The organism is Paenarthrobacter sp. NEAU-H11 (assembly GCF_050573415.1).
Lineage (GTDB): Bacteria > Actinomycetota > Actinomycetes > Actinomycetales > Micrococcaceae > Arthrobacter.
Genome location: NZ_JBNZGA010000010.1, coordinates 54,646 through 98,347 on the forward strand (window position 1 = coordinate 54,646; position 43,702 = coordinate 98,347).

42 protein-coding genes and 1 tRNA gene (1 of these 43 cut by a window edge) are annotated in these 43,702 nt (G+C 66.9%); 16 read left to right on the forward strand and 27 right to left on the reverse strand.

Annotated features, from left to right (window positions below):
• The 3 genes from ACQ3DC_RS13685 to ACQ3DC_RS13695 all read right to left on the reverse strand — a co-directional run.
• Nucleotides 1-201 carry the start of a hypothetical protein gene (locus ACQ3DC_RS13685; protein ID WP_430752487.1) on the reverse strand. The gene continues 402 nt to the left of window position 1, outside the view, so the window shows 201 of its 603 coding nt (coding positions 1-201); the start codon lies at nt 199-201; its stop codon lies off the left edge, out of view.
• 91 nt (nt 202-292) lie between these two features.
• Nucleotides 293-493, reverse strand: a complete 201-nt coding sequence (locus ACQ3DC_RS13690; protein ID WP_430752488.1) for a hypothetical protein — start codon at nt 491-493, stop codon at nt 293-295.
• Nucleotides 494-657: 164 nt separating this feature from the next.
• Nucleotides 658-730 (reverse strand) — tRNA-Lys (locus ACQ3DC_RS13695).
• A gap of 188 nt (nt 731-918) precedes the next feature.
• On the opposite strand from ACQ3DC_RS13695, the gene ACQ3DC_RS13700 reads away from it, so the two are divergent.
• The 4 genes from ACQ3DC_RS13700 (at nt 919) to ACQ3DC_RS13715 (ending at nt 4,138) form a co-directional block, all read left to right on the forward strand.
• Entirely contained in the window at nt 919-1,578 is a 660-nt protein-coding gene (locus tag ACQ3DC_RS13700; protein WP_157239667.1) for a hypothetical protein, read from the forward strand.
• Between the two features lie 317 nt (nt 1,579-1,895).
• Entirely contained in the window at nt 1,896-2,513 is a 618-nt protein-coding gene (locus ACQ3DC_RS13705; RefSeq protein WP_321215097.1) for a DUF47 domain-containing protein, read from the forward strand.
• Between the two features lies 1 nt (nt 2,514).
• Nucleotides 2,515-3,528 (forward strand): inorganic phosphate transporter, encoded by a 1,014-nt coding sequence (locus ACQ3DC_RS13710; protein ID WP_430752489.1) that lies wholly within the window; start codon nt 2,515-2,517, stop codon nt 3,526-3,528.
• 202 nt (nt 3,529-3,730) lie between these two features.
• On the forward strand, nt 3,731-4,138 hold the full coding sequence (locus tag ACQ3DC_RS13715) for a hypothetical protein (protein WP_157239668.1): 408 nt from the start codon (nt 3,731-3,733) through the stop codon (nt 4,136-4,138).
• A gap of 1 nt (nt 4,139) precedes the next feature.
• On the opposite strand, the gene ACQ3DC_RS13720 is transcribed toward ACQ3DC_RS13715, so the two are convergent.
• The 5 genes from ACQ3DC_RS13720 to pstS form a co-directional block, all read right to left on the reverse strand.
• Nucleotides 4,140-4,418 carry a hypothetical protein gene (locus ACQ3DC_RS13720; protein WP_421092884.1) on the reverse strand — a complete coding sequence of 93 codons (279 nt, stop codon included), beginning with the start codon at nt 4,416-4,418 and terminating at the stop codon, nt 4,140-4,142.
• Between the two features lie 169 nt (nt 4,419-4,587).
• A complete protein-coding gene (pstB, locus tag ACQ3DC_RS13725; protein ID WP_009357830.1) occupies nt 4,588-5,367 on the reverse strand; it encodes a phosphate ABC transporter ATP-binding protein PstB in 780 nt (259 codons plus the stop codon).
• Between the two features lie 79 nt (nt 5,368-5,446).
• Complete coding sequence (gene pstA, locus ACQ3DC_RS13730; RefSeq protein ID WP_157239672.1) at nt 5,447-6,559, reverse strand: phosphate ABC transporter permease PstA; 1,113 nt, start codon at nt 6,557-6,559, stop codon at nt 5,447-5,449.
• Nucleotides 6,560-7,492, reverse strand: a complete 933-nt coding sequence (gene pstC / locus ACQ3DC_RS13735; RefSeq protein ID WP_157239674.1) for a phosphate ABC transporter permease subunit PstC — start codon at nt 7,490-7,492, stop codon at nt 6,560-6,562. It lies immediately after the preceding gene.
• A 106-nt stretch (nt 7,493-7,598) separates the two neighbouring features.
• Nucleotides 7,599-8,720, reverse strand: a complete 1,122-nt coding sequence (gene pstS / locus ACQ3DC_RS13740) for a phosphate ABC transporter substrate-binding protein PstS (protein ID WP_323057856.1) — start codon at nt 8,718-8,720, stop codon at nt 7,599-7,601.
• Nucleotides 8,721-8,977: 257 nt separating this feature from the next.
• On the opposite strand from pstS, the gene ACQ3DC_RS13745 reads away from it, so the two are divergent.
• Both ACQ3DC_RS13745 and radA read left to right on the forward strand, forming a co-directional pair.
• On the forward strand, nt 8,978-10,105 hold the full coding sequence (locus ACQ3DC_RS13745) for an FUSC family protein (RefSeq protein WP_157239678.1): 1,128 nt from the start codon (nt 8,978-8,980) through the stop codon (nt 10,103-10,105).
• A 116-nt stretch (nt 10,106-10,221) separates the two neighbouring features.
• A complete protein-coding gene (gene radA, locus ACQ3DC_RS13750; protein ID WP_430752490.1) occupies nt 10,222-11,595 on the forward strand; it encodes a DNA repair protein RadA in 1,374 nt (457 codons plus the stop codon).
• Here radA and ACQ3DC_RS13755 read toward each other — a convergent pair whose 3' ends face one another.
• Nucleotides 11,596-11,865, reverse strand: coding sequence for a hypothetical protein (locus ACQ3DC_RS13755; RefSeq protein ID WP_104996487.1), 270 nt, complete (start codon nt 11,863-11,865; stop codon nt 11,596-11,598).
• 118 nt (nt 11,866-11,983) lie between these two features.
• Between ACQ3DC_RS13755 and ACQ3DC_RS13760 the strand changes: the two genes are divergently transcribed.
• Nucleotides 11,984-12,457, forward strand: coding sequence for an NUDIX domain-containing protein (locus ACQ3DC_RS13760; protein WP_430752491.1), 474 nt, complete (start codon nt 11,984-11,986; stop codon nt 12,455-12,457).
• 135 nt (nt 12,458-12,592) lie between these two features.
• Here the strand turns inward: ACQ3DC_RS13760 and ACQ3DC_RS13765 are convergent, their stop codons facing one another.
• Nucleotides 12,593-13,837: a beta-ketoacyl-[acyl-carrier-protein] synthase family protein gene (locus ACQ3DC_RS13765; protein WP_430752492.1), complete on the reverse strand. Its 1,245-nt coding sequence runs from the start codon at nt 13,835-13,837 to the stop codon at nt 12,593-12,595.
• A 6-nt stretch (nt 13,838-13,843) separates the two neighbouring features.
• Nucleotides 13,844-15,457, reverse strand: coding sequence for a peptide chain release factor 3 (locus ACQ3DC_RS13770; RefSeq protein ID WP_323057853.1), 1,614 nt, complete (start codon nt 15,455-15,457; stop codon nt 13,844-13,846).
• Nucleotides 15,458-15,718: 261 nt separating this feature from the next.
• Between ACQ3DC_RS13770 and ACQ3DC_RS13775 the strand changes: the two genes are divergently transcribed.
• From ACQ3DC_RS13775 to disA, 3 genes are all read left to right on the forward strand, one after another.
• Nucleotides 15,719-15,931 carry a hypothetical protein gene (locus ACQ3DC_RS13775; RefSeq protein WP_430752493.1) on the forward strand — a complete coding sequence of 71 codons (213 nt, stop codon included), beginning with the start codon at nt 15,719-15,721 and terminating at the stop codon, nt 15,929-15,931.
• Between the two features lie 301 nt (nt 15,932-16,232).
• Entirely contained in the window at nt 16,233-16,424 is a 192-nt protein-coding gene (locus tag ACQ3DC_RS13780) for a hypothetical protein (protein WP_430752494.1), read from the forward strand.
• A 251-nt stretch (nt 16,425-16,675) separates the two neighbouring features.
• On the forward strand, nt 16,676-17,752 hold the full coding sequence (gene disA / locus ACQ3DC_RS13785) for a DNA integrity scanning diadenylate cyclase DisA (RefSeq protein WP_321215090.1): 1,077 nt from the start codon (nt 16,676-16,678) through the stop codon (nt 17,750-17,752).
• Nucleotides 17,753-17,821: 69 nt separating this feature from the next.
• Here disA and ACQ3DC_RS13790 read toward each other — a convergent pair whose 3' ends face one another.
• The gene (locus tag ACQ3DC_RS13790; protein WP_430752495.1) at nt 17,822-18,502 is read right to left on the reverse strand and encodes a hypothetical protein; all 681 of its coding nucleotides are present in this window, start codon (nt 18,500-18,502) and stop codon (nt 17,822-17,824) included.
• Nucleotides 18,503-18,694: 192 nt separating this feature from the next.
• On the opposite strand from ACQ3DC_RS13790, the gene ACQ3DC_RS13795 reads away from it, so the two are divergent.
• Together ACQ3DC_RS13795 and ACQ3DC_RS13800 are read left to right on the forward strand one after the other, a co-directional pair.
• A complete protein-coding gene (locus ACQ3DC_RS13795) occupies nt 18,695-19,612 on the forward strand; it encodes an A/G-specific adenine glycosylase (RefSeq protein ID WP_157242773.1) in 918 nt (305 codons plus the stop codon).
• Between the two features lie 159 nt (nt 19,613-19,771).
• Entirely contained in the window at nt 19,772-20,260 is a 489-nt protein-coding gene (locus ACQ3DC_RS13800) for a hypothetical protein (protein WP_157239696.1), read from the forward strand.
• Between the two features lie 44 nt (nt 20,261-20,304).
• Here the strand turns inward: ACQ3DC_RS13800 and ACQ3DC_RS13805 are convergent, their stop codons facing one another.
• The 7 genes from ACQ3DC_RS13805 to ACQ3DC_RS13835 all read right to left on the reverse strand — a co-directional run bounded on the left by ACQ3DC_RS13805 (nt 20,305) and on the right by ACQ3DC_RS13835 (nt 29,118).
• A complete protein-coding gene (locus tag ACQ3DC_RS13805; RefSeq protein WP_321215087.1) occupies nt 20,305-20,481 on the reverse strand; it encodes a hypothetical protein in 177 nt (58 codons plus the stop codon).
• 94 nt (nt 20,482-20,575) lie between these two features.
• A complete protein-coding gene (dhaM, locus tag ACQ3DC_RS13810; RefSeq protein WP_430752496.1) occupies nt 20,576-21,268 on the reverse strand; it encodes a dihydroxyacetone kinase phosphoryl donor subunit DhaM in 693 nt (230 codons plus the stop codon).
• Nucleotides 21,265-21,897, reverse strand: a complete 633-nt coding sequence (gene dhaL, locus ACQ3DC_RS13815; protein ID WP_321215085.1) for a dihydroxyacetone kinase subunit DhaL — start codon at nt 21,895-21,897, stop codon at nt 21,265-21,267. The genes dhaM and dhaL overlap by 4 nt, the downstream gene beginning before the upstream one ends.
• 2 nt (nt 21,898-21,899) lie before the next feature.
• The gene (gene dhaK / locus ACQ3DC_RS13820; protein ID WP_157239700.1) at nt 21,900-22,901 is read right to left on the reverse strand and encodes a dihydroxyacetone kinase subunit DhaK; all 1,002 of its coding nucleotides are present in this window, start codon (nt 22,899-22,901) and stop codon (nt 21,900-21,902) included.
• A 221-nt stretch (nt 22,902-23,122) separates the two neighbouring features.
• Entirely contained in the window at nt 23,123-23,632 is a 510-nt protein-coding gene (locus tag ACQ3DC_RS13825) for an amino-acid N-acetyltransferase (RefSeq protein ID WP_104996474.1), read from the reverse strand.
• Nucleotides 23,633-24,099: 467 nt separating this feature from the next.
• Nucleotides 24,100-26,223 carry a prolyl oligopeptidase family serine peptidase gene (locus ACQ3DC_RS13830; protein WP_430752497.1) on the reverse strand — a complete coding sequence of 708 codons (2,124 nt, stop codon included), beginning with the start codon at nt 26,221-26,223 and terminating at the stop codon, nt 24,100-24,102.
• A 402-nt stretch (nt 26,224-26,625) separates the two neighbouring features.
• Nucleotides 26,626-29,118, reverse strand: coding sequence for an ATP-dependent Clp protease ATP-binding subunit (locus tag ACQ3DC_RS13835; protein ID WP_157239703.1), 2,493 nt, complete (start codon nt 29,116-29,118; stop codon nt 26,626-26,628).
• A 130-nt stretch (nt 29,119-29,248) separates the two neighbouring features.
• Between ACQ3DC_RS13835 and ACQ3DC_RS13840 the strand changes: the two genes are divergently transcribed.
• Entirely contained in the window at nt 29,249-29,866 is a 618-nt protein-coding gene (locus ACQ3DC_RS13840; RefSeq protein ID WP_157239704.1) for a hypothetical protein, read from the forward strand.
• 100 nt (nt 29,867-29,966) lie between these two features.
• On the opposite strand, the gene ACQ3DC_RS13845 is transcribed toward ACQ3DC_RS13840, so the two are convergent.
• The 3 genes from ACQ3DC_RS13845 to lysS form a co-directional block, all read right to left on the reverse strand.
• Nucleotides 29,967-30,296, reverse strand: a complete 330-nt coding sequence (locus ACQ3DC_RS13845) for a histone-like nucleoid-structuring protein Lsr2 (protein ID WP_157239706.1) — start codon at nt 30,294-30,296, stop codon at nt 29,967-29,969.
• Nucleotides 30,297-30,431: 135 nt separating this feature from the next.
• Complete coding sequence (locus tag ACQ3DC_RS13850) at nt 30,432-30,608, reverse strand: hypothetical protein (protein WP_421092878.1); 177 nt, start codon at nt 30,606-30,608, stop codon at nt 30,432-30,434.
• Between the two features lie 2 nt (nt 30,609-30,610).
• A complete protein-coding gene (gene lysS / locus ACQ3DC_RS13855) occupies nt 30,611-32,143 on the reverse strand; it encodes a lysine--tRNA ligase (RefSeq protein WP_321215080.1) in 1,533 nt (510 codons plus the stop codon).
• Nucleotides 32,144-32,216: 73 nt separating this feature from the next.
• On the opposite strand from lysS, the gene ACQ3DC_RS13860 reads away from it, so the two are divergent.
• Nucleotides 32,217-33,071, forward strand: a complete 855-nt coding sequence (locus ACQ3DC_RS13860; protein WP_430752498.1) for an alpha/beta fold hydrolase — start codon at nt 32,217-32,219, stop codon at nt 33,069-33,071.
• Here ACQ3DC_RS13860 and atzF read toward each other — a convergent pair.
• The 5 genes from atzF to ACQ3DC_RS13885 form a co-directional block, all read right to left on the reverse strand.
• Complete coding sequence (atzF, locus tag ACQ3DC_RS13865) at nt 33,068-34,927, reverse strand: allophanate hydrolase (protein ID WP_430752499.1); 1,860 nt, start codon at nt 34,925-34,927, stop codon at nt 33,068-33,070. The genes ACQ3DC_RS13860 and atzF overlap by 4 nt on opposite strands.
• A complete protein-coding gene (gene uca, locus ACQ3DC_RS13870; protein WP_430752500.1) occupies nt 34,924-38,679 on the reverse strand; it encodes an urea carboxylase in 3,756 nt (1,251 codons plus the stop codon). Before uca ends, atzF begins: the two co-directional genes overlap by 4 nt.
• Nucleotides 38,676-39,353 (reverse strand): urea amidolyase associated protein UAAP2, encoded by a 678-nt coding sequence (locus ACQ3DC_RS13875; protein WP_321215076.1) that lies wholly within the window; start codon nt 39,351-39,353, stop codon nt 38,676-38,678. Before ACQ3DC_RS13875 ends, uca begins: the two co-directional genes overlap by 4 nt.
• Nucleotides 39,350-40,234, reverse strand: a complete 885-nt coding sequence (locus tag ACQ3DC_RS13880; RefSeq protein WP_430752501.1) for an urea amidolyase associated protein UAAP1 — start codon at nt 40,232-40,234, stop codon at nt 39,350-39,352. The genes ACQ3DC_RS13875 and ACQ3DC_RS13880 overlap by 4 nt, the downstream gene beginning before the upstream one ends.
• Nucleotides 40,235-40,324: 90 nt before the next feature.
• Nucleotides 40,325-41,827, reverse strand: a complete 1,503-nt coding sequence (locus ACQ3DC_RS13885; protein ID WP_323057843.1) for an amino acid permease — start codon at nt 41,825-41,827, stop codon at nt 40,325-40,327.
• Nucleotides 41,828-42,046: 219 nt separating this feature from the next.
• On the opposite strand from ACQ3DC_RS13885, the gene ACQ3DC_RS13890 reads away from it, so the two are divergent.
• Nucleotides 42,047-42,715 carry a TetR/AcrR family transcriptional regulator gene (locus ACQ3DC_RS13890; RefSeq protein ID WP_430752502.1) on the forward strand — a complete coding sequence of 223 codons (669 nt, stop codon included), beginning with the start codon at nt 42,047-42,049 and terminating at the stop codon, nt 42,713-42,715.
• A gap of 88 nt (nt 42,716-42,803) precedes the next feature.
• Nucleotides 42,804-43,640: an alpha/beta fold hydrolase gene (locus ACQ3DC_RS13895; protein WP_321215072.1), complete on the forward strand. Its 837-nt coding sequence runs from the start codon at nt 42,804-42,806 to the stop codon at nt 43,638-43,640.
• The last annotated feature ends 62 nt before the right edge of the window (nt 43,641-43,702 follow it).

The window sequence follows — 43,702 nt, forward strand, 5'->3', positions numbered from 1 at the left end:
CTCCAGCCGGACCAGTGGAGTCTTGTCTATTTTCGACCAAACAGTGATCTTGGAACCCGTGGTCTTGAGGAACTGACCCGAACGATCCAATTGCTGGTCCATCGAGAAACCGAGATACCCCACAACTTTGGAATCGACCAAGAGGGGCATTTTTTCACCCTGCAGCTTGACGACGAATTTATTGCCGGCGGGAGATTGCACAGACACAACGAGACGGCTCCCGGGAAGGGAGCCGTCCAGTGTGCTTTGTATAGAGGTTGCAAAGGCCGCAGAGCGCTCTGCTAGGGAACTATTAGTCATGCGGCCAAGCGGGGGCCTCGTCCAAGAGGAAGTAGATCTCCTCCAGTCGGTCCCGCGCTTCCCACTCCTCGCCGCTCAACGTGTTGGTTGCTACGGTTTCCGCAAACTCTTCAATGGTCACTCCCAGCTTGGCCAGGATCCGTTCGCGTTGGGCTTCCAGGGCTTCCCTGGTTACAGCAATCGTTGGTGCCATGAGTATCGCCTCCTTTGCCTTTCACTGATAGTAGACCAGACGGCTCAGACAATTAACGGCCACCGCGCAATAGGGGCCGAGATGAAAACGTTGGGTTTCCGTTGGGTCGGGTACTTAAAACAGAAGCAGGCCAGAGTCTAAATGCCTCTGACCTGCGCCGCGGGTGGGCCCTGTGGGGCTCGAACCCACGACCCACGGATTAAAAGTCCGATGCTCTACCAACTGAGCTAAAGGCCCCCGCCGAATGGTTCAGCGCCGTCGGCGCTGGCCACTACGGCCTAGTCCATTTCTGGACGTTAATACTCTAACCCATGGTTCCGGCGCGTTCGCACGACGCTGCCAAACCGCTGTCGGCCCGGAATCACGCGACGGCCGGGGAGCACGGATGCTCGATTTCCGCCTTGGCACAGGAGTAGCGTGGGGGCATGAGTGAGCAAGCAGGATCCAGTCCTTACGGCGGCGCGAACCGGCACCATAAGCCCAAGCCCTTCGCTCCCATCGACTTCGAGCCCTTTGCCGGGGGCGCGGATCCCGCGCGGGTCTCGGAGGCGGCCCACCTCGCGGCCCAGGCCTTGGTCCGCCACGGCCGCGACAGTGACGATCCCGTGGTCACTGAGCGCCTGGTGAAGCTCGCCGACGAGCAGGGGCTGGAAGCCATCGCGGAAATGTGGGCCGAAAGTCCCGCGCGTTCGCTTCCCGGCGCGTTGTGGCGCCTCTACGCCCTGCGTGCTGCGACGGTCCAGGACCCGGAGCGCATCTCGGTGTATTTCCGGGCCGGAAAAGACACTGCCCAGGTGTCCAACGTGGTGGCCGGAGCGGCCGAGCCTCCGGGCGCCGATGAGATGCGGGCCATGGCGGATGCCATCCTCTCCGGCGCGTTCGACGGCGAGTTCGACGTCGCGCTGGAACGTTCCGCAGCCTTTTGCCGGGTTGTGGCACTCGGCCAGGCAACCATCGCCGACGGCGCCGAGCACGGCAACGAAGCGCACGCCAGCAAGCTCACCCGAAACTCGCACCAGCTGGTGAAGACCGCTGAGGACCTGGAACATGCCGCGAACGCGTGGCGGCTGGGCGAACTCGACTGAGACCGCCCTGCCTGCCCCGCCCTTGCCCAATCTGTCAAGATTGACTTGCGCCAGCCAAAGTAGAAAACTGAAATCGGTGCCGAGCCGCGAAACCCCCGGGCTTCAACAATTAGCCGCCTAGAGCGGCCTACCGCCGAGAGGCGTATCCGGTTCGGCACCATTTTTCTGCCACTTTTCCTGCCCGTCTTCCCAGACATTCCGGACCTGTTTCCAAGCACCAAGTTACGGGCCGGTAGAGTTGGCTCAGTTGCGCGCCGGAGTCAAGTCACACGGCAGCAACACCCCGCCCGTACTTTTCCCCGGAGACCGGTAAACACGTGAAGCTGCGCCTTTTCCCCCAGGAGCCCGCCGGGCTGGACCTCCTTTCGCAGTTGGCCCAGCAGATTGTGCTGGCTGCCGCCACCCTGGCCGAAATTCTTGGCGTCCCTGCTGCTGAACACGGCAAGCTGGTGGAGGACATGCACAACCACGAGGCGAAGTCCGCGGAGCTGCACTTCGCCCTCCTGACGCATATGCGCTCCAGTTTCGTGAACCCGCTGCCCCGCGAGGACATGTACGCGCTCTCCCGCTACCTCAACGAGGCGATGGAGAAGATGGACGCGGCGGCAGAGCTGGTGGCCCTGTACAAGCTGGAGCGGCTGCCCAAGCGGGCCGCCGACCAGCTGGAGATCATCAGCCGGCAGGCCGAACTGACCGTGGATGCAATGCGCCGGCTCAATAACCTCGATGACCTCGAGGACTACTGGATCGAAATCCTCCGCCTCACCAAGCGCGCCGAACGCACCCACCGCGTATGGGTGGCGGACATGATCGCGGACATGAAATGGGCGCAGTATTCCCGCAACCGGGACATCGCCAACCAGCTGGTGGAAGTCACCAAGGACATGCGGCGGATCGCCACCCAGGTGGGCAGCCTCATCGTCAAGGAATCCTGAGGTGACGCCGGTCATTTTCGGCTTGGTGGTCCTGCTGTGCGCGGCGTTCGCCTTCCTCAACGGCTTCCGCGATGCCTCCACCTCCGTGGCGCTTGCCGTCCGCACCAGGGCCCTCACCCCCAGCGTCGCGGTCCTGCTGGCGGCCTTCTTCAACTTCATTGGCGCCCTGCTGAGCGCCGGGCTGGCTGTGGCCATCAGCCGGGCCTGGATCAGCCTTCCTCCGGGTCCGCAGGGCCTCAGCATCCTGGTGGCCGGCCTGGCAAGCGCGTGCGCATGGGGGATCTTGCTGTGGTGGCGGGGCATTCCCGCCTCATCCACCCACGCCTTGGTGGGCGGCCTTGCCGGCGCCGGCCTGGCCAGCCTGGCGGTGGGCGGCACCGGCGTCGGAGGGGTGGATCAGTCCCTGCTCTTCCAGGTTGTGCTTCCACTGGTGCTGTCCCCGCTCGTCGCCTACAGCGGCGCCTTCATGCTGGTGTATCCGGCCACCTGGGCGGCCCGCTACACCCAGCCCAATGTGGTCAACCACCGCTTCCGCCGAAGCCAGGCAGTGGCGGCCGGGGCCGTGGCTTTTGGGCACGGCATACAGGACGGGCAGCGCGTCAGCGCCGTGCTGCTGCTGGCGCTGTTGGCCGCAGGGTATTCCGACGGCGGCTCGTTGCCCCTGTGGGTGATGTTGCTGACAGCGGTGATGATTGCCGCCGGGACCATGTTCGGCGGCTGGCGGATCTCGCACACGATCGGGTACAAGATCACCCGGGTGGATCCGCTGCGCGGGTCCGTTGCCCAGACTCTCAGCGCCGTGATGCTTTTTGTGGGTTCCATTGCGCTCCATTGGCCGTTGTCCACCACGCACACGGTGACTTCGGCAGTCCTCGGGGCGGGAGAGAACCAGCACTTTTCCGTGACCAACCGGAAGCTGGTGATCCGGATCGTGGGTCTCTGGGTCCTCACCCCCGCCGCCACGGCCGCACTGGCATTCGTGCTGGCTTTGGCGCTCACCCCGGTGGCTGGTTGAACCTGGCAGTGCCATGCCTTCATGCGGGGGCTTCATTGCCCTATACAGGCTGATCACGGTGACGTAGATTCGAAAGTAGGTTCTGGAATCCCGTACTTTCGCTTTCCCGGGCCGGACATCCGCCGCCGGGTGCAGGGCCGCGGACTGGGCTGCTGCAGCATATCGGCGGCATGGATGCACCTCGCGGAAAAGAGCAGGCATCATGTCTACTTCGAGGCCCCGGCATTCCCTGCCCCAGCCGCGGCAGCTTCGCTGCGAAACCTGCGGGACCGAACATCAATTGACCATCCACGCCATCAGTGCGATGGGGGCAGCCAACGGGGACCTGGTCACCGTTGGATACACCTGCAACGACTGCGGGCTGTTCCAGGAGCACCTCGCCTATGCACGGGATGTGGCGGCGGCGTTGCACCAGGTGCGCCGGATGGCCCAGGTCATCCTGTTCGGCGACGAGTACATCCACTGCGGGTTTCCCATGGAGGAAGCCGAGTTCGAGATCGAACGGCTTTGCTACCGCAGCAGCGACAGCGGAGGGGGACTCAACGCGGTTTCGCTGCCCACGAGGGTCCTGCGCTGCCGGTGCGGCTTCCAGCTTGAAGTGCCGGAGTAGGCTAAAATCCCGTGGGCCAGGCTGGCGGGGCGTCCAGCAGGGCCGCTTCCAGTTCCTGGGACGTCATGTTGGCCGCCTGGAGGAGCGCGCCGTGGTCCACCCCGGAACTGGCTGCCTGCTGGACGGCTTCCCTGAGGGACTCGTGGGCGGCGTCGAGTTCCCACTGGATGCTCTCCAGGTAGGAACTGGTGCGCCAGACCGCAGAGAGGTGCTCCCCATCGGCAAAGGTTCCAGGCCCGTTGGGATGATGGCCCCTGAGGCCGTTTGCCGTCTGCGTCAAGGAAAGCTCCTATTTCTTCTAGTTACTAGCTCCCGAAGTATCTAGTCCAGCGTACTAAATTCCCCAAGTCCCCGCCAGCAGTTCCTTGGCGTCCTCCCGGGCAGCCGACAGCCCGAGCAGGAAGGGTTCCTCCTCGGGCTGTGGAGCGCCTGGACAAAAAGACGGCGGGTTATCCGAAGCGGCCGGAGACGTAGTCCTCGGTGGCCTTCTGGGTGGGGTTGCTGAAGATGGTGTGCGTGTCTCCCACCTCGATCAGCTTGCCTGGCTTGCCGGTGCCTGCGATGTTGAAGAAAGCGGTGCGGTCCGAGACGCGGGCTGCCTGCTGCATGTTGTGCGTCACGATCACCACCGTGTACTGGTCCTTGAGCTCATTGATGAGGTCCTCGATGGCCAGGGTGGAGATGGGGTCCAGCGCGGAACACGGCTCGTCCATGAGGATCACCTGCGGCTCCACGGCAATGGCACGGGCAATGCAGAGGCGCTGCTGCTGTCCGCCGGAAAGGCCTGAGCCTGGCTTCTCCAGGCGGTCCTTGACCTCGTTCCACAGGTTGGCGCCCTTCAGCGAGCGTTCCACCAGGACGTCGGCCTCACCCTTGGAGATCTTCTTGTTGTTAAGCTTCACCCCTGCCAGCACGTTGTCCCGGATGGACATGGTGGGGAACGGGTTGGGCCGCTGGAACACCATGCCGATCTGCGAGCGGACGGTCACGGGGTCCACGCCCGGGCCGTACAGGTTGTCGCCGTCGAGCAGGACCTCGCCCTCGACGCGCGCCCCCGGGAGGACCTCGTGCATGCGGTTCAGGGTGCGCAGGAAGGTGGACTTTCCGCAGCCCGAGGGTCCGATGAACGCGGTAACGGACTTGGCCTCGATGTTGATGGTGACGTCCTCTACGGCGAGGAAATCGCCGTAGTACACGTTCAGGTCCTTGACGTCGATGCGCTTAGACATGGTGTTCCTTCACTAACTGGTATGAATTGAAGTCTAGGTTCCGGCGGATAGGACCGGAAGGGACGCTGGCTGGAAACTGTCAGCGGCCCGTCTTGGGGGCGAAAACCCGGGCGATCAGGCGGGCGCCAAGGTTGAGGACCATGACCAGGATGATCAGCACGAGGGCCGCGCCCCAGGCACGCTGGGATGACGGATCCGGGTTGGCCGGCGACGTGGGGTTCAGGATCTGGGTGTAGATGAACGTGGGCAGCGAAGCCATCCAGCCGCTGAACACGTTGGAGTTGATGCTGGTGGCGAAGCCCGCGGTGACCAGGATGGGCGCCGTCTCACCGATGACGCGGGCGATCGCCAGGGTGACGCCTGAGGCAATGCCGGAAATCGCCGTCGGGATGACAACCTTGACGATGGTCCGCCACTTGCGCACGCCCAGGGCGTACGCGGCTTCGCGCAGTTCGTTGGGAACGATCTTCAGCATTTCCTCGCTGGAACGCACCACCACGGGGATCATGAGAACGGAAAGCGCGACCGCGGCAACGGCGCCGGTTTTGGTGCCGGGGCCGACAATGGCGAAGAAGAAGGCCGCCGCAAAGAGGCCTGCCACGATGGAAGGAATGCCGGTCATGACGTCAACGAAGAACGTGATGGCGCGGGCCAGCCGGCCGTCGTTGCCGTACTCCACCAGGTAGATGGCCGTCAGCAGGCCCACCGGCACCGAGATGACCGTGGCCAGGAGGGTGATCTGGATGGTGCCGATAAGGGCGTGGTAAATACCGCCCAGGACCGGGGCGCCTTCCTCCGCGGCCCGGTTGTCGTAGACACCGGTGACCCCGTTCATGGACGTCGTGAGGAATCCCGGGTTGAGGAGTCCGGGAACGCCGTTGACCAGGACCGTCCAGATCACCGAAATGAGCGGCAGCAGGGCGATGAGGAAGGACCCCACCACCAGGCAGGTGGCCAGCTTGTCCTTTGCCTTGCGGGAGCCCTCCACGGCTGCGCTCCAGGACACCAGCCCGATGGCAAACAGCAACGCCGAGACGATGCCCCAGCCGACGGGGTTGAAGCCCACCAGGGCCATGATGGCGGCACCCAGGATCAGGGCTGCGGCAAGGACGACGTACGGCGCATACTTGGGCAGCTGGCCTTTGGTAAGTGCCGAGCGCTTGCTGCGCACAGGGGTAAGCGTGGAGGTCATTTAGTTGGCTCCCGAGAATTCTTTGTGCCGGGTGATGATCCAGCGCGCGATCATGTTCACGGCCAGGGTGATGACGAAGAGGACCAGGCCGGCAGCGATGAGGGTGCTGACCTTGAGCCCGCTGGCCTCCGGGAAGTTCAGGGCGATTTCGGCGGCGATGGTCTGGTTGCCGGACTGGATCAGGCTGGCGGTGAGGGCGCCGGAGGACAGCACCAGGGCGACTGCCATGGTCTCGCCGAGTGCACGGCCCAGGCCGAGCATGACGGCGCTGATGATGCCGGGCCGGGCGAACGGCAGGACGGACATCTTAATCATTTCCCAGCGCGTCGCGCCCAGGGCGAGCGCGGCTTCCTCGTGCAGCTTGGGGGTCTGCAGGAAGATTTCGCGGGACAGGGAGGTGATGATGGGCAGGACCATCACGGACAGGACGATGCCGGCGGTCAGGATGGTCTTGCCGGTTGCGGAAGCCGGACCCTGGAAGATCGGCAGCCATCCCATGTTGGCGGCCAGCCAGTTGTAGGCGGGCGAGATTTCCCTCGCCAGGAAGGCCGCACCCCAGGCGCCGTAGATGACGGACGGGATGGCGGCCAGCAGGTCCACCACGTAGCCGAGGCCGGAAGCGAGTCCGCGGGGGGCGAAGTGCGAGATGAACAGGGCGACGCCGATGGCGATGGGCGTGGCAATGACCAGGGCGATGACCGCAGCGATAAGCGTGCCGATCACGATGGGCCAGATGTAGGCGAAGAAGCCGGCGCCGCCCTGGATTTTGTCGGCCGGCGCGGTCAGCGCGGGGATTGCCTGCACTACCAGGAAGAGTGCGACGCCGAAGAGGACGGCAAGAATGAGGCAGCCGGCGGCCAGCGCGGCGCCCGAGAAGATTTTGTCCCCGGCGCGCCCGGCGCCTTGGGTACTTGTCAGGGGGGTGGCGGTCATTCGACGGCCCTTCGGTTGGTAGCTGATTCAGGAAAGATGTGTTGTCCAATGCCAAGTTCCCCGCACTGCCTTTCGGCAGGCGGGGAACCCGGGTTCAGAGCGGTTATTAGGACTTGACCTTGATGGAGTCGATAGCCGCAGTTGCCTTCTCTGCAAGGGTAGAGGAAAGCGGGGCCGACTTGGCGGAGTCCGCGGCGGCCTGCTGGCCTTCCTCGGAAACTACGTAGTTTTCGAAGGCCTTGACCAGGTCAACGGTTTCCTGCTTGTCGTAGGCGCTGCAGACCACGTGGTAGGAAACCAGCACCACCGGGTAGGCACCCGATGCGGTGGTCTTGCGGTCCAGCTTGATGGCGACGTCGTTGGCTGAACGGCCTTCAACGGCCTTGCCTGCCTCGACGGCCTTGGCTGCGGCGTCGGCGGAGATCTTGACGAACTCGCTGCCCACCTTGATGGAGGCGGTGCCGAGCTTGCCGCCCACAGCTGAGTCATCAGCGTAGGTCACGGCGCCGGGGGTGTCGGTGACGGTCTTGACCACACCGGAGGTGCCCTTGGCGTTTTCGCCCTGCAGGGTGGCAGGCCATACGCCGGAGGACTTGTCCGTCCAGACCTCGGGTGCTGCAGAGGCCAGGTAGTCGGTGAAGTTGGTGGTGGTGCCGGAGTCATCCGAGCGGTTCACCGGGGTGACCTTGAGGTCCGGCAGGCTGACGCCCTCGTTCAGGGCGGCGATGGCGGGATCGTTCCACTTGGCGATTTCGCCGCGGAAGATCTTGGCAACCGTGGTTGCATCCAGCTTCAGGTCCGTGATGCCGGGCAGGTTGAAGGCCACGGCGATCGGGGAGATGTAGACCGGGATGTTGATGGCGCCGTCGGGACCGCACACGGCCTTGGAGGCCTCGAGCTCTTCGTCCTTGAGGTAGGCGTCCGAACCGGCGAACTGGGCTGAGCCGTCGATGATGGCCTTGCGGCCGGCGCCGGAGCCGTCCGGGGAGTACTGCACGGTGGCGCCCTGGTTTGCGGAGGCAAAGCCTGCCTTCCACGCGTCCATGGCTGCACCGGTGGAGGATGCGCCGATGCCGGTCAGGGTGCCGGTGACCTTGGGGCCGGAAGAGGCCTGGTTGCCGGTGGGCGAGGTGTTCGTGGCGTTGTCTGAACCGCAGGAGGTAAGCGCGAGAGCGCCGGCTGCGATGACAGCGATAGCCGCGTGGCGGCCGAAGCGGAGTGCCTTCACTAGATGTACCCCTTCCAGGGTTTTTCAGTTGCGGTCAGGGACGGAGAACCCTGCTGCGCGATGCGTACGTTTTGTACCTTCATCGAAGTTAGGGTCCGCAGGTAACGGGATGGGCTGCCCAAGGTTAACGGAGGATTAACGGCGGCGGGATATTCGTTGACATATGCCCGGTCACCATTGCGCAGATCACATGTTCGGCCGTAAGGCGCCGCGCACCGGGAAATACAACGGGGCCGGCAGCAAATACACTGGACGGCATGGCTCCCGCAGCAGGACTCTCAGCAGGCAGGCGGTTCCTGCGCGGCCGCTTCCGCACAGGCCTGATCCGCAGCCGGAACTCCCTGCTCCCTGCGGTCCAGATGACCGTCTGCGCCGTGGGAGCTTACGCTTTCGCGGAGTACGTGCTGGGACATTCCGGCCCCCTGTTCGCGGCCACGTCATCCCTGATTGCCCTCGGTTTCTCCCGGGAGCCGAGGCTGCGGCGGGTGGTGGAGGTTGGCCTGGGCTGCACCATCGGCATTGCGGTGGGCGACCTGCTCCTGCACTGGCTGGGTCCCGGGATCTGGCAGGCCGCCGTCGTCCTTCTTTTCTCCATCCTGCTGGCCCGCTTCCTGGACAGCGGCAATATCTTCACCACCCAACTGGGCCTGCAGTCGCTGCTGGTCGTCCTGCTCCCCGCGCCGGCCGGCGGGCCTTTCACGCGGAGCATCGACGCCGTGGTGGGCGGGCTGTTTGCCCTGCTGGTAACCATCCTCGTCCCCAAGGATCCGCGCCGCGAACCCCGCAAGGACGTGAAGAATCTCCTCCACGAGCTTGCCGAGGTGCTGCGCGAATGCGCCAACGCCCTGGACAACAGCGATTCCACCCAGGCCTGGCACGCCCTGATCCGGGGAAGGAACTGCCAGCCGCTGGTGGACGCCATGCGCCAGTCGCTGCGCACCTCCGGCGAGGTGGCCAGGCTGGCCCCCGCCTACCGGAGGCACCGGGAGGAACTGGACCAGCTGAAACAGTCGCTGGACTTCATCGACCTGGCGCTGCGGAACAGCCGCGTCTTCGCGCGCCGGCTTACCAGCGCCATCAACCATGCGGCGCTTTCGGATGAAGCCACGGAAAACATCGCGGAGGTGCTGCAGGAGACCGCTGCCGCCATCGACGAGCTTTCGCTCGGCTTGGCGGAAACGCACGACGGCGTCCGCCGCGCCCACATGCGCACGGCCCGCCGGGACCTCAGCGAGATCGCCCTGCGCCTGCACCCCAAGCTCCTGGAAGTGCAGCGGCTGGAGGGCGAAACGGTGGTGATGCTGTACCGGCCGCTGATGGTGGACCTTCTGGAGGCCACGGGCATGGACGCGAGCGAGGCCCGGGACGTGCTGCCGGCGCTGTAGTGGCCGGTGGCCCTAATTAACCGGTGGGTGGGCCTGTAGGGCAGTTCCTGCAGCTTGAGGGCGGTGCCACAGGGCGGCGGCCTGAATTGTCGGAGCCCGCCGCTAGGGTTGGACGCATGGCTACGAAGACTTCCCGGGCATCCAAGGCGCCCGCCTACAAGTGCGCCGAGTGCGGCTGGACCACAGTCAAATGGGTGGGCCGCTGCGGCGAGTGCCAGGCGTGGGGCACGGTCGAGGAAACCGGCGCCGCCGTGGCGCGTACGACGGCGGCCACAACGGTCCTTGAGCCCGCCCGCCGCATTGCCGAGGTGGATGCCACCACCGCCGCATTCCTGCCCACGGGCGTTGATGAACTGGACAGGGTGCTGGGCGGCGGACTGGTGCCCGGCGCCGTCATCCTGCTGGCCGGTGAGCCCGGCGTCGGCAAGTCCACGCTGCTGCTGGACGTGGCCGCCAAGTTTGCCCGGACGGCCCAGGACGTGCTGTACGTGACCGGGGAGGAGTCCGCGGCGCAGGTGAAGCTCCGCGCAGAGCGGATCGACGCCGTGGCTGAATCGCTCTATCTCTCCGCGGAAACGGACCTCGGCCAGGCGCTGGGGCAGGTGGAGAAGATCGAGCCGCGGCTCCTGATCGTGGACTCGGTGCAGACCCTCAGCAGCGCGGATGTTGACGGCAGCGCCGGTGGCGTGTCCCAGGTCCGGGAGGTTGCCGCGTCCATCATTGCCGCGGCCAAGCGCCGGAACATGACAACCCTGCTGGTGGGCCACGTGACCAAGGACGGTTCCATCGCCGGGCCGCGGCTGCTGGAGCACCTGGTGGACGTGGTGTGCCAGTTCGAGGGCGAACGCCATTCGCGGCTGCGGATGCTGCGCGCGGTCAAGAACCGTTACGGGCCTACCGACGACGTCGGCTGCTTCGACCTGAACGAGAACGGCATTGAAGGCCTCGCCGATCCCAGCGGGCTTTTTGTCAGCCGCACCAAGGACCCGGTTTCCGGAACCTGCATCACCGTGACCATGGAGGGCCGGCGGCCGCTGCTGGCCGAGGTACAGTCGCTGCTCGCGGAAAGCCCCAACTCGCAGCCGCGGCGGGCCACCAGCGGGCTGGACAGTTCACGGGTCTCCATGCTGCTCGCCGTGCTGCAGCAGCGCGCGGGAACACTCCTGCACAAGGACGACTCGTACGTGGCCACAGTGGGCGGGGTGAAGCTCAGCGAACCCGCCACGGACCTTGCCATTGCCCTGGCTGTGGCCTCGGCCAAGGCCCGCAAACCGCTGCCCATCCGGCTCATTGCCTTTGGAGAAGTGGGCCTGGCCGGCGAGGTACGTCCGGTGCCGGGCATCAACCAGCGCATCCAGGAGGCCCACCGCCTCGGGTTTACGCATGCCGTGGTTCCCGCGAGCCATGCAGGGCCTGGCCCGATACCGGCCGGCTTCTCAGTGCGGGAGGTGGAACACCTGGCCGAGGCCCTGAGCCTGCTGATCGGGTAGCTAGCCGTGCTGCGGCAAGGAATCGGGGTCGTCCCGGTGAACGTTGAAAAGCCAGCCGGACACGTCACTGCGCAGCACCAGCAGCGGCCCGCCCGTAGCGGTGACGTTTCCGGTGGGTACGTAGTAGCCGCGGCCGGAGCCCGGCCCGCCGGCTGCCCGGTCCAGGGCATCCACCAGGTGCCGCGGCAGGTGGCCCTGCGGACCAAGGCTGCGAAGCTCTTCAAGTTCTTCCGGCGTAAGCCGACCCAAAACCTCAGCGATACTGGCCATGACGGGTCCCTTCGAGCAGAGTGCCTGAAGGAATAACCTAAACCAGGGCCGTGAACTGCAGGTTAACGTTGGACGGCATCTTCTGTTCGTTGTTGAATATCCATCTCCCGGAGGACAAATGCCCGTTACGAGTGCAGGAATCCTGCTGTACAGGCAGGCGGCCCCGGGCCTGCTGGAGGTGTGGATTGCCCACATGGGCGGCCCGTTCTGGGCCCGCAAGGACGCGCACGCCTGGTCCGTCCCCAAGGGTGAATACTCCTTGGGCGAGGACCCGCTGGCCGCGGCCCTGCGCGAGTTTGCCGAGGAGATGGGAACCCCCGCACCCGACGCCGACTACCGGCTTCTCGGGGAGTTCAAACAGCCCTCGGGCAAACTCATCACAGTATTTGCAGCCGAGCATGACTTCCAGCCGGAACGGATCGTCAGCAACACCTTTCCGCTGGAGTGGCCCAAAGGTTCAGGCCGCATCCAGCAGTACCCGGAAGTCGACGATGCCCGCTGGTTCCCGGAACCGGAAGCCCGGTCCAAGCTGGTGAAGGGCCAGCTGCCAGTCCTTGATGCCCTGGTGCAACTCGTCCGCGCGGAATCCTAGGGCTTGCCCTGCCTCTCCCGCTAGCCGCGCTGCGGGCACCCGTCAATGGTCCCTGCACCCCCGCACGCCGGGGTGCGTTGTCCACATGCGGGTGCGATGTACTTCGCGACGGGTGATGGGCCGAGTTGCAGTGGCCTAAGCGCCAGTAATCACCAGGGCCACGCTGTGCCCGCCGAAACCGAAGGCGTTCACCAGGCCGGCCGGCGGAGTACCCGGCTGGAGCCGGCGGACTTCTTCGGTGACCACGTTTAGGTCGACCTCGGGGTCCTGCGCCTCAACGTTCAGCGTCCCGGGAAGCATCCCGGTGCGCAGGGCTTCCACCACCACGACGGCGGCCAGCGCCCCCGCGCCGCCGAGCAGGTGCCCGGTGTGCCCCTTGGTGGACGTCACCGGAATCCTGGCGCCGAAGATGGCGTTGATGGCCTGGCCCTCGAGCCTGTCCCCAACAGGGGTGGACGTGGCATGCGCGTGCACGAAGCCGATGTCCCCGGCGGTCATGCCGGCGGACTCTAGCGCCTTCTGCATCACCCGCCGCTGCATGGCGGGATCGGCGGCCACGATGTCATTCGCGTCGGACGTCACCGCTCCCCCGGCCACTGCCCCCAGAACAACTGCTCCGCGGGCGCGCGCGTGCTCTTCGCTCTCCAGCACCACCACGCCGGCGCCCTCCGCGAGCACAAAGCCGTCCCGGCCGCCGTCGAACGGCCGCGATGCCCGCTGCGGATCGTCATTGCGGGTAGACAGGGCGCGGATCTGGGAGAAGCCCGTGACCACCAGGTCGTTGACCGAGGCGTCAACGCCGCCGGCAATAACGACGTCGGCAGCGCCGGAGCGGATCATCTCGGCTGCCTGGACAATCGCCTCAGCCCCGGAGGCACATGCGCTGACAGGCGTCCGGGCGCCGCCGCGGGCGCCGAGGTCGATGGACACCCAGGCGGCCGGGCCGTTGACCATAAGCCGGGTGAGGGTGTGCGGCGAAACCTTGCGGGGGCCCGACGCCGCGAGGGTCCGGTCCTGCTCCAGGGTGGAGCCAAGCCCGCCGTACGCCGAGCCGATCACCACGGCCAAACGCTCGGGATCGACCTCCGGGGCGCCTGCCTGTTTCCAGGCCTCGCGGGCTGCGATCAGCGCCAGCTGCCCGCAGCGGTCCATGCGCTTCATTTCGCGGGTGCTGAGGTGTCCGGAAAGATCAGCAGTGACCTGTCCGGCCATCTTCACCGGCAGCTGCTCGGCCCACGCCTCCTCAAGCGGCGCGATCCCGGATTTTCCGGCCACAAGGCCGGCCCACGTTTCGGGCACGGAGGAGCCGACCGGGTTGATGGTGCCGACGCCGGTGACCAGCGCGCGGGGTTGTGTTGCACCGGCTTTGACTGCGTTCATGGTTCGCTACTTTGCTGGGTTGTGGGTGCCGATGGGCACGAGGGTGAGGTCGGGGTGGTTCTTCTCGATCCGCCGCAGCGCCCAGACGTCGTTGAACAGGGCGAGGTATTCGCCGTCGGACCGCAAAAGCACCTCGGCGCCCGGTACGTTGGCGAGCGCAGGCATGGCGTCCGCCGTCGAAATCCGAGCCAGTGAGTAGGGCAGGCGTTCCAGGCGCATGGGCGCGTTGAAGTCGTGCGCCATGCGGTCCTCCACCACTTCGAACTGCATGGGGCCGACGGCGGCAAGCACCGGAGCCTGGTCGCCGCGGACGTCGGAGCGGAGCACCTGGATGACGCCCTCGTGTTCGAGCTGCTCGATGCCGCGGCGGAACTGCTTGAACTTGCTGGGGTCCTTGGAGCGCGCCACCTGGAAATGCTCCGGGGCGAACAGCGGGATGGCGGGGTACTCCACCGGGCCCTCGAGGAACAGGCTGTCCCCCACGCGAAGGGAGGAAGCGTTGACCAGGCCGACGACGTCCCCGGGGTATGCCTCGTCGATCACTTCGCGTTCGCGGCCGAACACCTGCTGGGCGTACTTGGTGGCGAAGGACTTGCCGGTGCGGGTCTGGGTGACCACCATGCCGCGCTCGAACACGCCGGAGCAGACGCGGATGAAGGCCACGTGGTCCCGGTGGGCCTTGTTCATGCCGGCCTGGACCTTGAAGACGAAGCCGGAGAACGGGGACTCGACCGGCCTGGGGTTGCCCTCGATGTCCGGGCGGGGAGCTGCCGGCGGGGCGAAGTCCACCAGCGCGTCCAGCAGTTCCTTGACGCCGAAGTTCAGCGCGGCGGAGCTGAACAGGATGGGGGTTGCCTTGCCGGCGTGGAAGCTTTCGACGTCGAACTCCAGGTTCGATTCGATGACCAGGCCGGCCTCGTCCACGGCGTCGGACCAGTTGCTGCCCTGGCTCTCCGCAGCTTCCTCAGGAGTGAAGTACTCGGTGATGGCGATCTGGGCGCCGGCGTTGTTGCGCTGGAACCGGGCGAACCGGTCATTGCGGAGGTCCCAGACGCCACGGAAGTCGCCGGAGATGCCGACTGCCCACGTGAGCGGCATTGGCTGCAAGCCCGTGCGCTCGGTGATTTCATCCATCAGGGCAAGGGCGTCCAGGCCGGGCCGGTCCCACTTGTTGATGACGGTGATGATGGGCAGGTTCCGCTGCTTGCAGACTTCGAACAGCTTCATGGTCTGGGTTTCCAGGCCCTTGGCGGCGTCCACGAGCATGACGGCGCAGTCGACGGCGGCCAGCACGCGGTAGGTGTCCTCGGAGAAGTCCGCGTGGCCCGGGGTGTCCAGGAGGTTGATGACGGTGTCCCGGTAGGAGAACTGCAGCGCCGCGGAGCTGATGGAAATGCCGCGGTCCTTCTCCATCTGCATCCAGTCAGAGACGGTTTCCTTGCGGTTGGCCTTGCCGCTGGAGGCACCGGCGGTGCCGATCACCTTCGCGTGCAGGGCCAGCGCTTCGGTGAGCGTGGACTTGCCGGCGTCGGGGTGCGAAATGACAGCAAAGGTCCGGCGACGGCCCGCCTCTTTGTGGATACCGGAGATCCGGGCGGGGGTCAGGACATCTTGGGACACGGTGCTACTTTCGCTGCGGTTGGGACTGCCCGGGCGCTGCCTCGAGGGCACTGAGGCGGTGGGGCCGGGGAAACGGGGCTGGCAAACAGCCAAGTTCCAGTTTATCGCAGGGCGGCAAACCGGCGGCGGCGGCGCTTAACGCCCGCGAAACGGCACGTTCAAAGCCGCGAAATGACGCCGGGCTAGCGTGACCGCATGAACACCAACGACACCCCGGCGCACGGATGCCCCCGGCGCCGCATAGTAAGGATCTGAGCGGCTGTGCAGGGTCTCTCCTATTCCGGCAACCTGTTCTTCGATCCCCTGGCCACCGGCCTGGCACCCGCCTTGATGCGGGATCCCGATTCGCTCGGAAATGCGGAGCGGCCGCGCCGGGGAACCCAGGCCCCGGCCGAACAGAAAGCCCTCCGGGCGGCGTCCCTTTCGAAGGTCAGCAAGGACCTAGAGCGGATGCTGCGGGAACGGATGCGCTGACCGCGCCACCAGCTGAATATCCGGAACACAGGACGTGCCTGTAATGCGGCATTGCAGGCGATGTAATGCCGCATTACACTTTTAGTGTCATGTGAGAAAGGAGGAGCACCAAGAGCATGAGCAAGAGCGAGAAGCTCGTGTTGAAGTTTTGCGACTATTACTCGTTTATGTCGTACACGGATTTCAGGGCATGGGTTGAGGCAGACGATGATTCTTCGCCCGCCTTGTCCTACGCCAGGTCCGCAGACATTCGTTAGGGACTTCAGGCTCCCGGCGCCCAAGGGCGGGATGGAAATGACTTATGCAGGCAGAAGAACCAGCAATCCCGCTCCTTGGCTACGTGGAGATAGCTGAAGCAACCGGCCAGGACGTCGGCCTGATCAGGGTCTGGAAGAACCGCGGAAAACTTCCCAGCCCCGATTTCCAGTTGGGACAGTCACCGGGGTGGCTGGCGGAAACAATCAATCCGTGGATCCAGGAGCACCGGAAGTAAGCCCGGACCCGTTCGCTCGGGCGCTGGCCAGCCGCCAAAGTACCCACTCAAGCACCCGCCGTCGAACGCTTTCCTGAGCCGTTGCGCGGCACCCCCTAATGGGGCACTTTGGGGCTTGGCTGTGCGGAAGAGGGTGTTCCTTACCCCTATCATTGAGCTTGCGGGAAACAGAGCACTTTCTGGTCCTGCCGGCAACCTGCTGAAGCCGGCATTCTTGCGGGCGGCGGCCTGCACCTTTGAAGGGAACACCTATGGCGCGGAGCCCCGAAGAATCACTCAGGGCAACCCTGGGCAGGGTGGCACCCGGCACTCCCCTTCGTGACGGCCTTGAGCGGATCCTGCGGGGACGGACAGGCGCGCTGATCGTCCTGGGCTCGGACCGGACCATCGAGTCCATCTGCTCCGGCGGCTTCGATATCGGCATTGATTTTTCCCCCACGCGGCTCCGCGAACTCGCCAAAATGGACGGCGCCATCATTTGCGACAAGGACGCCGGCAACATCCTGCGCGCCGCCGTCCAGCTGGTCCCGGATTCCAGCATCGAGACCCAGGAGTCCGGCACCCGGCACCGCACAGCCGAACGCGTTGCCATCCAGACCGGCGTGCCCGTCATCTCCGTCAGCCAGTCCATGCAGATCATCGCCCTCTACGTCAACGGCCTGCGCCACGTCCTGGAAGGCTCGGAGAAAGTCCTGGCACGCGCCAACCAGGCACTGGCCACCCTGGAGCGCTACCGCTCGCGCCTGGACCAGGTCACCAGCTCGCTCTCGGCCCTGGAAATCGAAGCCATGGTCACCGTGCGGGACGTGGCCGTCACCCTCCAGCGGCAGGAAATGGTCCGCCGGATCTCCGAGGAAATCGCCCAGTACGTCCTGGAGCTCGGCGAGGACGGCAGGCTCCTGTCCCTGCAGCTCGATGAACTCACGGTGGGCCGCGGCCCCGGCAGCGACGTGATTATCCGCGATTACGGTTCCCCGGACGCCACTGCCGAAGACATCGAAAAAGCCGTGAGCGCCCTGGTCAACCTCGGTCCCACGGAACTGATCGACCTCGGAAAGATTTCCGGAATCGTGGGGTTTGCGGGCGGCGAAGCCAACCTCGATGCCGTCGTGCAGCCCCGCGGCTACCGGCTGCTGTCAGGGCTGAAGGCAGTTCCCAAGGCTGTTGCGGACCGCCTTGTTGACCACTTCGGCGGGCTGCAGTTCCTGATGGCGGCCACGATTGATGACCTGATGACGGTGGACGGCATCGGCGACCAGCGCGCCCGCACCGTCCGTGAAGGCCTCAGCCGGATGGCGGAAGCTAGCCTGCTGGACCGCTTCCTCTAACAACCGCCATCGAGTGCTCCGCAGTTGTCGTTTTGGAGGCTCAAAAGGACAACTGCGGAGCACTCGATGCTAAAGCAGCTGGAAAACGGCCTTGGGGCTGGCCTTGGAGCCGAGCTTCGCCGTGAAGATGTAGTACGCCCCGCCGCCGCCCGGCTTTGCTTCGACAGGCTGGCAGCCCTCCACGCTCCGGTTGCGGGACCACGGGAAATTGGCCGTCTCGCTGGCACCGGGCGCGATCACCTTCAGCAGGTCCTCGCTCTTTGCCTGGCAGTCACGGGAGGAAAAAATCCGGTCCGCGCCGCTGGTCACCAGGAACTCCATCTGCGACGTGCCGATGTTGACCTCACAAGGCATGGTGCCGCCGTTGGTCACCTTGAGTGTGAGCATCGGGTTCTCTTCCGACCCGTAGGCTGCCTTGTCCGTCGAGGCTGACACCGTCACCAGGTTCTGGTTGCATGTTGGAGTGGCCGACGGCGTGGGCGTCGCGGCAGGTTCGGTGGCGGACGCGGAAGGTGACGCCGCGGGACCGGCGGACGCTGCGGCTGCGGGGTCGGTGGAGGAAACCTGCTCCGACTTGCCGCTGAACGCCCCGGCAACCGCGAATCCAGTCACCAGTGCGATGACCAACAGGAGCGCCCCGCCCACAAACAGCCGACGGCGGCGGTAAACCGCCGCGCTTGGCTTGCGGACGGCAGTGGAACCGGATGCCGGCGCCCCGCCACGTGTTGATGAATTGCCTTGCCTGCCCATACTTCTAGGCTAGGGAACTGCCCCGCTTCTGCTACCCACCACGCCGCCGCGCCGCCAACGTTCTGGTCACATCCCGTTTTCGGCCTGCCCGGACGCATCCATTACAGTGTTGGCATCGACACTGCATCCCCCACTGCCGCCTTTTCCGCCGGCTCTGGCCACCCCGCCGGCGGCACGGCAGGACTCAACACGCTGCACGAACGCATCAACGGCTGGTTCGCCGAAACCGCCCGCGACCTGCCTTGGCGTGAGCCCGGCTGCTCCCCCTGGGGCATCCTGGTCAGCGAGATCATGCTGCAGCAGACGCCGGTGGTGCGGGTGCTCCCTGTCTGGCAGGAGTGGTTGAGGCGCTGGCCCACCCCGTCAGGCCTCGCCGGAGAACCTGCCGGTGAAGCCGTGCGCTCCTGGGGCCGGCTCGGGTATCCGCGCCGCGCGCTTCGGCTGCATGCGGCGGCGGCGGCCATAACCCGGGACCATAACGGCAAGGTCCCGGACAGCTACACGGAACTCCTGGCCCTTCCCGGGGTGGGCAGCTACACCGCTGCCGCTGTGGCTGCCTTCGCGTACGGGCGGAGGGAAACCGTGGTGGACACCAACATCCGGCGGGTGCATGCCCGGCTGGTCTCCGGCACAGCCCTCCCGGCCCCGGCCCTCACGGCGGCGGAGATGCGCCTTGCCGCTTCGCTCCTGCCGGCCGCGGACCATTCTTCAGTCCGGTGGAACGCGGCCGTCATGGAACTGGGGGCGCTCGTGTGTACGGCGCGGACACCCAAGTGCGCCGCGTGCCCGGTCAACGACCTCTGCGCCTGGCGGGCGGCAGGTGAGCCGCCGCCGTCGTACGTCCCCAAGGGCCAGGCCTGGCACGGGACGGACCGCCAGGTCCGAGGCGCCGTGGTGGCTGTGCTGCGGCTGGCGGAGGCTCCGGTGCCGGCCGAGATGTTCTATCGGGAACCCGCCGACCTGGGTTTCGCGCCGGCGGGTATGGGCGTCCCGCTCGCGGCCTTGCACAGGCTTAATTCCGCTCCGGAGCAGCTGGAGCGGGCGCTGGCAGGGTTGCTCGCGGACGGTCTGGCGGAGATGCACGACGGCGGCTACCGGCTGCCTGCCTGAGCGCACCGCATTCCGGGGCCGGCAGGAACGGCGGCGGCAGGTGCAGAACTCGCCGCGCCTGGTCTCCTTTTGGCAGCCAGCGCCGCCCGGGAATAACAATGCGGGCATCAGTTGGCCCCGGCGCGGGGCGCCGCGGCCCCCCGCGCCTACGCTGGAAGTATGCGCAAGCATGGGCTGCTTTTGGCACTGATGACGACGGCGGGACTCGCCACGGCTTGCGGCCCGGGCCCCGGCGCCGCCCCGTGCCCTGCCATCGCCCAGGCCACTGCCGTTTCGGTAACCGTGCCGGCAAGCTACGCCCCGCAGGTTGCAGCCCTCCACTTGAAGGCCTGCCAGGACGGCACCTGCAAGGAGGATAACGTGGAGCTCCGGCCCGGAAGCGCGTCGATCGACCAGGGCTGCACCGACGGGGTCTGCTCGGCCACGGCTTCCCCCGACGGGACGAAACTTGCCACGCTGTTCCTGGACACCCTGACCGAATCACCGATGACGGTGACCGCTGCAGGAACGGGCCCGGACGGGGCTGCCCTGCCGGTGCATACGCTGGAATTCCGCCCGCGGGGCGAGTATCCGTTCGGGGAGCATTGCGGCCGGTTCATTACGGCGTCGCTGGTGCTGGATGCCGAAGGGCTGCACCAGAGCGGCTGACTCCCGGGCGGCCGATCCTTCGAAAAGCCCCGGGAGAACGGCCGTTAGAACAGTGCCGGCTGGCCGAAGGCGTTGCCGACAGCGGTGGCCGGTGCCGGCTCCTGGGCGGGGCTGCCGTGCCGCCACTCAAACCCCAGGTCGGCCAGCAGCTCCTCGACGGACGTCTGCCCGTCCAGTACTTCGATATCCGCGGAGCTGTCTTCGGGCTGGGGCATTTCCATGGCATCGAGCATATTGCCAGGAGCGGCCATGGTCCTCAAGAACACACCGCCATGCGCTGATTTGGGCCGGCCCGGATTCCGGGTGCGGCCAGCTTCAGGGTTCCCCGAACCCGGCCTGCACCAGCCCGCCAACATAGTTCACGGCCCGCTCCGCGTCGGCACCCCAGGCTTCCACATGCAGCACGGCCCCCTTCCCCGCGGCGAGCGTCATCAGTCCCGTCATGGATGCCCCGTCCACCCCGTTCACGGTCACCTCGGCATCCATTGCGGACAGGCCGCCGGCGATCTTCGCGGCCGGGCGCGCGTGCATCCCCGCCAGGTTGACCAGCTCAAAGTCCCCGGTGAAGTCCGGGCCCCCTCCGGTGACGCGTCCTTCCTCAACGCTGCTGAGGGGCGGTTGTTCCTGGTCGCGGACCGGACCACCCGCAGCTTCCGCCGCCCGCTTGACTGCCTGCATATCCGCACCGCCCTGGGCCGCAACGGCTGCTGCCACGAGTCCCTCCACGAGCGGCGCGTCGGCCAGCACCATGTCTTCGGCGTTTTCCGCGAACTCCAGCGCGGACTCGGCAGTCATCACCGCGGACCCCAGGTCGGTGAGGATCACAGTGCCCCCGCTGCCAGCCTTGTCCAGCGCGGCCAGGACCTTTTCGAGGCTGGTGCCGATCCTGCCGTCCGAGGTGCCTCCGGCGGTCAGGACCACGACGTCGGGTGCCATCTGGGCGGCAAGCTCGGCAGCGCCGTCGGCAATCTTCCCGCTGTGGGAGACCACCACAAGGCTCACGGTCATGCAGCTGCCCCCACCGCGGCGCGGAGAATCAGCGCTGAGGAGGCGGCGCCGGGGTCCCGGTGACCGGCGCTGCGCTCCCCAAGGTAACTCGCGCGGCCTTTGCGCGCCACCATGGGATCGGTGGCGACGGCACCGGCTTCGGCGGCCTCGGCTGCTGCAACCAGGACCGCCAGGACATCCGAACCGCCGTTCAGCGCAGCCTTTTGCGCTGCCTCCGCCGCCGGAGTCCAGGCATCCACCATTGTCTTGTCCCCGGATTCGGCCTTCCCGCGGGCCACAATGCCGTCCCGGGCTGCGGCCAGGGCGTTTGCCCACGCGGCCGGATCGATTTCCGCGGAGTCCCCCAGGGACGTGGCCGCCCGGAGGAAGGCCGTGCCGTACAGAGGGCCGGCAGCCCCGCCGACCTTGGACATCAGGGTCATCGCGGTAAGTTTCAAGGCAGCCCCGGGTGTCTCCGGGGGCGCCTCCGCCAGCTTCGACAGGACGGCTTGGAAACCCCGGTCCATGTTTTCCCCGTGGTCCGAATCGCCGATGGCGCGGTCGAGTTCAATCAGGTAGACCCGGTTTTCTGCCATTGCCTGCGCGGACAGCGTCAGCCACTTCACCGCCCAGGTGACGTCCAGGGGCACTGCTACACGCCCCAGCGCAGTGCTGCCGTGTGCACCGGTGCGTCCCACAAGTCCGTTAGCTCGTCATCCAGCCTCAGTACTGAGATGGAGCAGCCCTGCATCTCCAGGGAAGTGATGTAGTTGCCCACCAGTGAACGCTCCACGGCGGCGCCCCGCTCGGCCAGGACCTGCGCAGCCCGCCGGTAGACGATGTACAGCTCACTCAGCGGCGTGCCGCCCATGCCGTTGACGAACAGCAGGACTTTATCCCCCGACGTGATACCCAGATCGGCCAGCACGGGTTCCAGCAGCCGGTCCGTAATGCCGTCGGCATTCTCCATGGGGATGCGGTGGCGCCCGGGCTCTCCGTGGATGCCGATGCCGATTTCAATCTCGTCCTCGGCCAGGTCAAAGCTGGGCGAGCCTGCATGCGGGACGGTGCAGGCGGACAGGGCCACGCCCATGGTGCGGACATTGGCGTTGACCCGTTCGCCGATGGCGGCCACAGCCTCCAGGTCATCGCCCCTTTCGGCGGCGGCACCGGCAATCTTCTCCACCAGCACCGTCCCGCCTACGCCGCGGCGGCCTGCGGTGTACAGGGAGTCCTCGACCGCGACGTCGTCGTTCACCAGGACCGTGCGGATGCTGACGCCCTCGGCTTCCGCCAGTTCGGCTGCCGTCTCAAAGTTCAGGACGTCGCCGGTGTAGTTCTTCACGATATGGACGACGCCGGCCCCCGAGTTGACCGCGAGGGTGGCCGGAAGGATCTGGTCCGGCGTCGGCGAGGTGAACACCGCCCCCGGCACGGCGGCGTCGAGCATTCCCCGCCCCACAAAGCCGGCGTGCAACGGCTCGTGCCCGCTGCCGCCTCCGGAGACCAGGCCCACCTTGCCGTTCACAGGCGCGTCTTTGCGCGTGATGAACGTTGGATCTGAGCTGACGGTAACCAAGTCGGCGTGGGCCAGGCCAAAGCCCTGCACTGATTCATCTACTACGGCCCGGGGATCGTTAATGAGTTTTTTCATGGCGGCGCTCCTGGTTCTACTGCCTGGAGAATGTCACTTTGACCCTACTACCGGCAGGCCGGATGGCGGTAGGGATCCCCGCCCGGCAATCCAGCCCGGCGGCAGACGCAGGAAAGGGACAGCCCCCAAATGACTGTCCCTTTCTGTGGGCCCCCCATCCCGGCCTCAGCCAGTTTATCCATCAAATCGAATAAAACAAGTCCTCACAGATCAGGCGGCTGCTACAGCACTTTGATCATGCGTGTGTTGCCCAGGGTGTTGGGCTTGACCCGCGCGAGGTCCAGGAACTCGGCAACACCCTCATCATGCGAGCGGAGGAGTTCCGAATAAACCACGGGATCAACTGCTGACTGGTCGGCCATGACGTCGAAGCCGTGGCGCTTGAAGAAGTCCACCTCGAACGTCAGGCAGAAAACACGGGAGACGCCAAGGGCCCGGGCTTCATCCAGGAGGCTTTCCACCAGCACGTGCCCTACTCCCTTGCCGCGCCAGTCCTGGGAAGCAGCGAGCGTGCGGACCTCGGCAAGGTCTTCCCACATGACGTGCAGCGCGCCGCAGCCAATGACCTCGCCGTCGCTGGATTCAGCGATCCGAAACTCCTGCAGGCTTTCGTAGTAGGCCACCGTCTCCTTGGCCATGAGGATCCGCTGCTCCGCCAGCGGCGCCACCAGCTTCTTGATGGCGGGGACGTCACCGGTTCGGGCAGGGCGAATATGAAAGGAGTCAGTCACAGGGCAATCCTAGTTCGCGGTCAAAGGCAGCCCCACCGCGCCCTTCTTTCCGGGTATTTCGGCCCTGTCCGTTTGACAGTGCCGCCGGGTGTTTCCGGGGCCCGCACAAATGCCGCGCAGCCGGGCCCCTGGTGGGTTAGTCACGCGGCCGGGAATGCCACCTGGACTGCTTCCCGATGGAATTGCGGGACTCCGCATCTGTCAGCTTGCCGCCCTTTTGTACTTCCTTTCCCTGTGCGGGCACCAGCAATCTTTTGGCTGTACGGCTTTCCATCCGGCCGGAAACTGCCGCCGGCTTTCCTTATCCGGGCCGCCATTTCTTTTCGACGATGAGGGCACGGCCAGCAAAAGGCCTTTGCAAAGCCCCGCCCGCGCCCTTTTTGGGAGCGGGCGGTGCTTTGCCTGAATAGGGGCATTGCCTGAATAGTTTGCCCGAAAAGGGCGTTCCCTAAACCCTGCCGGAAAGGCTACAGCCCGAGTTCGGCGGGCAGTGGCACGTCCTGGTCTAGGACGTTCCTGGCCAGGAATGACTCCACAACCTGATACCAGACCTTTGAATGCTGCGGCTGGAGCACCCAGTGGTTCTCGTCCGGAAAATACAGGAACCGATGCGGCGTCTGCCCGTCCTGGTCCGCGGCGAGCTTTGACTTGGACAGCAGCTCGTACCAAAGCCGCAGCCCCTCGCCGATGGGCACCCGGTAGTCCTTGTCCCCGTGGATCACCAGCATGGGCGTGCCGATGTTTTCGACGTGAAGGTGCGGTGAGTTGTCCAGCGCCATCTCTTCTGTCATTTCCTTCAGCCAGTACTGCGAGGCGTCCGTGGTGGGGCCGAACTGGTCCAGCGCCCACAGGCTCGCGTGCGTCACGATTGCCCTGAACCGGTCCGTCTGCCCTGCCACCCAGTTGGCCATGTAGCCGCCGAAGGACCCTCCCATGGCGGCGGTGCGGCCGGCGTCGATGTCGGGCCGCTGGACCGCGGCGTCCGTGACCGCCATCAGGTCCGCGTACGGTGCTTTGCCCCAGGCTCCCCACCCGCGCTGGATGTGGGCCTGGCCGTACCCGGTGGAGAGCGCAGGGTCGGGCAGGAGGACCGCATAGCCCTTGGCAGTCATCAGCCACGGGTTCCACCGCCAGGTCCAGGCGTTCCAGGACCCGAGCGGTCCACCGTGGATCCACAGGAGCATGGGCGCCGGAGACTCCGCTGACGCGCCCTCCGGCAGCGCGAGGTAGGCCGGGACACGGGACCCGTCCGCCGTCGTCGCAGCGATGCGTTCCAGCCTGCCGGGGCACACCGGCCGCTCCGCGGGGGCGGGCAGCCGCGTGGCCTCGCCCGTCCGCAGGTCCAGCCGTACCGCTTCAGGCGGGAACTCGTAGGAGCTCCGCAGGGCGTAGGCGCTGCGTCCGTCCGGCGAAACCACGACGTCGGAGTAGGCCGCAGCGTCCTGCGTCACCCGGGCGACACTTACTTCAGCCGCGCCGGCGGGGACGCTGATCCGGAAGACCGGCGACGCGCCGTCGTCGTCCGCGGTGACCAGGAGGGCGGACCCGTCCGGAAGCCAGGCAGCGGGCTTGGGCCACCGGTCCCAGTCGTGAGCCAGCGGCACCAGGCCGCCCGGGGCGTCTCCGCCTTCCCCCGCTACGTCCAGCAGGTGGAGCTTGACCTGCGGGGCCTCCTGCGGCGTGGTGTCGCTTTCGCTGACAACTGCCAGGGTGCTGCCGTCGGGGCTGACGGGACCCGGGAAAAAGCTCATGCCCTCCTCGTCCAGAAGCACCTTGGTGCTGCCGGAGGCCACGTCCACGGCCACCAGGATGGACCTGCTGTCGGCCTTGGCCAGCGGCTTGGTGTAGCTCGTGTAGATGGTTTTGCCATCGGGGCTGACCACGGCTTCCGCCTCCCGCAGCCTGGGTCCGGCATCCGGTGTGAGGTTCCGCAGGACCAGCGGCGCGGTGGCATCGACGGTTGCCGGTTTGCCGCCGTCCTGTGCTTCGCCCGGCTCAACCGCGAAGATCCGGGGCTGGCCCGGTCCCAGGTCCGCGTCCCAGTACCGGACCGGATATTCACTGTGCAGGATGGCGGAGACCTTGCGGTCCTTCCGAGATTTTCGGCGTTCGGCGTCCTCCTCTTCGTCGGCGGAACCGGCCAGGACCTCCGCGGTCACGAAGGCGGCGTCGGCGTTCCGGGCCGTCAGCACGGCGCCCACTCCGCCGGCCCGGTTCAACACCACGCGGGCTTCGCCGCCGTCCGCGGGAAGCAGCCAGAGCGCCTTGACGGGCTCCTCCTCGGGGCTGTCCGGGTCCGGCCGCGCGGAGGTGAAATAGACGTCCCCGTTGGCGGCGAACGCCGCCCCCGCCTCACCCTTGGCGCTGCGGGTAATCCGCCGGGCGTGCTTTTGCCCCGCGGGATCCAGCTCCCACAGGGCGGTACCGAATTCGGTGCCTTTCCCGTTCAGGGTGGCCACGGTAGTGACCAGCCGGGTGCCGTCCGGGCTCAGGGCGAGGCCACTTACCCGCGGGATTGACAAATAATGGTCCAAATCATGAAAAGGGGTCAAAGGTCGCTCATCCGGGATCGCCGGTTCCAAGTTAGCCATGCCCCGATTCAACCCGACCGTGTCCTACATCACAAACCGCTACCTACCCACGGAACGACGCCGGCGCTCAAGTTCAAAGGGGAGGCAGGGCGCCCGGGTCCGCTCCGGCGACGACCATCAGACATTTCCCGGCGCCTGCTCGTTCCTCGCTTTGACGGCGCCTACATAAATGCCTGATGTCCGTCGCCTCGTGCATAGGCGCGCCTCACGCGAAGCGGAGGGGCCGGGGTCATTTGTGTAGCTTGCGTCAACGCGACGGAGGAGCAGCAAGCGGCAAATGACTCCGGTGCCGCAGCGACTTAGCCACGGGTGACCGCCGGATGCCAACACTTTGACGGGACCGGGGGCAAAGCGAAGGCCCCGCCTGCTCGGGGAGCTGGCGGGGCCTTCGGTTTTTGGTGCTTAGACGCTCGGGGCGATTTCCGGGATGCGCGGCTTGGCGTTGCCGGCGAAGGTGAACTTCGCGTCGTCGCCTTCGCCTTCCACGTCCACAACGACGATGTCGCCGGGGTGGATCTCGCCGAACAGGATCTTCTCGGAGAGCTGGTCCTCGATCTCGCGCTGGATGGTCCGGCGCAGCGGCCGGGCACCCATGGCGGGATCGTAGCCGCGGGTTGCGAGGAGCACCTTGGCGGCCTTGGTGAGCTCGATGCCCATGTCCTTGTCCTTGAGGCGCTTCTCCAGCCGGGTGACGAACAGGTCCACGATCTCGATGATCTCGTCCTGGGTGAGCTGCGGGAACACCACGACGTCGTCCACACGGTTCAGGAACTCGGGGCGGAAGTGCTGCTTGAGCTCCTCGGTCACACGGGCACGCATGCGGTTGTAGCCGGTCTGCGTGTCGGTGCCGGACTGGAAGCCGGTGGCCACACTCTTGGAGATGTCCCGGGTACCCAGGTTGGTGGTCATGATGATCACGGTGTTCTTGAAGTCCACCACGCGGCCCTGGGAGTCGGTCAGGCGGCCGTCTTCCAGGATCTGCAGCAGCGAGTTGAAGAGGTCCGCGTGGGCCTTTTCAACTTCGTCGAACAGCACCACGGAGAACGGACGGCGGCGGACCTTCTCGGTCAGCTGGCCGCCTTCCTCGTAGCCCACGTAGCCCGGAGGGGCACCAAAGAGCCGCGAGACGGTGTGCTTCTCGGAGTACTCGGACATGTCCAGGGTGATGAGGGCGTCCTCTTCACCGAACAGGAACTCCGCGAGTGCCTTGGCCAGCTCGGTCTTGCCGACGCCGGTGGGGCCGGCGAAGATGAACGAGCCGCCGGGGCGCTTAGGGTCCTTGAGCCCTGCACGGGTACGGCGGATGGCCTGGGAGAGGGCCTTGATGGCCTCGTTCTGGCCCACCACGCGCTTGTGCAGTTCGTCTTCCATCTTCAGCAGGCGCGAGGACTCCTCCTCGGTCAGCTTGAACACGGGGATGCCGGTGGAGTTCGCCAGCACCTCGGCGATGAGATCCTCATCCACCTCGGAGATGTCGTCCATGCCGCCGGACTTCCAGTGGCGCTCCTTCTCCGCGCGCTCGGAAATCATCTTCTGCTCCTTGTCGCGGAGCGCGGCGGCACCTTCGAAGTCCTGCGCGTCAATCGCGGACTCCTTTTCCATCTTCAGCTTGGCGATGCGCTCGTCCATGGCCTTGAGCTCCGGCGGAGCGGTCATGCGGCGGATACGCAGCCGGGCACCGGCTTCGTCGATCAGGTCGATCGCCTTGTCCGGCAGGAAGCGGTCCGAGATGTAGCGCTCGGCGAGGCTCGCAGCAGAGGCCAGGGCGCCGTCGGTGATGGTGACGCGGTGGTGCGCCTCGTAGCGGTCACGCAGCCCCTTGAGGATCTCGATGGCGTGCGCCACGGAGGGTTCCTTGACCTGGATCGGCTGGAAGCGGCGCTCCAGCGCGGCATCCTTTTCGATGTGCTTGCGGTACTCATCCAGCGTGGTGGCACCGATGGTCTGCAGCTCGCCGCGGGCCAGCATGGGCTTCAGGATGGAAGCGGCGTCGATGGCTCCTTCAGCGGCACCCGCGCCCACAAGGGTGTGGATTTCGTCGATGAAAAGGATGATGTCGCCGCGGGTGCGGATCTCCTTGAGGACCTTCTTCAGGCGCTCTTCGAAGTCACCGCGGTAACGCGAGCCTGCCACCAGGGACCCCAGGTCCAGGGTGTAGAGCTGCTTGTCCTTGATGGTTTCGGGGACGTCGCCGCGGACAATCGCCTGGGCCAGGCCCTCGACGACGGCCGTCTTGCCGACGCCCGGCTCACCAATCAGGACCGGGTTGTTCTTGGTGCGGCGGGAGAGGACCTGCATGACGCGTTCCATCTCCTGCTCGCGCCCGATGACGGGGTCCAGCTTGTTCTCGCGCGCAGCCTGGGTGAGGTTGCGGCCGAACTGGTCCAGGACCACAGACCCTGCAGGCGTGCCCTCGGGCTGCCCGGAGCCGACGCCTGCGCCGGTGGTCTCCTTGCCCTGGTAGCCCGACAGGAGCTGGATGACCTGCTGGCGGACCCGGTTCAGGTCGGCGCCGAGCTTGACCAGCACCTGGGCAGCAACACCCTCACCTTCGCGGATGAGGCCCAGCAGGATGTGCTCCGTGCCGATGTAGTTGTGGCCCAGCTGGAGGGCTTCGCGCAGCGAGAGCTCCAGCACCTTCTTGGCACGGGGCGTGAAGGGGATGTGGCCGGACGGCGCCTGCTGGCCCTGTCCGATGATCTCCTGCACCTGCTCGCGAACGCCGTCGAGCGAAATGCTCAAGGACTCAAGAGCTTTGGCGGCAACACCCTCACCCTCATGGATAAGACCCAAGAGGATGTGTTCGGTACCGATGTAATTGTGGTTCAGCATGCGTGCCTCTTCTTGGGCAAGCACAACTACGCGACGGGCACGGTCCGTAAATCGCTCAAACATTTCGCCACACTCCTAGCTACGACGTACTTTGATGCTACGTGGCTGGCCCCTGGTTGTGGAGCGTGTTCGCCACAGGGGAAACCGTGGTGGTTCGGGAATATCCTGAGAAGGGGTCCAGGGAGGTAATGAGATGTCGCAGGTGGATCTGAAACGCGTCCGTCGTCCGGCGGAAGTTGCCGTGGCGGCCGGCATTGTCTGGCTTGCGGGCATCAGTCCGGTGCCCGGCGTCTACCTCGAACCCGATCCCGCCCGGCGGCTCACGATGCTCCGCAAAGGGCAGCGCTCATGGATCGTGGGACAGCACGTCGCCGCGGCCGGAACCGCGGCGATGCCCGCCGCCTTCGCACGCCTGGCCCTTGCCCTCCCTGCCGGCCGGGCCAGGACGCTGGTGGCCGCAGCCACCGCCGCCCTTGCCGCGGGGGCGCCCCTGTTTGTTTCCCAGCTCGCCCTGCGCGCCTCCGACCTGGAGCGCTTCGCTGCACGCCGGCTTCCGGGCTGGCCGTTCCTCAGCTACGCGTGGCTGCACGTGCTTGCCCTCGGGTCCCTGTCCGGAGCGCTGGCAAGCCTTCCGGACAGGGAAAAGGAAGCGGCCGCCGTCGCTCTCGCCACACTGGGATCCGGGGCGGTCCTGGCGAAGACCGGTGACATCCCGCCGTTCGTGTTCTATGTCGCCGAACAAATTGCCGCCGCAGGTTTCCTGCGCGGCAATCCTCCGCGGCACCCGCATGAACCGTCGCTGCCCGAGTAATGGGCAGCCGCCCATTCCCGGCCCGGAACGCAAAGGCCCGGAACGGGAAAAGGCCCTGCTTCCCGTATGGGAAGCAGGGCCTTTTTATCCGAGGCACGAACTAGGAATGGGCCTTTTGGTAGGCTTCCTGGATTTCAGCCTGAATTCGGCCGCGGCTGTTAACCGTGTAGCCGTTTTCGCGGGCCCATTGCCTAATCTGTGCAGAGTCGTGGCTGCGTCCCCCCGATGCCGCCTTGGCCCGGGCCGGGCGGCCGCCGGAAGTTTTCCGTGCGGCTGCAACAAAACGTTCCAGCGAAGAACGAAGTTCAGCGGCGTTTGCCGCCGAAAGATCGATCTCGTAGTTCGTCCCGTCAAGGCCAAACTTCACATTCTCGTCTGCGGATCCCCCATCCAGATCATCAACGAGGATGATGTTTACTTTCTGTGCCATTTAAGACTTCCTTTTGGAAAGGGTTCGGTGTGCAGAAAAGCAGGATGTTTCCTTAAAAGTATGACTCCCTTTATGGCAACGCGTCAAAGCGGCAAATGGTTCCGGGGGATATTGGAGGGAAAAGCCAGGGGTTTATCAATTCGATTCCGGGTCCGGCCGGTCCGCGGGGGATGCCGCCTTAGCTTCGGCTTCGGCCTGGGCCTGGGCTTCCGCCTGGCGTTCCGCTTTGTCCGCATTGAAAATCGATTTCATGGCGAACCAGAAAAGCAGGCCGACCACCACGGAGGGAAGGAGGACAGCTACATATTCCACGGTCAGTGGCCTTCCGGCTTGAGCAACGGGAACAGAATCGTTTCGCGGATTCCGGCGCCCGTGAACAGCATGACGAGCCGGTCGATCCCCAGTCCGATTCCGCCCATCGGCGGAGCACCGTACTCAAGGGCACGCAGGAAGTCCTCGTCCAGCTGCATTGCCTCGTCGTCCCCGGCGGCCGCATGGCGTGACTGCTCGGTCAGGCGTTCGCGCTGGATAACGGGGTCAATCAGCTCGGAGAAGGCGGTGCCGCGTTCCATTCCGCCGATGATGAGGTCCCAGGCTTCGATCAGGCGGCCGTCCTCGCGGTGCGGACGGGCCAGCGGCTGGGCGGACGGCGGGTAATCGTAGACGAAGGTGGGGTTCAGCAGCGTGGGCTCCACGATCTCGCCGAACAACTCAACAGCGAGCTTCTCGGCATCCCACTTCGGGTCCACCTTGACCTCGTGCTTTGCGGCGATGTCGCGGAGCACCTCCAGCGGAGTATCCGGCGTGACTTCCTGGCCAACGGCGTCGGAAAGCCCCGGGTACACGGCAAGCCAGGCCCACTCGCCGTCGAGGTTGATCTCCCCGGCGTCCGTCTGGAGGACACGTCCGGCACCCACGGCGTCGGCGGCGTCGAGGATGATCTCCTTGATGCGTTCGGCCATCACGAACTGGTCAGCCCACGCCTCGTAGCACTCAAGGGTGGTGAACTCCGGGCTGTGGGTGGAGTCCACGCCCTCGTTGCGGAACACGCGGCCCATGTCGTAGACGCGGTCGATCCCGCCCACCACAGCGCGCTTGAGGTAGAGCTCGGTGGCGATGCGCAGCGTCATCTTCTGGTCGAAGGCGTTCATGTGGGTCTCGAACGGACGCGCCAGCGCGCCGCCGTGGACCAGGTTGAGGATGGGGGTCTCCACCTCCACGTAGCTGTGGCGGAAGAGTGTTTCGCGGATGGAGCGGGTGATGGCGGCGCGGGTGTAGACCATTTCGCGGGCTTCGTCGCGGACCATCAGGTCCACGTACCGCTGGCGGACACGGGTCTCTTCGTTCAGTTCCGCGTGCAGCACAGGCAGCGGGCGGAGCGCCTTGGAGGCCATGGACCAGGACTCTGCCATGACGGACAGTTCGCCGCGGCGGGAGGAGATGACCTCGCCCTTGATGAACACGTGGTCGCCGAGGTCAACCAGGGCCTTCCAGTCCGCGAGCGCCTCTTCGCCGACGTTGGCGAGGCTCAGCATGGCCTGGAGCCGGGTTCCCTTGCCGTCAGTGCCGCCCTCCTGGAGGGTGGCGAAGCACAGCTTGCCGGTGTTGCGGATAAACACCACGCGGCCGGTGACTCCCACGGTGTCCCCCGTGGTGTCGTCCGCCTCAAGGTGGGCGTACTTCTCGCGGATTTCGGCGAGGGAGTGCGTCCGCTCCACCCCCACCGGGTACGCCTCGGTGCCGCGCTCGATCAGTTTGGCGCGCTTCTCCATGCGGATCCGCATCTGCTCGCTGGCGTCGAGGGGCTCTGGGGCGTTCTTGGGCGCGGGGGTGTTTTGGGAAGTCACAATCCCCAAGTTTACCGGGAGTTGGACAGCCCGGCTTCGCGGCTGCCCGCAGGCGCCTGCCTAGGATGGGGTGGTGAAAGAACAGGTACTTCCAACGCACGACGGCGGCCGGCTGGCTTTGTACAGCTACGGCACCGAAGATGCGCCGGGAGAACGCCGGGTGCTGCTGATCGGCGGGGCCTTCCTCACCGCCCTGATCTATCGGCCCTTTTCCGTGGCCCTGGCGAAGGGCCTCGGTGACAGGTGGGCCGTTGACGTGTATGACCGCCGCGGGCGCGGAAGCTCGTCGGAACAGCCAGCGGACTACTCCATGGCCACCGAGATCGCGGATGTGCGCACGGTCCTGGACGCCACGGGCGCTAGGAACATCCTGGGCCACAGCCTGGGCGGATCCGTGGCCCTCAACGCGGTCCAGGAGTTCACCGGCACCGCGTACGTGCCGGACAAGCTTGCGGTGTACGACGCCGCCGTGAACATCGACGGCAGCATCGACACAGGCTGGCTGGACGGGTTCGAGGACGCCGTGAACTACGGCAGGGTGGGCCATGCCCTGGCCCATATGAAGAAGGCCACCAAACCGGGTTCGGCTTTGGCGAGGATCCCCGAGCCCGTCCTTGCCGGGCTGATGGCCGTGCTGTCGCGGACCAAGGTGAACCGGATGTTCCAGGAAGTCATGCCCAGCGGGGTGGGCGAGCTCCGGGCCGCCTACAAGGAGGCGGACCATGCCAGGGACTTCAGCGTGCTTCCTGCCAACACCCACTTCATGGCGGGCGGCAAGAGTCCCGGCTATTACAAGGCAACGGCCGAGCGGCTGCACGCTGCGGTCCCCGGCAGCACCTACGAGCTCTCCCCCAAGTGCTTCCACGGTTCCATCCCGGCTGCCGTGGACGAACTGGTCACCGACATTTCCACGTACTTCAAGGGCTAGGCACCGCGGCTGGACCCTGCCAGCGCGACGTCCCCGAGGTCCTGCCCCACGCCCTTGGGACGGGACAGATGGTCCTTGGCGGCCAGCCAGTCGCCGTAGAGCGTGATGTCCTCCCCCTGTGCGGCGGCCACCGCATCGCAGGCGAACCCCACAGCCCGGGAACCGTCGGCCAGTTGGATTGATCCGAGCAGCATGGGTTCTGGCAGGGCAGCCAGGAACGCCCCAAGTCCGGCTTGGGACACGAGCCACCGTTCCCCCACAAGCTCGGCTCCGCCGTCCTCCGCACGGTACACCCCTGGCTTCGGCGGTTCGGTGTCCAGGGACACCATCCGGTAGCGGGCCGCGGTGCGGACGGGGCCGTCCCAGGCGGCGCCGAGCTCCTCCAGCTGGCGGGCCAGGGGCTGCCCCTTCCGGTGCGCGCCGACCACCACCAGCGGCACGGCGGTTGCGCCTGCGGCCACCGGCCAGGGAACGGACGACGACGGGTGGGCAGCTTCGCCGGCAGCCGCCGGCGCCGCGCCAGGCTCGTGAAGGGCACGAGCGAAGAGGGCAGGCGCTTCGGGGGTCACCTCGAGGAGCCGGGCGATGTCCGCGGCAACGGCGTCCTCGAACGTCCGTGCCACCACGGTCAGCCCGAACTGCGCGCCGTCCACCGTGCCGGCCGGCACCGCAACAGCGCTGAGGTCAAACAGGTTGCAGAAGTTCGTGTACGTCCCCATCAGCGAGTTCACTCCCACCGGGTCCGCGGCCACGTCGGCAAGGGTGGGGTGGAACGGGGCGGTGGGGATCAGCAGGGCGTCAAACCCTTCCAGCCGTGCCATCGCCTGCTGCTTCAACGCTTCCAGCTTGGCCGTGTCAGCCACGTACCGGTGGGCGGGCACGCTGCCGGCCGCCCGGATGATGCGTTCCACGGTGGGGTCGATGCCCGCCTGGCTGTGCGCGCCGCCGTCGTACGTCGCCAGGAAACTGCCGACAGCGGCGTGGCGCTCAGCCACCAGCCCGCCGTCGTACAGCAGCCGGGCGGCCTCGAGGAAGGCATCGAATTCGATCGCCTCCGCCTCCACGCCCAGTCCCTTGAGCCGGTCCACATTGCGGTGGAATTCGGCTGCCCAGGCCTCCGGCAGCGCCGGCAGGGTTGCGGGATAGGCGACCCGCGGCTTTTCCGGTGCCGCCAGCCGGATGTCCGCCGGCCAGGACCGGGCTCCTCCCGCCATCACGCCCATGGCGAGCTCCGCCGTCGAGAGGTGGCGGGCGAAGATGGTGACGGCGTCCCAGGACCGGCATGCGGGCACGACGCCGGCGGTGGACACAACATCCAGCGTCGGCTTGATGCCCACGATCCCCTGCAGCCCGGCGGGCACGCGGCCCGACCCGGCGGTGTCCGTTCCGATGGCGATATCCGCCAGGCCAAGGGCCACAGCGACTGCCGAGCCGGAGCTGGAGCCGCCGGAAATGTAGTCCGGTCGGCGGGAATCCCGGACCGCCCCGTGCGGGCTGCGGGTGCCCACCAGGCCGGTGGCGAACTGGTCCAGGTTGGTGGCGCCCAGCACCAGGGCGCCGCCGGCACGGAGGCGGGCCACCGCTTCGGCGTCCTTCTCCGGCAGGTAGGCGAAGCCGGGGCATGCGGCCGTCGTGGGGATTCCCGCGACGTCAACGTTGTTCTTGACGGCGAGCAGGAGCCCGGCCAGCGGCAGTCGGGCTCCACCCGACACCGCCGTGTCGATGGCGGCGGCCTCCGCCAGGAGGTCATCCGCACTGCGCAGGGTGATCCAGATTTCCGGACGGTCCACTGCATCCAGCGCGGCCAGCGCCGCCTTGACCCGCGTGCCGGCCGGGCCGGTGGTTACGGTGCTCATACTGTTGCCTCTTCCAGTTCCTGCGCTTCGGCAACGGACACGGACTCCGCATCCGCGCTGCCGAGGACCACCACTGCCTCTCCCGCCATCACCTGCGAACCGGCGGCCGGCAGGACGCGGAGCACAACGCCGTCACAGGGAGCTTCCAGGACGGTTTCCATTTTCATCGCCTCCAGCGAGACCAGCGCCTGGCCCTGCACCACCCGGTCGCCTTCCGCCACGTCAACCTTCCAGACGCTCGCGGCGAACGGCGCGGCCACGAGGGACCCGCCGTCGGGAACAGTCACCTCATCTGCCACCGGTGAGATGACAGCGGCCAGGGCGTCGGCGCGGTCGAACTCGCCGGCGTCGGCCCATGCCTGCCGTTCCACGGCGAATGCCTCGCCCTGCTTTTCCCGGAACGCCGCGATGGACTCTCGGTTTTCCTCGAGGAACACCTCGTGCTCGGCCAGCGAAAAGGTTCCGTCCTCGATCTCCACTCCGCGGCCGCGGCCGGCGGCCATGTCCGCGCGGAGATCCAGGAGTTCCTCGGGGCTGACCGGGTACCAGGAGATCCGGTCGAAGAAGCGCAGCAGCCACGGCGAACCGGGCTCGAACGGGGCGGACTCCGCGTAGCGCGACCAGACCTGGGTGGTGCGGCCTACGAACTGGTAGCCGCCAGGTCCTTCCATGCCGTAGATGCACATGTACGCGCCGCCGATGCCCACCGCGTTTTCCGGGGTCCAGGTGCGGGCGGGGTTGTACTTGGTGGTGACCAGGCGGTGCCGGGGATCCAGCGGCGTGGCCACCGGGGCGCCAAGGTAGACGTCGCCCAGCCCGAGGACCAGGTACTCGGCGTTGAACACAGTGTCGAAGACGTCATTGACCGAGTCCAGGCCGTTGATCCGCCGGATGAATTCGATGTTCCAGGGGCACCAGGGGGCGTCGTCGCGGACGCCCGCCATGTAGCGTTCGATTGCCTCGCGGGTGGCGGGGTCGTCCCAGGACAGCGGCAGCCGGACGGTGCGGCTGGGAACCACCAGCTCGGAACTCGCCGGCAGTGCCGCCTCGATCTCCCGGACCAGTCCCAGCAGGCGCTTCGTGGACAGGACCGCGGGATCCACCTTGACCTGCAGGGAGCGGATGCCCGGGGTGAGGTCCACGATGCCCGGAACGCGGAGCTGTTCGAGGTGCTGGTGCAGGGCGTGCACCCGGGCGCGGAGGCCGAGGTCCAGGACCATTTCGCCGTACTCCACAAGCAGGTTGTCGTCGCCGGAGCGGCGGTAGGTGACCGCGGGACGGCCGGGACCTTCCGGCACCCGGCCCAGCACGCCGTCGTCGCCATCCCCGCGCGGGGCAGGCAGGCTGGCGGCAGCGGCAGTGGCCTTCGACAGGTCCCCGGACCAGCCGGCGTCGCCGGGCAGCACCAGCTGCCGGCCGGGGCCGAGGTCCCTGGCCGACGGCGCCTGGCTGACGCGGACGGGAACGAACCGGACCTTGTCCCCCGGCCGGAGCTGGCCGAGCTTCCAGCGGTCGGCGGTCACCACGGTGACCGGGCAGACGAACCCGCCCAGGCTGGGGCCGTCCGGGCCGAGCAGGATGGGGGTGTCGCCGGTGAAGTCCAGGGCACCCACCGAGTACGCGGTGTCATGGATGTTGGACGGGTGCAGTCCGGCCTCGCCGCCGTCGGTCCTGGCCCAGCGCGGCTTGGGGCCGGTCAGCCGGACGCCGGTGCGGGCGGAGTTGAAGTGGACCTCGTACTCGGATGCATACAGCTCTTCGATGTCTTCGCGCTGGAAGAACTCCGGGGCACCGTGCGGGCCTTCCGTCACGGCGAGTTCCCAAGTGGAGCTAAGGGCGGGACGGCTGTCGAGGGGCACTGCTGCTGCGGGGGCTTCTTCAGGTGCGCCGGCGGACGGGGCAACGGCGCGAAGCACGTCGCCGGCGCGCAGGACCCGTCCGGCGTGCCCGCCGAACTGGCCGAGCGTGAAGGTGGAGGCGCTGCCCAGGTACTGCGGAATGTCCAGGCCGCCCTGGAACAGGATGTAGCCGCGCAGGCCTTTGCCGCCGGCCGTGCCGACGTCGAGCGTTCCTCCCGCGGGGACCGTCACCGGCGTCCAGGCGGGCACCTCCTGCCCGTCAACCGTCACTGCCACCTCCGCGCCGGTGACGCAGACAGTGGTGGCGTGCGTGAAGGCCAGGCTGGGGCCGGTCATGGTGAATTCCAGGCCGGGCGCACCTTCCGGGTTGCCCAGGGCGGTGTTGCCGAGCCGGAAGGACAGGTCGTCCATGGGCCCGCTCGGCGGGACGCCGATCTGCCACAGTCCGGTCCGGCCGGGCCAGTCCTGCACGCTGGTCTGCAGCCCGGGGCGGCCCACGGTGATGCGCGGTTCGGGGTCGCCCACGTTGTCCAGGGTGCTCGTGGAGTGCTCGACGCTGCGGACCACGTCCAGGGCGGTGGCGGCGCGGAGCAGCCCTAAGTTGGTCTCGATGCCGTCGATCCTGGTGCCGGCGAGCGCGGCGGCCAGCCGGTCGAAAGCTCCGGTGCGGTCAGTGCCGGAGGTGATGATCTTGCCCAGGAGCGGATCGTAGTTGGTGGACACTTCGGTGCCCGTTTCGGCCCAGGCGTCCACCCGGACGTCCGCCGTTGCGGGGTAGGCGGCGTTGGTGACGGTTCCGGCGCTGGGCTGGAAGCCGCGGGCCGGATCCTCGGCATACACGCGCGCTTCCACGGCGTGGCCGGTCACGGGCAGGCTGTCCGGCACTCCTTCAAGGACGGTGGCGGCTTCGCCGCCGCCCTGGGCCAGGCGGAGCATCCATTCCACCAGGTCCACCCCGGTGACGGCTTCGGTGACGGGGTGCTCCACCTGGAGCCGGGCGTTCACTTCCAGGAAGGACGCTTCCTTGCGGGCGGAGTCGTAGACGAACTCGACCGTGCCGGCCGAGCGGTAGTTGAGGGAGGCGCAGAGGGCCCGGGAGCTGCGGTGCAGTTCTTCGCGCAGTTCGTCCGGGAGGTCGGGTGCGGGTGCCTCCTCGAGGACTTTCTGGTGGCGGCGCTGCAGGGAGCAGTCGCGGTCGCCCAGGCTGACCACACGGCCCTCGCCGTCGCCAAAGATCTGCACCTCGACGTGCCGGGCGTTCTCCACGTACCGCTCGGCGAAAACCCCTGCGGTGCCAAAGCTGGCCCCGGCCAGGCGGGCCACGCGGGGGAAGCTGTCCACGAGCTCGGCCTCGTTGCGGCAGACCGTCATGCCGATCCCGCCGCCACCTCCGGTGGCCTTGAGCATCAGCGGGAAGCCAATCGCGGTGCTGGCCGCAACGGCGTCGTCCACGTCCCCAAGCAGCCCTGAACCGGCGATCATCGGCACCCCGGCTGCCCGGGCGGCGTCGCGCGCTGTGTGCTTGGTGCCGAAGATGCGCAGCTGCTCGGCGGTGGGGCCCACGAAGACCAGTCCCGCCGCTTCCACGGCCTCGGCGAAGGCGGCGTCCTCGGAGAGGAAGCCGTAGCCGGGATGGATGGCGCCGGCGCCGGTTTCCTTTGCCGCCGCCAGGATGGCGTCCACCCGGAGGTAGGACTCCTTGGCCGGCGCGGGCCCCAGCAGTACAGCCTCGTCGGCGAGCCGGACGTGCTTGGCGCCGCGGTCCGCCTCGGAGAAGACGGCAACGGTGCGCAGTCCCAGCTTCTTCGCGGATTCGATGATGCGGCAGGCGATTTCGCCGCGGTTGGCGATCAGGAGGGTGTCGAAGGTGTTCGACGTGTCAATGGAGTTCACAGCGCAGCCTCCGGCCGGGTGACGATCATGCGGACAGGGGTGGGGTTGAAGCCGTTGCAGGGGTTGTTGACCTGCGGGCAGTTGGACACCAGTACCAGGGTGTCCACCTCGGCCCGCAGCGCCACGCGCTTCCCGGGCGCGGACAGCCCGTCCACGATGCCCAGGGCGCCGTCCGGGTCCACCGGGACGTTCATGAACCAGTTGATGTTGGACACCAGGTCCCGTTTGCCCAGGCCCCAGCGCGAGCCCTCGATCAGGAAGTTCTCCACGCAGGCGTGCTGTTCGCGGGTGTGCTGGCCATAGCGGAGGGTGTTGGATTCCTGTGAGCAGGCGCCGCCGATGGTGTCATGAACGCCCACCTCGTCTGCGACGACTGTCATCAGGGGCGCGCCGGTTTCCGCACGCAGGACGGAACCCGTGGTCAGGACAATCGACTGCTGCTGCGCAATGGTGACGGCGGCGGAGTACCGCACGGAGGTGTCGTCCGCCGCGTACAGCAGGCAGTCCACGGCCTGGTTGCCTTCCAGGTCCACAATGGTCAGCACGTCGCCGGCGGAGACGACGGCGGACCAGGGGCCGCGGGCCTCGACGAGCTCGTCGAGGACCACGTCGCCGGGAGCCAGGGCAATGTCGCGGGCGCCTGCTGCGGGAGCGGCGGAGGTGGCGGTGTTCATCGGGCGTTCCTCGCGGTCAGATCGTGTTCGGTGTTGTGCAGTGCCTGCAGGTGTTCGGGAGCCAGGGGACCGGTGAGTGCTCCGGATTCCAGTGCCGCCAGGTCCAGCGGCGCATGCCAGGCCACGATGTCGACGGCAGTCCCGGTGAAGTCAGGGCGCGGGTCCAGGGGGTGGGCGGTGTTGGCCAGTACCAGCACGGTGTCCAGGTGGAGCAGGAGTTCGACGGCGGCGCCCGGCCCGGCGCTCCCGGTGAAGGTGATGCTGCCGGCGGGGTCCACGGTGATGCCCTTGAAGAGGGTCAGCGACGGCGCCACGTCACGCGGGCCAAGCCCGTTCTTGAGCGCTCCAAGGGTAAGCAGCTCGCGGGCGGCAGGGGACGCACTGTGGGCGGTGCCCGCACCGTACCGTGCCGTGTTGCCTGCCAGGGTGGTGGCGCCCGTCAGGGCGTCGTGGCGGGAGGAGGCGTCGGCGACGATCGTGGCCATCAGGCGGCCGGCGTCGGAAAGCAGCGGGTGGCCTGCTGAGGGGTAGGCCTGCCAGGGCACCTTGACGGTGTCCGCGATGTTGAGCCGCTCGTGCAGGGCTCCGGCGCGGTAGAGGAGGGCGTGCACGCAGGCGTCGCCGGAGGTGTCCGTGAGCCTGATCCTGGTGCCCCGGGCCAGGGTCATGGTGGTGTAGCGCCCGAAGGCGAGGGATTCGGCCCAGGTGGGCTGGGCGGCGGCGTCCCCGGTGAGGCCGGCGGTCAGGCGGTCGGGCGCGGAGGCGGCGGGCACAAACCGCATCGTGTCAACGGTCCTGCCGTGCTGCTCCCTGGCATGGGCGCGGGCGCCTGCCGTGGTGGCGGTGCCGGCCGATGCCGGGCTTTCGGTTACTTGAGTCATGTCTATCCCGTGTTGTTCTGGAGCGCGGTTCGTTGCGCGTGGTTGTTCCCGGAGCTGTTGTTCCGCAAGCCGGGGTGGAGCTCCGGTGCGTCAGGCCTTCGAAGCCAGGTTCCGGCGTCGGACCCACATCCCCAGGAGCAGGACGACGGCGACCATCAGCGGCGCTGAGTAAAGGAGGAGTCCGTTTTCGCCGGAGGGGTCGTAGACCTCCGGACGCGGCCAGGCAAGGTTGACCACCATGACGGCGCCGTAGAGGACGGCGAGGATGTTCACCGGGAGTCCCCAGCGGCCCAGCGAGAACAGTCCTTCAGGCAGCGCCTGCCCCACCCGGTTCCAGTCGCCGCGGAGCCTGTTGACGAGCTGCGGCACGGTGACCAGGAGGTAGGCGATGTAGACCATGACGATGCAGACGCTGCAGAGGGTGGTGAACAGGGCGGCGTTGCCAACGTTGATGGCAAGGACGCCGACGGCCAGGGCGCCGATGGCGATCGACGGCCACATGGGCGTACCCCGGGTGGGGTGGACTGTCGACAGCAGGGCGGACGCGGGCAGCTTGCCGTCGCGGGCCATGGAGAACACCAGCCGGGAACCGGCGGTCTGGATGGCCAGGGTGCAGACGAAGATGGCGATGGCCACGTCCACCAGCAGGACCTTGCCCCAGAACGTGCCCAGGACGGCGGTGAGGACGTAGGGCAGGCCCTCGGTGGCAAGGCGGCCGTCGTCGAGGCTTGGCGCGGCCATCAGGGCCGTGATGATCATCAGGGCGCCGCCGATGCCCGAGATGAGCAGGGCGGAAAGAATGGTGCGCGGCGCTGTCCGGCGCGGGTCCTTGGTTTCTTCCGAGAGTTCGCCGGCGGAGTTGAAGCCCACCATCACGTAGGCGGCCATCAGGCCGGACACCAGGAAGGCTCCCACGGCGCCGAGTTCGGACGTCTGGAGCACCGTGGTGTCCGCAACAACCTCAGGTCCGCGCTGGGCTGCGCTGATGAGGGCGAGGATGACGGCCACGACGCCGACGATCTCGCAGGTGACGCCCACCGAGTTGACGTGGGCCATCAGCTTGACGCCGAGCGAGTTGATGATGGTGGTGGCCACCAGGAGGACGGCACCGAGGATGACGGCGTTGGCCGCTCCGCTGACGGTGTTGAGCGCGGGGTCACCGCCAACTATCTGGAAGCCGTCCCAGAGCTGGGGCAGCACCACCTGCAGGGCGATCGCGGCGGCGGCGGCTGTCACCACCTGGGCAATGGCCATGAACCAGCCGGCGAACCAGCCCACTCCCTCTCCCCCGACGCGGCGGGCCCACTGGTACACGGCTCCGGACAGCGGGTAGCGGGCGGCGAGTTCCGCGAAGTTGAGGGCAACGAGGAGCTGGCCCACCAGTACCACCGGCCAGGTCCAGAAGAAGGCCGGCCCCGCGAACGAGTAGCCGAAGGCGAACAGCTGGAAGATGGTGGTCAGGATCGAGACGAAGGAAAAGCCGGCGGCAAAGGAAGCGTAGCGGCCGAGTTTCCGGTGGAGGGTGGGTTCGTAGCCAAGGGACGTCAGATCCGCGTCGTCCGCGTGGACGGCGGGAGCAATGGTTGAGGTCATCGGATTCTCCGGGGGCTGGAATGGCGGGGGCCGCCGGTTCTGCAGCACTCGGCCGAAAGCTGCGGAATACCGGTCACTTGATAGTTTTCCAGCGCGATGTCCCCAACGAGTTTCGCCTCTGTAAAAGGCGCATGGACATCTTGTTTCCACGGTATTTCCGCCTCCTCACCTCCGCCCGGGGTGGCGAAGGCGTGCCCGCCCGGGTGCAAGAATGATGCCGTGACTTCAGCCGGACCGGGACGCCCCCGCAGCCAACAGCCCTCCAGGCCAGGGGCGACTGCCCGGGACGAAATCCTGGATGCGGCGGCCGAGCTTTTCACGACGCACGGCTTCGCCAACACCTCCACCCGGTCCATTGCCGACGCTGTGGGGATCAGGCAGTCGTCCCTGTACCACCACTTCAAAACCAAGGACGACATCCTCGAGGACCTGCTGGAGGGGACCGTGCTGGGCGGGCTGAAGTTTGCCCGCGCGGTGGCCGACCTGCCCCCCGGTGAGGGGACACCGGGAAGCCGGCTTCACGCCGTCGCCCTTTATGACGGCACGCAACTGTGCAGCTCCCGCTGGAACCTCGGAATCCTGTACCACCTGCCCGAAACCCGCGGCGGCCGGTTCGCGCGGTTCCTGGCGGACCGGCAGGAACTGCGGAACCTGTACGGGGAACTTTGCGCGGCCGTGTCCCCGGCGGGTCCTGCCGCAGCTTCGGGGAACCCGGGAGACCTGGCGTTCCGCCTCGTCGAATCCCTGGTCAACCTGCGGGCAGACGGACTGGCAACATCGGAATCTCCGCTCCAGGCGGCCGACGCGGGGCTCATCCTCTGCGGGCTGGCCGAAGAACTCCCTGCCATCCGGGAGCAGAGCGCAGTGCTCATAGGACAACTGGGCTGACCATCCCGGCGCAGGCTGAGGCGAAAATGTCTCCAGGGGTGCAGCGCGCGTGATGCTTGCCTTCAGGTTGCTCAGCTAGGCTCGGAACATGACGCGTGAGAACATCAGGACCCCCGACGGCGGCACGCTGGAGCTCTTCTCCACGGGCACGGAACTCGCTTCCGCCGGTTCGGGCGTTGTTATTGTCCCGCCTTCCATGGTGACCGCAGCGGACTACACGAAGTTTGCGCAGAAGCTCAGCGCGGCCCTGGGCCGTCCGGTGCACACGTTCAACCGGCGCGGCCGCGGTTCGTCATCGCCCCAGCCGGAGGACTACACGCTGGACGTGGACATCCGCGACCTGGACACGGTCATGAAACACACCGCGAGCACGGACGTCTTCGGCCACAGCTTCGGCGGGGCCGTTGCCCTGCACGCGGCGCGGACCCTGCCGGTGGAGCGGCTGGCCGTGTACGACCCCGCGGTCTCCGTGAACCACAGCGTCAAGGCTGACTGGACGGCCGAGTACGAGCGGGCAGCTGCCGCCGGCGACGATGACCGCGCCCTCGCCGTCCTGCAGCGCGGGCTTGAAGCCGGGGGCTCGTTTTCGTCCCGCATGCCGCTCTCGATGCTGACGCTCGCCAACAAGCTCACGGCCGGCACCACCGAGGGCAGGCAGCAGCGCGAGCTGATGCGCACCGGCGTCCGGGAAATCAAGGCCATCATCGCGGCGGACATGCCGGCCGAGCCGTTCCTGGCGCTGCCGCTGGAAACCCTGATCGTGGTGGGCGAAAAGAGCCCGGCGTACTTCGGCGTGGCCTGCGGCCAGATCCACGACGTCCTCTCCGGCTCCAGCTACACGATCCTCCCGGGCCTGGGCCACGACGGCGTCATCAAGGCCCCGGACAGGCTCATCAAGGTGCTCGCGGACTTCTTCGCCGGCTAGCCCAAGTAGGTAGCGCCAAGTGTCGTTTTGAGCGGTCAAAACGACACTTGGCGCTACTCAGT

Bases quoted from the DNA above. Each gene is read 5' to 3' on its own strand.
- disA (WP_321215090.1), top strand. From the start codon at position 16,676: ATGGCGCGGAGCCCCGAAGAATCACTCAGGGCAACCCTGGGCAGGGTG.
- ACQ3DC_RS13790 (WP_430752495.1), bottom strand. From the start codon at position 18,502: ATGGGCAGGCAAGGCAATTCATCAACACGTGGCGGGGCGCCGGCATCC.
- pstC (WP_157239674.1), bottom strand. From the start codon at position 7,492: ATGACCGCCACCCCCCTGACAAGTACCCAAGGCGCCGGGCGCGCCGGG.
- radA (WP_430752490.1), top strand. From the start codon at position 10,222: ATGGCTACGAAGACTTCCCGGGCATCCAAGGCGCCCGCCTACAAGTGC.
- ACQ3DC_RS13885 (WP_323057843.1), bottom strand. From the start codon at position 41,827: ATGACCTCAACCATTGCTCCCGCCGTCCACGCGGACGACGCGGATCTG.
- pstB (WP_009357830.1), bottom strand. From the start codon at position 5,367: ATGTCTAAGCGCATCGACGTCAAGGACCTGAACGTGTACTACGGCGAT.
- ACQ3DC_RS13715 (WP_157239668.1), top strand. From the start codon at position 3,731: ATGTCTACTTCGAGGCCCCGGCATTCCCTGCCCCAGCCGCGGCAGCTT.
- ACQ3DC_RS13800 (WP_157239696.1), top strand. From the start codon at position 19,772: ATGCGCAAGCATGGGCTGCTTTTGGCACTGATGACGACGGCGGGACTC.
- ACQ3DC_RS13845 (WP_157239706.1), bottom strand. From the start codon at position 30,296: ATGGCACAGAAAGTAAACATCATCCTCGTTGATGATCTGGATGGGGGA.
- atzF (WP_430752499.1), bottom strand. From the start codon at position 34,927: ATGAGCACCGTAACCACCGGCCCGGCCGGCACGCGGGTCAAGGCGGCG.
- ACQ3DC_RS13780 (WP_430752494.1), top strand. From the start codon at position 16,233: ATGCAGGCAGAAGAACCAGCAATCCCGCTCCTTGGCTACGTGGAGATA.
- ACQ3DC_RS13805 (WP_321215087.1), bottom strand. From the start codon at position 20,481: ATGGAAATGCCCCAGCCCGAAGACAGCTCCGCGGATATCGAAGTACTG.
- ACQ3DC_RS13835 (WP_157239703.1), bottom strand. From the start codon at position 29,118: ATGTTTGAGCGATTTACGGACCGTGCCCGTCGCGTAGTTGTGCTTGCC.
- ACQ3DC_RS13765 (WP_430752492.1), bottom strand. From the start codon at position 13,837: ATGAACGCAGTCAAAGCCGGTGCAACACAACCCCGCGCGCTGGTCACC.
- ACQ3DC_RS13895 (WP_321215072.1), top strand. From the start codon at position 42,804: ATGACGCGTGAGAACATCAGGACCCCCGACGGCGGCACGCTGGAGCTC.
- ACQ3DC_RS13840 (WP_157239704.1), top strand. From the start codon at position 29,249: ATGTCGCAGGTGGATCTGAAACGCGTCCGTCGTCCGGCGGAAGTTGCC.
- ACQ3DC_RS13745 (WP_157239678.1), top strand. From the start codon at position 8,978: ATGGCTCCCGCAGCAGGACTCTCAGCAGGCAGGCGGTTCCTGCGCGGC.
- ACQ3DC_RS13875 (WP_321215076.1), bottom strand. From the start codon at position 39,353: ATGAACACCGCCACCTCCGCCGCTCCCGCAGCAGGCGCCCGCGACATT.
- ACQ3DC_RS13690 (WP_430752488.1), bottom strand. From the start codon at position 493: ATGGCACCAACGATTGCTGTAACCAGGGAAGCCCTGGAAGCCCAACGC.
- pstA (WP_157239672.1), bottom strand. From the start codon at position 6,559: ATGACCTCCACGCTTACCCCTGTGCGCAGCAAGCGCTCGGCACTTACC.
- ACQ3DC_RS13755 (WP_104996487.1), bottom strand. From the start codon at position 11,865: ATGGCCAGTATCGCTGAGGTTTTGGGTCGGCTTACGCCGGAAGAACTT.
- ACQ3DC_RS13830 (WP_430752497.1), bottom strand. From the start codon at position 26,223: ATGGCTAACTTGGAACCGGCGATCCCGGATGAGCGACCTTTGACCCCT.
- ACQ3DC_RS13700 (WP_157239667.1), top strand. From the start codon at position 919: ATGAGTGAGCAAGCAGGATCCAGTCCTTACGGCGGCGCGAACCGGCAC.
- dhaM (WP_430752496.1), bottom strand. From the start codon at position 21,268: ATGACCGTGAGCCTTGTGGTGGTCTCCCACAGCGGGAAGATTGCCGAC.
- dhaK (WP_157239700.1), bottom strand. From the start codon at position 22,901: ATGAAAAAACTCATTAACGATCCCCGGGCCGTAGTAGATGAATCAGTG.
- ACQ3DC_RS13880 (WP_430752501.1), bottom strand. From the start codon at position 40,234: ATGACTCAAGTAACCGAAAGCCCGGCATCGGCCGGCACCGCCACCACG.
- ACQ3DC_RS13760 (WP_430752491.1), top strand. From the start codon at position 11,984: ATGCCCGTTACGAGTGCAGGAATCCTGCTGTACAGGCAGGCGGCCCCG.